This window comes from Heliomicrobium undosum (genome assembly GCF_009877425.1).
GTDB classification, from domain to species: Bacteria; Bacillota; Desulfitobacteriia; order Heliobacteriales; family Heliobacteriaceae; genus Heliomicrobium; species Heliomicrobium undosum.
Genome location: NZ_WXEY01000001.1, coordinates 230,686 through 287,907, shown reverse-complemented (window position 1 = coordinate 287,907; position 57,222 = coordinate 230,686). Strand labels below are relative to the sequence as shown.

The window sequence follows — 57,222 nt, the reverse complement described above, 5'->3', positions numbered from 1 at the left end:
CTGCTCCTTCGCCGAGCATTATACGCACCTGCTTCACGATGAGCCCAAGTACCACGCCATGGCGGAAAAATTGGCGAAGAAGACGACCGACGTGAACCCGCTGGTGATCAAGGTGGGCGGTCTGCAAAAGCCCCTTGGCAAGGTGGAGCATGTGGTCACCTATCACGACTCCTGCCACCTGGCCCGGAGCATGAAGGTCACTGCCGAGCCCCGGGAAATCATGAAGGCCATCCCCGGCGTCCGTTTCATTGAGATGAAAGACGCGGCTCGCTGCTGCGGCGGCGCCGGCTCCTTCAGTCTGACCCACTACGACCTGTCCAAGCAGATCACCACTAAGAAGGCGGAGAACATCCGCAGCACCGGCGCCACCCTGGCGACCACCGGCTGCCCCGGTTGCCGGATGACCATTGAAGACGGTCTGGCCCAGACCAACGTGAAGATCGACACGGTTCACCCTGTGGCGCTGCTCTATGAGTCCTACAAGAACAGCGGTGTCATCAAGGGATAGAGGCGAGCAGTGCCACTTGGCGCCTTACTCGCCCCTTGTAGAGACTGTAGAGGCCATTCGCTTTTTGAAATGCCATAAAAAAAGAGGCTTATCCCGGTTTGTCGGGGTAAGCCTCTTTTTTAGTGCTCCTATTTTAATAGCGGTTCCACCCGCTTCACGAAATCGTTCTTGCTCCGGGCCGCGCCGACGAGCACATCAGCGATATTCCCGTCCTTGTCGATAAAGAAAGTGGCCGGGATCGGCTGGATCCGGTAAGCCTCAGCGGCTAAGTTGTTGGGGTCATTATCGAGGAGGATGGGGAATTTGATATCCAGTTTCTGAACCAGATTCCGGACATCCTTTTCCTTATCGTTGAAGGTGAGGTTGACACCCAGTACGGCCACCTTGCCTTCATATTCTTTAGCAAATTCGTTGAGGTCAGGCATCTCGTTGCGGCACGGCTGGCACCAGGAGGCCCAGAAGTTGACCACCACCGGCTTGCCTTTATAGGCCGAGAGCGATTCCTCCTTGCCGTAGAGCGACATCAACTTGAAGTCGGGCGCCTTCAGCCGTTCTTTGGCCGCGCCGTTAGGGGTATTTGCTACTCCTGGGGTCTGCCCCAAAGCACCGGCGCCGGTGTTGCCGGTATCTGTAGAGACACAACCGGCGGCTGTGAGCGAAAGGGCCAACACCGGGACAAAGAACCACTTCGACCACTTTGTCATCATTTTTGTCACAGGTAATCATCCTCCCTATGTTTTCGTTGGCCTTTCAGGCGTTTTTTATACATACCCCTTGGGGTATCTGCTTTCCTCTATATACTACTCTGTTTTCTCCGGTGCGGCAAGGGGGACATGTGTTGGGGAAAAAAAGACCCCGCGCCATCGGGCGCGGGGTACAGTATCCGTTTCATGAGTCGATTCGGTTATCGATGGTTCAGTTCGAAAGCTTACCGCTTGGAATAAGCGCCTTTGCTGTCGGTCTGACCCATGACGGAGAAGCCGAGGATGGCTACGATAACAGCGGTGATGCCGAGGAGCATATAGCCTTCGGACTGCAACTGGGCCAAGTTGGCGGCAGCAGCAGCAGCAACGCCTTTCTGGTAGACGGGAATCATCCACTTCAGGACAGTCGCTTGCAGGTAGGTGATGATACAGACGATTACGAGGAAGAACAGGGAGTGCTTCACGGTGAAGCGGAACAGATCCGATTCCTTGCCGACCAGGCCGGTGGCGGCGGTGGCGACGGCGATGGACTGGGGCGAGATCATCTTGCCGGTGACGCCGCCGGAAGAGTTGGCAGCGACGGTCAGGACGGGATCGGTGCCAATCGTGTCCGCCGTAATGGCTTGCAGTTTGCCGAAAACAGCGTTGGCGGAGGTGTCAGAACCGGTGATGAAGACGCCGAGCCAGCCGAGGACGGGCGAGAAGAGGGGGAAGAGGGCGCCCGTGGTGGCCAGAGCCATACCCATGGTGTAGGTCATGCCGGAGGAGTTGCCGATATAGGCGTAACCGAGAACGGAGGCGATGGTGATCATGGGGAACTTCAGCGACTTGACGGTATCCCAGAAGATGCCGATGGTCTGGCCGAGGGGCATCCGCACGATCAGCATGGTGATGAAGGCGGAGAGCAGGATGGCCGTACCAGCGGCGGAGAGCCAGTTAAACTTGAAGATGGCAGCGATGGGGGCGTTGGTGGTCGGGTTGATGACGGCATTGTGGATGATGGGGAAGGCGAACTTGATGGAGACCGAGTCAAGGACAGCGTTGACAGCCTTCATGCCCCAGTCGCCGACCATGATGGTCAGGATGATGAAGGGGCTCCAGGCTTTCAGGACTTTCTTGAAGGTCAGGTTGGCTGTAGAAGCGTTGTAGGTGGCGGCAGGCTCGTTCTCAAAGCGCCAGATGTTTTTGGGCTTCCAGAGCTTGAGGAAGACGACCAGCGCGATGATGGAGCAGAGGGAGGAGATGATGTCGGGGAGCATGGCGCCCAGGTAGTTGGCAGACCACCACTGGCCGATGGCGAAAGCCAGGCCGGAGACGAGGGCGGCCGGCCAAACTTCTTTAACACCTTTCCAACCGGACATGATCATGACCAGCCAGAAGGGAACGAAGACGGACAGCAGGGGGAGCTGGCGACCAACCATCTGAGAGATGGCGAAATCGTCGATGCCGGAAACCTGGCCGGCGACGATGATGGGAATACCAATGCCGCCGAAGGCAACAGGGGCGGTGTTGGCGATCAGGCAGAGGCCGGCGGCGTAGAGGGGGTTGAAGCCGAGGCCGACGAGCATACCAGCCGAGATGGCGACAGGAGTGCCGAAGCCGGCAGCACCTTCAAGGAAGGCGCCGAAGGAGAAGGCGATCAGCAGCGCCTGGAGGCGGCGGTCGTCGGTGATGGAGGCGATGGAGTCTTTGATGATCTCAAACTGGCCGCTCTTTACAGTGAGGTTGTAGAGGAAGACGGCCGTGATGACGATCCAGCAGATGGGGAAGAGACCATAGAGGGCACCTTGCAGGGTCGAAGCGATGGCTACCTGCGCCGGCATGCCGTAAACGAAGATAGCGATGAGGACGGCGATGGTCGTCGTGGTGGAACCGGCGATGAAGCCTTTCATCTTTTGAATGGCCAGAGCCCAGAACAGATAGATGATGGGAATGACGGCAATGGCGGCCGACAGGAAGATATTCCCCATGGGATCGTATACTTGAGTCCACATAGTTGGGGGGCCTCCTTTCAAATTGAGAAAGTGCATGTGACATCTAGCACAAAGATAAGTGCGATAGGGGCAGAGAAACTGTAATCAGGAAGACCTGTGTTACGATCATTCAACGGCGGTTGGCGGTAAATCCCCCCTCTACGTGCCTGTGGGTTAGCTCAGAATCGTTGTCTACCATCGTATCTTACGATAAGATGAACTAACCAACAAGAGTTATGATGGTCTGACCGGCACTTTTATTACTATTCTCTGAATATCTGAAAACTCCTTCTGAGTTTGTGAAAACTTTTTTGATTTCCTGAAAAAATAAAAAAACGAGTTGGCAATAGGGGAAAAACCTACCGAATTACAGGATACTATAATAGGAAGTGATTAAGAACAGATTCACAAATATTCAGATTTGACCCTTTTATTTGACTAGAAAGATAATACAGTCACTTCTGGGGATTGTCCAGATAGCCGACGGCGCTGAGGGCGGCCACAGCGCCTTGGCCTACGGCCCTGGCCAATTGATAAGGCTTTCCCGTGCAGTCGCCGGCCGCATAGACACCGGGGATATTGGTCGCCATCTGCCCATCGATAGTGACAGCTTTATTATCGGTAGCCAGACCGGGAACAAGGATCTCCGCCTTTTGGGTTTCTCGTAGAATGAAGACACCGTCAACAGCAAACTCCTGCTCATCGACGACCAGGGAGGAGACGGTGTCAGCGCCTTTTATAGAAGGAGTTGTTCCGTGCAGCTGCGTCACATTTGTAGGCAGGGACAGATTGGCTGCACCGGTTGCTGAAGCGTTTTTTCCTTCCGGCAAAAGATAATACAGTTTATCGGTAACGCCGGCCAGGAACAAAACCTCATCGTGGGCGGCGCCGCCAGTGTAATCGATCAAGGCCACCGTTTTTCCTCGAAAGAGAGGGCCGTCACAGGTGGCGCAGTAGGACACACCTTTGCCCAGGAACTCATTTTCCCCAGGTAACACCTTTTCGATATGGACGCCGGTGGCGACGATCAGCGACCGGGCCGTATACTGGCCCTTCCCAGTGACCACAGCGAACTCCCCATCTCCCGGATAGACCGCTGTCACCCGTTCTTCCCGCAGCTCGATGCCGCGGCTGGACACATGGTGAAGATAACGCTTCATGAGTTCCTTGCCGGAGATCTCCGGCAAGCCCAGGTAGTTGTCGATCCGTTCGGCTTTTGCCAGGCGATGACTGCACTGCTTCGTTCCCAGAATGATGAATGACTTGTTCCGGATGTGCAGGTTCAAGGCTGCCGACAGACCCGCGGGTCCGCAACCAATGACGACAGAGTCGTAACGCTTAGCCATGGCGAATCCCCCTTTGGTTGGCGATAACCCTAGTCTATCCCAATAACATTGTTTCATTTGAGAAAAGGAGATTCTGCACGCAAATAAAAATATTCTTGAAATTATTACGATGAATGTGTTACATTCATCTCCAGACAGGTCTCGACAAGCAAGCGTCTACCAGGCTGACAACATCGCAGCATCGCGGTGGACAATGGCACAAACACAAATTTGGACCAGCAGGGAGAACAGTCAGCCGATATAGATATTATTTGCCGGGATTTCCATGATTGTCTATGAGATGAAGATGGTATGTTTAGCTTGTTACGTAAATATACAAGTATGAAAAAGGACGAAATAGGGACATAACGGACGAAATCAAGACCTAATTAGCTTATTTGCGCTTGTACACATGGTTGACTCCCCTTGTCCACGATGCTAAACTACGCGATGAGAACAGGGTTCGCCTCATTCACGAAAGGAACAGGGTATGGAAGGAGGATGATTGAGAAAAAAAGTGCAAGTTGCAGAAGCGGAGACCTGCTCATCGGCGGGCCTTTTGCCTGTTAACGGGCTTGGGCGACGATTAGAGCAGAATAAAACGACTTCAGCGGGTTTTTTTTTAGGCCAAAGTGTGAATTTTGTGAATTGGGCGAAAAAGAAAGAGAGATTTAGTTCTTTTATTACCCTTGGGGGCGGAAAGGAGCAGCGGAATGTCGGACAATAATCATTTTCTTATCCGTAAAGTTCACTCCTTGCTCGGCATCATTCCTATCGGTCTGTTTTTTGCTGAGCACGCATTGATGAACTCCATGGCCATCGTCAGCCAAGACATCTGGCTGGCTTGGTCGAGTTTCCTTCATCACCTGCCGTTCAAGTTCTTCCTTGAGATGGCAATGATCTTTATCCCCATCGCTTTCCACGCCATTTACGGCACCTATATCGTTTATGTGGCCAAGAACAACGTGCTTCAGTACAACTATTTCCGGAACTGGATGTTCTACCTGCAGCGCATCACGGCCATCATTACCGTTCTTTTTGTGGTCTGGCACGTCTGGTCCCTGAGGATGATGGACTTCTGGGGCGCAACCAGTGGCAACTACTTCACCAACTTCGGCCAATACCTGGCTTCCAGCCCCATCGCGTTGGCCGCCTACGTCATCGGTTTCCTGGCTGCCGCTTTCCACTTCGCCAACGGCATCTGGAGCTTCTGTGTGGCCTGGGGCATCACGATCGGTCCGAAAGCGCAAAATGTGACCTTCGTGCTGTGCATGGGCATCATGGGCGTCCTGTCTGTCGGCGGTCTGGGAGCGCTCTACTTCCTGATGAATGCGGCTCACTAACGATATATAGAGGTGGGATGAAATGGAAACGCGTATTATCGTCGTTGGTGGCGGTCTTGCCGGTCTGATGGCCGCTATCAAAATTTGCGAAGCCGGCGGCAAAGTCGACCTCTTCTCCTTGGTCTCGGTGAAACGCTCCCACTCGGTCTGCGCCCAGGGCGGGATCAACGGGGCCGTCAACACCAAGGGTGAAGGCGACTCCCCTCTCGAACATTTCGACGACACTGTCTACGGCGGCGACTTCCTGGCGAACCAGCCCCCCGTCAAAGCCATGTGCGATGCGGCCCCCGGGATCATCTACATGATGGACCGCATGGGCGTCATGTTTAACCGGACTCCGGAAGGCCTCCTGGACTTCCGCCGTTTCGGTGGCACGAAACACCACCGCACCGCTTTTGCCGGCGCCACGACGGGCCAACAGCTCCTCTACGCGCTGGACGAGCAAGTTCGCAAATGGGAAGCAGCTGGTCGTGTTACCAAATATGAAAACTGGGACTACCTTTCCTCCGTCCTCGACGGGGAAGGCATCACCCGCGGTATCGTCGCCCAGGATATGGCCTCCATGGAGATCCGCGCCTTCCGTGGTGACGCTGTCATCCTGGCCACCGGCGGCATCGGCATGATCTTCGGTCGTTCCACCAACTCGACCATCAACACCGGTTCGCCCCAAGCCTCGGCCTATCAGCAGGGCGTCTACTACGCCAACGGCGAGATGATCCAGGTGCACCCCACCGCCATCCCTGGCGAAGACAAGCTGCGCCTGATGTCCGAATCGGCCCGCGGCGAAGGCGGCCGGGTGTGGACCTATAAAGACGGCAAACCCTGGTACTTCCTCGAAGAATGGTATCCGGCCTACGGCAACCTGGTTCCCCGGGACGTGGCCACTCGCGCCATTCACAAGGTCTGCTACGAACTGGGCCTCGGCGTGGACGGCAAGCCCCAGGTCTACCTGGATCTGTCCCACATCGACGCCAAGACCCTGGACCGCAAGCTCGGCGGCATCCTCGAGATCTACGAAAAGTTCGTCGGCGACGACCCGCGCAAAGTGCCCATGAAGATCTTCCCTGGCATGCACTACACCATGGGCGGCCTCTGGACCGACTACGACGGCATGACCAACATCCCCGGCCTCTTCGCTTCTGGCGAAGCCGAGTACCAATACCATGGCGCGAACCGTCTGGGCGCCAACTCGCTCCTCTCGGCCATCTTCGGCGGCATGGTTTCCGGCCCGGCGACCATGAAGTATGTCAAAGGCCTGAAAAAGTCGGCTGCCGACGTTTCCCAGTCTGTCTTTGACCAGGAAGTCAAACGCCAGCAGGCCAAGATGGAAGAGATTTACCGCATGAGCGGCACGGAAAACCCCTATAAGATTCACGAAGAGCTCGGCGACATGATGCTGCAGCACGTCACCATCGTCCGGATCAACAAAGACCTGAAGGCGACGGACAACAAGCTGCAAGACCTCATGGCACGCTGGAAGAAGATCGGCCTGCCTGACAGCAGCCGCCATGCCAACCAGTCGGCTATCTTCACCCGTCACCTCTGGAACATGCTTGAGTTGGCCCGCGTGATCACCATTGGCGCCCTCAACCGGAACGAGAGCCGCGGCGCCCACTACAAGCCTGAATTCCCGAACCGTGACGACGCGAACTTCATGAAGACGACGAAGGCCAAGTGGACGGCCCAAGGCCCCGCGCTCGAGTATGAAGACGTCGATGTCTCTCTCATCAAGCCGCGGCCCCGCCGTTATGACGTGGACAAGGGGGCGAACTAATCATGGCCGAAACGATTCGTTTGCGTGTAAAGCGGCAAGACGGTCCGAACGGGACCCCGCGTTGGGAAGAGTTCGCCATTCCTTACCGGAAGAACCTCAACGTGATTGCCATGTTGCAGGACATTCAAAAGAACCCCGTGCTGGCCAACGGCCAGAAGACGACCCCTGTCGTCTTCGAGTGCAACTGCCTGGAAGAAGTCTGCGGCGCTTGCAGCATGGTCGTCAACGGCAAACCCCGCCAGGCCTGCTCGGCTCTGGTGGACCAACTGAGCCAGCCCATCACCCTCGAACCGCTCTCCAAGTTCACCCTGATCCGCGACCTGCAGGTCGACCGGACCCGGATGTTCGAGAGCCTGAAAAAGGTGAAGGCATGGATCGACATCGACGGCACCTATGACCTGGGCGCCGGCCCCCGCATGGCTCCCCGCGACCAGGAGTGGGCCTACCCCCTCTCCCGTTGCATGACCTGCGGCTGCTGCGCCGAGTCCTGCCCCAACTACAACCAGAAGTCGGCCTTCATCGGTCCGGCCGCCATCTCCCAGGTCCGCCTCTTCAACGCCCATCCCACCGGTGAAATGCAGTCCCATGATCGCCTTGACTCCGTCATGGGCCCGGGCGGCATCACTGACTGCGGCAACGCCCAGAACTGCGTCCGCGTCTGCCCGAAAGAAATCCCCCTGACCACCTCCATCGCCGACATCGGCCGGCAGACGGTGTTCCGTTGGATTGACCGGGCGCTCCGCTCCTAATCGCGCTGCACCTGATTCGCATGGTTCCTTCTTCATCGGTTTAATAAAACGACCTAGCTGGGGCGGGGCCCCGGCTAGGTCTTCCACCGCCCGGAAATGGGTTGTCCTAGGGCTTGCTTGATTCGCCACTGCGACCCGCGACCTATACATACATGCATCGATTCACCTATCCATACATAATCCTTGCAGACAGTGTATCGCGCTCCAAACCGCAGCAGCGACCGTAGCGTCATCTCCACCACCGGTCACCGCAATGCCATTGTCCACTGTCGATTTGTTAAAAAACCTTTCCGTCTACAGGTAAGGGTTGGCCCCGAAAGGGTTAACATATCAACAGCGAACAAGGAGGGCATTGAAAACAGTGAAGTGCTTCGAGTACATGGGGAAGGAGATCTTCGCGCGGTTCGGCATTCTGGTTCCCCAGGGCCGCATGGTCCTGACGCCGGAAGATGCGGCGAAAGTGGCGGCGGAGATCGGCAAGCCGGTCGTCATCAAGTCCCAGGTCCTTTCGGGCAAACGGGGAAAAGCCGGCGGCATCAAGTTTGCCGACACCCCGGAGGAAGCCGCCCAAGCGGCTGCCCAGGTGCTGTCCATGACGGTTCAGGGCCTGCCGGTCCAGCGCATCCTCGTCGAGGAAAAGCTGAAGATCGACGCAGAACTGTATGTGGCCATCACCATCGACGGCGCTGCCAAAGCGCCTGTCGTGATCGCCTCGGCCAAAGGCGGCATGGACATCGAGGAACAGGACGAAGCGGACATCGTCAAAACCCATTTGGACGTCTTTTTAGGGTTACCGGCCTTTCTTGCCAGGGATGTGGCGAGAAAAATTGGTCTCCGCGGCAATCTTGCCAAGGAGTTTTCTGACATCCTGTCGAAAATGTATTGTATCCTAAATCACAAGGATGCCGAACTGGTCGAGATCAACCCCCTGGTCATCTCCGGCGACCACCTGATCGCCGCAGACGCCAAGCTAACCATTGACGACAGCGCCCTCTACCGCCAGAAGGACATCCCCTTCGTCGACGAAGACATGACCGAAGTGGAAAAGATGGCTAAGGCGGCCGGGGTTGGCTCTTTCGTCGAACTGGGAGGCGACATCGCCATCATGGCCAACGGCGCCGGCATCACCATGGGCACCCTGGACATGGTGCAACTCTTCGGCGGCCATCCGGCCAATTTCATGGACGCCGGCGGCGGAACGGGCGTGGAAGGCACGGCCAAAGCGATCAGCATCCTCCTGGCTCAGAACCCCAAGGTCATCTTTATCAACATATTTGGCGGGATCACCCGCTGTGACGACGTCGCCAATGCCCTGGCGCAGGTAAAGCGGAATATCGGCATCCCCGTCCCGGTCGTCGTCCGCATGGTCGGCACCAACGAAGAGGCTGGTGTTCGCATCCTGAAGGAAGTCGGTATCGACGCCTATCGGGATATGAAAACGGCCGCCCAAATGGCCGTTGCGCTTGCAAAACGCGGGGAGGGGGCGTAATCATGGCGATCCTGGTCGATGAGGCATCGAACGTACTTATTCAGGGGATCACGGGCAAACAAGGAAGTTTCCATTTCCGGCAGATGCGGGCCTTCGGGACCAACGTCGTGTCCGGCGTTGCGCCGGGGAAGGGCGGCAGCCTCTACGAGGGCGTGCCCCTCTACGAGACGGTCCAAGAAGCCTGCGAGCATCACGCCATCGACGCAACGGTGTTGTTTATTCCGGCGGCCTTCTGCAAAGACGCAGCGCTGGAAGCTATCGAAGCAGGCATCAAAGTCATCGTCATCATCACCGAACATATCCCGGTGCAGGATGAGTTAATCATAGTCAATCGGGCCAAACTGAAGGAAGCAGTCATCATTGGACCCAACACCTTCGGCATGGCCTCTTGGAAGTGCAAGCTGGGCATCCTCCCCAACGTCGCCTTCTCCCCGGGTCCGGTCGGCGTCGTGGCCCGTTCGGGAACCTTGACCTATGAGATCGTCGGTTCCTTGACGAATGTCGGCATCGGTCAGACCAGTGTCGTCGGTCTCGGCGGAGACCGTGTCCCGGGTTCATCATTTGTGGATATGCTCAAGCGGTTTGAGGTCGACCCAGATACCAAATGTGTCGTCCTGGTGGGCGAGATCGGCGGCAACGCCGAAGAAGAGGCGGCCGAGTTTATCAAGACCATGAGCAAGCCTGTCGTCGCATACCTGGCCGGGAAGAGCGCCCCTCCGGGCAAGCGGATGGGTCATGCGGGCGCGATCATCGAGCGCGGCAAGGGCACTTACGAAGGAAAAGTGAAGGCTCTGACTGCAGCCGGCGCACAAGTGGCCACCTTCCCCTACGAAGTCGTAGAAAAAGTCCAGACATTGCTCGGCCATCCCTGAACGAAGCGGAACCCGGCGCCGCCGCGCTGAGCGGCGGCCCGGACTTCCCCTTGAACAGGCGGTCAGGAAACATGTGATCCACGGGCGAGAAGGACACCGCACCATTCGTTCCCAAGTTCGAAAGGAGGTTCATCGGTTCGTGTTTGATTCGGAAAAAGTCGCACAAGTCAGTGAAGCAAAAGCAAAGTGGCAGGAGAACTCGCTGGGCAAGGTCCTGAAAAAGGCGCCCGAACGCCGCGCCGTGTTTGCCACCGATTCCGGTATCACCATGAACACCCTCTACACCCCTGATGACGTAGCCGATATCGACTACGCCCGTGATCTCGGTTTCCCCGGTGAGTACCCCTTCACCCGCGGGGTGCAGCCGAACATGTATCGCGGCCGCCACTGGACCATGCGCCAGTACGCCGGCTTCGGCACCGCCGAGCAGTCGAACGAGCGCTTCCGCTACCTGCTTGCACAAGGTCAGACCGGTCTGTCCTGCGCCTTCGACCTGCCCACCCAGATCGGCTACGACTCGGACGATCCCCTCTCCCAGGGCGAGATCGGCAAGGTCGGCGTCGCCATCGACACCATGGCCGACATGGAGATCCTCTTCGACAAGATCCCTCTTGACAAGGTCTCCACGTCGATGACCATCAACGCCCCTGCTGCGGTGTTGCTGGCCATGTACATCGCCGTCGCCGAGAAGCAGGGCGTCAGCGCCGACAAGATCGCCGGCACCATCCAAAACGATATCCTCAAGGAATACATCGCCCGCGGCACCTACATCTTCCCGCCGGCGCCGTCGATGCGCCTGATCACCGATATCTTCGCCTACTGCGCCGAAAAGGTGCCCAACTGGAACACCATCTCCATCTCGGGCTACCACATCCGTGAAGCCGGCTCCAGCGCTGCTCAGGAGATCGCCTTCACCCTGGCGGACGGCATCGCCTATGTCCAGGCCGCCATCAACGCCGGACTGGATGTGGATAAGTTCGCCCCCCGTCTCTCCTTCTTCTTCAACGCCCACCTGAACTTCTTCGAAGAGATCGCCAAGTTCCGGGCGGCTCGCCGCCTCTGGGCCACGATCATGAAAGAGCGCTTCGGCGCCACGAACCCCCGTTCCTGGGCGTTCCGCGTGCACACCCAGACGGCCGGTTCCACCCTCACGGCCCAACAACCCAACGTCAACATCATGCGCGTCGCCTTCCAGGCCCTCATGGCCGTCCTCGGCGGCACCCAGTCGTTGCACACCAACTCCAAGGACGAAGCGCTGGCGCTGCCCAACGAAGAGTCGGTGCTCATCGCCCTGCGGACCCAGCAGGTCATCGGCTACGAGATCGGCGCCGCCGATGTGGTCGACCCCCTGGGCGGTTCCTACTACATTGAATCCCTCACCAACCAGCTCGAAGCCAAGGCCAAAGAATACATCCAGAAGATCGACGATCTGGGCGGGGCGCCCAACGCCATCGAATACATGCAGCGTGAAATCCAGGCCAGCGCCTACCGTTACCAGAAGGGCGTTGAATCCGGCGACAACGTTGTTATCGGCGTCAACAAGTTCCAGATGAAGGAAGAGCCGCCCAAAGGCCTGCTCAAAGTCGACCCGGCCCTCGGCGAAGCCCAGAAGGCCAAGCTGAAACAGGTCAAAGAATCCCGCGACAATGTGGCTGTGCAAAACGCCCTGGCCCGCGTCCGCGCTGCCGCTCAAGGCAACGAGAACATGATGCCTGTCATCATTGACGCTGTGAAGGTCTACGCCTCCCTAGGCGAAATCTGCGGCGTCATGCGGGAAGTCTTCGGGGAATATCGTCAACAAATCATTTTCTAAGCGGGGAGGGTCGATCGTACCATGGAAAAGAAACCGATTCGCGTAGTAGTTGCCAAACCGGGCCTCGACGGCCACGACCGCGGCGCTAAAGTCATCGCCCAAGCGCTCCGGGACGCCGGCATGGAAGTCATCTACACTGGCCTGCGCCAGACGCCGGCCCAGATCGTTGAAGTCGCCATCCAGGAAGACGCCCAAGTGGTTGCCCTGAGTTCGCTCTCCGGCGCCCACAGCGCCCTCTTCCCGCAGGTGGTGGAAGGCCTCCGCGCCCAGGGACTGAACGACGTCCTCGTCCTCGGCGGCGGCGTCATCCCTGACGACGACATCCCCTTCCTGAAGGAATCGGGTGTGGCTGAAATCTTTACCCCCGGCACGGACACGCGGGACGTAGTCGCCTTCATCGAAGAGCGCTTCTACGGCCCAAAAAAAAAGCCTGAAATCCTGCACATCGACCATGTCGGCATCGCTGTAAAGGATCTGAAGGCGGCCATCGCCTTCTATGAGAACGTCATCGGCATCAAGTGCACCGCCATCGAAGAGGTTGCCGAGCAGAAGGTCCGCGTCGCCTTCCTGCCCTCGGGCGACGCCGAGGTGGAACTCCTCGAGTCGACCGATCCGGAAGGCCCCATCGCCAAGTTCATCGCCAAGAACGGCGAAGGGATCCAGCACGTGGCCTACCGCGTCGATGACCTGGAAGCCAAACTGGAAGAACTAAAAAAGGCTGGCGTTCCTCTCATCGACCAAAAACCGCGGCGCGGCGCCGGCGGCGCTGACATCGCCTTCCTCCATCCGAAAGGCACCTTCGGCCACCTGGTCGAACTCTGCCAGCGCCCCGGCAAACTGAAGTAAGACCGGCGTCGCCACACCACCATTTCTGCTGTGGCCCGTCGATCCCCGCATGACGCGGGGGGAGGGGGCGCAACATAGATCCACAAAAACAGGCGTATGAAGATTGGGAGGGATCATTCCCTTGAACATGGAAGAACGTTTGGCTCAGTTGGCGAAATTCCGCGAGAAGATCACCCAGGGCGGCGGCCCCAAACGGATCGCCAAGCAGCACGAGTCTGGCAAGATGACCGCCCGCGAGCGCATCGAAGCCCTGCTCGATCCCGGTTCCTTCGTTGAACTCGGTGTATTCGTCGGTGACAGCAACTTCGACAAACTGGAAAACCCCGGTGAAGGCGTTGTTGTCGGCCACGGCACAGTCGAAGGCCGTGTGGTCTATATCTACGCCCAGGACTTCACTGTTTCCGGCGGTTCCCTCTCGAAGGCCCATGCCGACAAGATCGTCAAGGTCATGGACCTGGCCCTGAAAAACGGCGTGCCCTGCCTCGGCTTGAACGATTCCGGCGGCGCGCGGATTCAACAAGGCGTCGACGCCCTGGAAGGATACGGCAGCATCTTCTACCGCAACACGCTCTCCTCCGGCGTCATTCCCCAGATCTCGGCCATCCTCGGTCCCTGCGCCGGCGGCGCCGTCTACTCTCCCGCCCTTACCGACTTCATTTTCATGGTGAACGGCATCTCCCGCATGTTCATCACCGGTCCCCAGGTCATCAAGGCGGTCACCGGCGAGGACGTGTCGCCCGAGACCCTCGGCGGCGCCCTCACTCACAACCAGAAGTCCGGTGTGGCGCACTTCATGGCGGACAGTGAACTGGAGTGCTTCGAGCAGATCCGCGCCTTGCTCTCCTACCTGCCCTCCAACAACATGGAAGAGCCCCCGGTCGTCGATCCGGTCGAGCCCGAGTTCGATCCGGAAGAACTGATCTCCATCATCCCCCCCAACCCCAACCAGGGCTATGACGTTCGCGACGTGCTGGTGCGCATCCTCGACGCCGGCTCCTTCTTCGAAGTGCAGCCCCTCTTCGCGCCCAACGGCATCACCGCCTTTGGTCGCCTGAACGGCAAAGTGGTCGGCATCCTGGCCAACCAGCCCAAGGTCCTGGCCGGTTGCCTCGACATCGACGTCTCTGACAAACTGGCCCGCTTCGTCCGTTTCTGCAACGCCTTCAACATCCCCCTGCTGACCTTCGAAGACGTGCCCGGCTTCCTGCCCGGCACCAATCAGGAGTACGGCGGCATCATCCGGCACGGCGCCAAGATGCTCTACGCTTATTCGGAAGCGAGCGTTCCCAAGATCACCATCATCCTGCGCAAAGCCTACGGCGGAGCCTATCTGGCCATGTGCGGCAAGCCCCTCGGTTGTGACGCCGCCTTCGCCTGGCCGACGGCTGAAATCGCCGTCATGGGTCCCGATGGCGCCGCCAACATCATCTACCGCAAGGAGATCGAAGGCGCCGAAGATCCCATCGCCATGCGCAAGCAGATGGTCGAAAAGTACCGGGAAGAAGTCTCCAATCCGTTTATCGCCTGCGCCCGCGGCTATGTGGAAGACATCCTCGACCCGCGGGAAACCCGCAGCCGCCTGATCGCCACCCTGGATGCTCTGGCAACCAAGCGCGAAAGCCGGCCGCGCAAGAAAAACGGAAACATCCCGGTCTAAGGTCCTGGGGGTGTCGCCCCCCTTTGGAAAGGGGTTGGGTAACGAAACATGCTAAACCGTGACCGCAAACGTCGTCGCCAAGCGGCCATCGCTGCTGTCATGTCGGCCATCGGCTATCAGATGGCCAGCATCAAGCGGCGGGGAAGAGTGACGGGCGGACAGAGCTTCGCCCGCTCGGCCTGGGCCGGACGCACTGATTGGAAGACCATGGGTCTTGCCGATGCCTTGGGGCAGAGGGACTCGGATACCCCAGTTGAGGAGATTGCCAGGCAGATCGCTGCCCGAATGCCTGACAGCGGGAGGGAAATTTTTGTGAAGAGATTCAAAGTCCGTGTCGACAACCAGATGTTCTATGTAGAAGTCGAAGAAATTCCCGGTGAAGGCGCCATGGCCGCTGCCGCTCCGGCTCCCGTAGCCCGCGCCGCCGCCCCGGTTGCCCCCAAAGCCGCTCCGGCTGCTGCTCCTAAGGCCGCCGCTGCCGCGCCGAAGGCTGCGCCGAAAGCCGCCGCTCCCGCCCCTGCCGGCGGTGGCGGAATCACCGCCCCCATGCCGGGGACCATCCTGGACGTTCGCAAAAATGTCGGTGATGTGGTCAAGGCCGGTGACACTGTCCTCATCCTCGAAGCCATGAAGATGGAAAACGAAATCCAGGCGGACCACGCGGGCACCATTCAGGAGATCCGCGTCAAGAAGGGCCAAGCGGTCAACGCCGGCGAGGTTCTGGTCGTCATTGGCTAATCGAAAAAGAGGAACGTCGACCCAGACGAAGGGCAGGAAGGAGTCGAACATGGAAAAACGGGTTATCAAGTTTACAGACACCACGCTTCGCGACAGCCACCAATCCTTGTTGGCTACCCGGATGAAAATCGAAGACATGCTGCCGATCCTTGAAAAAATCGACGCGATCGGATACCACTCCATCGAATGCTGGGGTGGCGCCACCTTCGATACCACCATGCGCTTCCTGAACGAAGACCCCTGGGAACGCCTCTGGACGATTAAAAAACACTGCAAGACCCCCACGCAGATGCTGTTGCGGGGCCAGAACTGCGTCGGCTACAAGCACTACGCCGACGACGTTTTGGAAGCCTTCATCAAGTATGCCTGCGAAGGCGGCATGGATATCTTCCGGATCTTTGACGCCCTGAATGACGTACGGAACATGGAAAAGGCGATGGAGTACACCAAGAAGTATGGCGGGCACGTGCAAGGCGTGCTCTGCTATACCATCAGTGAATTCCATACCACCAAGTACTACGTCGATATGGCGAAGAAACTGGCCGAACGGGGTGCCGACTCTATCTGTGTCAAGGATATGGCCGGCATCCTCACCCCCGGCTCCGCCTACGAGGTCGTCAAAGAGGTCAAAGCCGCCGTCGGTCTGCCGATCCAGTTGCATACCCACTACACCTCCGGCATGGGTGGCATGATGTACCTGAAAGCCATCGAAGCCGGATGCGATGTCATTGACACGGCTATCTCCTCGCTGGCCCTGTCCACCTCGCAGCCTGCCTGCGAAACGATGGTGGCCACCCTGGAGAGCCTTGGCTACGAGACCAACCTGGACCTGCTGAAGCTCAAGGAGATCGCCGACTACTTCAAGGATGTCCGCAAGAAGTACAGCCAGTTCGACCTCACCGACGGCACCCCCGACACGAACGTGCTCGTCTACCAGGTCCCCGGCGGCATGATCTCCAACTTCCTCTCCCAACTTGCCCAGCAGAACGCCCTGCACAAGCTGCCCGATGTGCTGGCAGAGGTGCCCCGCGTCCGGGAAGACTTCGGTTACCCGCCGCTCGTCACCCCCTCTAGCCAGATCGTCGGATCCCAGGCGGCCCTCAACGTCCTGCTCGGCGAGCGGTACAAGATGGCTACCAACGAGGTCAAGCAATACATGCGCGGCTTCTACGGCCAGCCCCCTGCGCCGGTCAACGAAGAAGTCCGCAGGAAGATCGTCGGCAACGACGAAGTCATCCACGTCCGTCCGGCCGACCTCATCCCCCCTGGGATGGAAGAAGCCAAGAAAGGCGTCGCATCGGTCATGCAGAAGGAACAGGATGTCGTCACCTACGCCATCTTCCCGAACGTGGCCCTGCCCTTCCTGGAAGAGCGCCTGGCCAAACAAACCCAGGTGGACTTCAAGATCGCCAAGGAAGGCGCCGATGACGAAGGCAAGGTTGTCACTTATCCTGCCTAAGTATGCGCTAAAAAAAACTTTTACTAACTCTTAACAAAGGTATTATCAGTGAAACAGGCCGCCGCTTAACTGCTGGCGGCTTGTTTCTTTTAACGTTATTGTGATGTCATCGTTAGGAATGGTACTTTTGGCCTATTGACAGAATATTGCGTCCGGATGAATATAATAGTCATCACATTAATCATTGTGGTGGTTGAGCGATGACGAAGAGAGTTCTTATCGTCGATGACGCGTTGTTTATTCGTGTCATCTTGAAAAAAATGTTGGAAGAAGCGGGCTACGAGGTTTTTGAAGCGTCCAACGGCGCGGAGGCGGTTAACATCTGGGATGAGGTTAAACCGGACCTCGCAACGATGGATATCACCATGCCCGTATTGGATGGAATTAGCGCGATTAAAGCGATCAAAACCCGGGATCCTAAAGCAAGGATTATCGTCTGCAGCGCTATGGGACAGAAGACAATGATTCAAGAAGCGATTGCTGCAGGAGCGGTGGACTTCTTGGTCAAACCCTTCGAAAGGGTTCGAGTGCTTGCTACGTTGCTCCGTTGTCTTTATTTACAGAAGTTAGCATAGGCAATGCTCTATGAAAAAGCGTGACTCCGGAAAGCGTCACGCTTTTTTGGTCATCATAGGGACCCCATTTGCACGCCTGTTCTATGTCATTTTACACTCGAACAGTGACAACGGACGAATCGAGAACACAGGCAGAGTCATGAGGGTTCTTCTTATTCCTTTTCATTGGGCTTGTTACGGAAGCCCAGTTCGGATACGAGCGTTTTGGCGTTTAAGATAAAGTGGATCAGGACAAGCGGGATCAGCGCCAAGCCTACCGCTTCGTGAATGCCCTTAATGGGGAGTTCCGAGCGCGCTGCATCAGGCGGGAGTCTTTTACTATCGACGGCTTCACGGGTCGCTCCGTTTTCACGCGTTGTGTTGCTTTCACGGAACGTGGTGTTTTCACGAGGCGTGGCGTTTTCACGAGATGTCGCGCTTTCGACGGCTGGACGACGGGAGGGATCGCGACGTTCGCCATGGTCGCCTCCCATCAAGCTTACCCCTGTGACAGCTACGGCGATGGCCGCAACTGTGAGAACGACGGAAATCAGCCCTTTGACTCGCGCCTTTACGGGAACGGAACGGTTTTCTGACAAGACAATCCTCTCCTTTAAGATTTGTTCAAAGAGGAGTTTAAGTGACAAGTCTTAAAAAGAAATGAAAATCTTTGTGTAGATTCTGTGAACGAGTAAGAAAAATTTGGTAAAAAAAGGACAAGCGTGCCGGTTGATCATGCCGGACGCTTGTCCTTGGGGTTCTTCCTATTTTAGACCGTTCGCTGACTACTCTTTTACATAGGAGCAGCAGTAATCAGACACCTCGTCGGTGGAAACTTTGAACGTAGCATTGGCGGGAATCTCGAAGGATTCTCCTGCGTTAAACACCGCCCAATCCAGCCGGCCAGGCAGGAGTGCCGTGAGCTTGCCTGCCAAGACCTCCATGATCTCCTTTTCAGACGTCCCAAATTCATATTCTCCTGGCAAGATAATCCCAAGGGTTTTCCGTTCTCCATCGGGGAGTATAATTGTCCGGCTGCTTACTTTTCCGTCGAAGTAGATATTTGCTTTTTTTACGACAGTGACACCGGTAAATCTGTCCATGCGTTGCCCTCCCGTTTGTTTCATAGCCTATACACTACTACAAGCCTAGGCATACATCAATAACCACAGCGTCTGCTGTAGAATTTTTTTATTCGAACAATAAGTCATCGATTCCGCAGTTGGGAAGTCATTTAAGCGCGTACGAACCGCGTTACCTTGGAGGAGTCTGTTAACGTTATAAGAATAGAAAGGTAAAGGGGGGGCTTACATGAAGGTCGAAGAGAGAGCCCAGCTTATCAATCAGTATCGGGAAGGCATTACGCTGGTCGAGGATGCTCTGCAAGGGGTTTCTGAAGCGGAATTGGATTATCAACCCACACCGGAGCGGTGGACAATTCGCCAGATCATCCATCATTTAGCGGACAGCGAGATCACCAGCGGCATCCGTCTCCGGCGTCTGTTGGCGGAAGAATCGCCGGACATCATCAGTTATGACCAGGATTATTTTGCGATTGCATTGCGCTATAATCTACGTCCCATCGAATCGGCCTTGCAACTCTATAAGTGGGTTCGGACGACGACGCTGGAGATCCTCGAATTCATGGATGTGGAACAGTGGAACCGAAAAGGCAATCACTCTGAAATCGGGGAGTACTCGGCAACACTGTGGTTGCAGTTGTATGCGGAGCACGGGATCAATCATGCGCGGCAGATTCGGGCGAACCGAGAAGCGTTTGAACGATCAAAAAGATAATTGGGGAAGGAGAATCGATCTTTACTTGCATATTCTTTGGGTGAATATGGTAGAATGGATGTTGTCGAGCCTGATGATTAGAAATAATTTGAATGAATGGGGGATTGGAAATGGACGCAAGTAAACTGGTGTGTGGTTGCAAAAAGGTAACCTATGGAGACTTGCAAAATGCGATCGCTAAGGGCGCCAAGTCTTTTGAGGAAGTGCAGTCGGCCACAAAGGTCAGCACCGGTTGCAGAAAATGCACCGATCATGTGAAATCCTTGGTCAGTGAACTGTTGCCTAAGTAATTAACAACGGAAGAAAACCATATCGGATTCGCCGCCTGAAAAGGCGGTTTTTTCGTTTTCTTGTTATCTCGTATGCGTAAACGTGCAATTTAACATAAAAACGGCCTCGCCATAAATTACTTCTCCGAGGGACCGGCTTGGTGCTGTTGTTTCGCCTGCTTTTCGGATCTTCGTTCTCCCGCGGGATTAAGTGAGGACTGATGTTCGTTATTAGAAGTACGCAAAAAAACATTGATAGGTTTGTGGAGCGAATGTACAATAATTGCATAATGGATATTGTAAAGGTGGCGACGACATCATATGAAGTTCAACACAGGGATTACGTCGATGCACCCCGATCTGCTCTGTTCAGATTTCTCGATCCACCTATTTGGCGCTTTGTTTATGCGGCACTTTGAAGGAAATTGGGGTACCGTATCACCGGAAATGCGGGACTCGAACGAACATGCGATCAAGCATGGCGGTGAGTTGGTTTCCATCCACGATGGTCCGAATGGGCGAAAAGTTAAAATCGTAACCAATGCGCAACGGAGCGGAACGACCGCTTATTACGTTTGAGGCGCATTACATTTTGGTCAAAGCGACGGGCCTGGCTCTAACGATGAATCATATTCAGGAGCCAGGCTATGTTTTGTCCGAGATTCCTTATATTGGCTATGCCTTCCTGATTCTGCTCGACCTCTCCGATAGACCTCGTTCCAGTAGGTGGAGCCGACGAGAAACATCTCTTTGCTGGGAATCAAAAAAGCTCGCCGGTTAGGCGAGCTTTTTGTACAGGTATTGATCTTACCAGCGATTGCTGCGGGGCTGCGGCTGGAAGCAGTCGCGGCAGTAGACGGGCTTATCGCCGCGGGGCTGGAAGGGAACGGTGGTTTCCTTGCCGCAGGAAGAGCAGGTGACGGGGTACATTTCGCGCTCTTGGCGATAGCCGCCGCCACGATTGTTGTTCTGGGCTTTGCGGGCGGCGCGGCACTGGGGGCAGCGACCGGGTTCGTTGGTGAAGCCTTTTTCCGCGTAGAACTCTTGTTCAGAAGCGGTGAACTCAAACTCACAGCCACACTCTTTGCAGGTTAACACTTTGTCTTGAAACATAAAAAAAACCCTCCTCATAATTTGCCCTGTCTAGGGATATCCGTCAAACCTCCCTAGCCACAGGCAATCGAGAAGAGTAGCGTTTCACCATATCAGGACTTGTGTACAGTATACCCTAATGTTTAGACATTTGCAAGGGATAGAGAAAAAATTTGTTAACGATCATGAAGAACCTGTCCAGAACAAGAAAAGCCCGCCAGTTAAAGGTTGTTTTCCCTAACACAGGGGGAGATAGGTGCAACAAAGCTACGTCAAGTGGTAACAAAAGGGGATACGTTCAGACATCTAAAATTAATGTTCCTTGGTTTACATATCAATACAGCAAGCCAATTACTACGGGCTCAAGAACGAATGATTTTGGTTCTCATGCGGGGATTGATATAGGTGTTTCTTCAGGAGCATCAGTCTATGCGATTACAAGCGGCTCGGCAAAATATAGAACTGCTTATGAAGTCATAGGCACTACACGCTATGCTGTAAGCTATGGGAACTTTGTTGAGTTAACTTTCGGCAGCAACAAAGCGATTTACGCCCACTTATCATCGTTCGCTCCTTATACTGCTCCCAGTTACCCGAACACCAGTCCGCCTAGAGGCGCTTCTACGAATACACTGTATATTGAACACGGCACGATAACTGTTAGTTCCGGAACGAGGTTAGGGGCAACAGGAAATTCAGGGAATTCCTCTGGGCCGCATTTGCATTTTGAGATTAAAGAAGGAACGACATCTGTTGACCCGTATAAGTATGTTCTTTTTCCCAAAATGCCCTGGTAACGATAGGCTAATATAGCCTTGATTTACAGCGTTCTTTTCTGTTAGGATATTGGTAGTAAAGGGGATCGCGTATCCCTTTTACTACCTTTTCTCTTCCGAATATAACAGGAGGAATTTTATGGGCGTAAAAGTGAAGAGATATTTTGTTCTTATCATTCTGTTGGCTGGATTGTTATCAATGCAAGGTTGTGTTATGAACGAAGGCCAAGCCAGTTTTGATAAAACAAATGATGGAAACTTGACAAAGGCCGAGCCAATCCATGTTCAATCTATGATTGCGGGTCATCTGAGTTCCTTTGCGCTTACGAATCGAGGGGAACTATACGCGTGGGGAGATAATCATGAAGGCGTACTCGGAATTGGACATACAAACAGCGCTGAAACTCCTGTGCGAGTCCCACTTGCGAAGAAGATAACACAGGTGATACCGGGATCTTTTACTGTAGCGTTAACTGAAGATGGCGAAATTTATATATGGGGGGTCAATGATTTCCCCGAGGTGCTTGGGGATAGTAGAACATTTGACACGAGGCCCGTTTCATTCACGTTGCCCGAAAAAATCGTAAAAATCGGTCGTGGCAACGGGGTTGGGTTAGCGATCTCTGAAAAGGGTTCACTGTATACATGGGGGTGGAATTACTACGGACAAAGAGGTGACGGAGGGAGAAGCCACTCCTTTGTTCCCTATAAGGTGGACTTACCTGAGCCTGTAGTCGATGTGTCGTGTATTCATAGCCATGTGATGGCTTTATCGGAAACAGGGAAAGTATATACTTGGGGTAGCAACTTTTTCGGTGAAATCGGTGATGGCGGACCGGTAGCCTATAAGCCGGGCGGTGAACTCATCGAAACAACGATACCCACTCCACATAAAGTCGCATTTGATAAAAAAATCATATCGATAGCGACGGGAAGATGTGCAAGCTACGCGTTAGATGAAGATGGCCGATTGTATGCATGGGGTGATAATGCTGTAGGACAGCTTGGCATTGCGAATAAAGAAGTGTTCAACTCATCGACACCGCTTAGAGTGGCGATTCCTCAAAAAGTTACGAAGATTGACTCGGGATACTTTCATGCCCTAGCGCTTACAGAAGATGGCGCATTATATAGTTGGGGCTTTAATAGCGGCGATGGCAAACTTAGCGTTATTGGAAACGGTTCCACTGAAGAATCATTTTTTCAGCCGCAAAGAATTACTGTTCCTGGCGAGAACACTTCGATATCGGCAGGCAACGGGTATACTTGGGTGATCACAAAGAACGATGGCATTTATGGATGGGGAGCAAATGGATATGGACAGATCGATGCGAAGCTTTCGTCCCATATAAACACGCCAACGAAAATATCGTTGCGATTAGAGTAAATTCTAATGTGAACATCGGTATCCAGCATAAGAAAAGCCCGCCGGTTAAAGGCAGGCTTTTTTCTGTGCGTCCGGCTGGGACGTCGTCTCTCCCTTGCTATTGCTCGACGACTTCGCCGGTAAAGGCGTCGATCTGCACCAGCCTGTACTCCGGCGTCGTTTTGTACTGGAGTTTGGCTTGCGGCGCCCGCTGGTTGAAGTATTCGGGCCAATCGTAAACCAGTTGCAGCGGAAAGCGCTTCATAAAGATCTCTTTTGCTTTTTCCTCCGCCATCACCTTTGACGGATCAGGGTACTCCGTATAGGAAGGCTCCATGAAATAGAAGTGTGTTACCTTTCCGGTTGTTTTATTGACCGACACCGAGATATGGGTGGAATAGTCCGGCACGCCTTTTCGATTGACAGTACAGGCGTAGATGTATTCCTGTTGCTGTTTCAATAAGTCGTTAGGCAGTTGGCTGCGGTTGACCCAGTCCGGCATGGCGGGGAAGTCCGCCTGAGTGATGTTCAGGTCATAGTCGCCTTTTGGCAATACTGCCTCTAAAAATGCAAGCGCTGTCGCTCTGGCCTTTGACGCGTCCAATTTTGTATTGTCCGGTCCATGATCGCTTTGGTAAGCGATATAAAAATTCGTGATCGCTCCCGTTTTTTCGTTCACCGTCAGATTGACCATGTTCACCCCGTTAAAACCGTTGTTCCCGTCGTTCGGTTGATTTTCCCTGAAGTTGTCCCAACGGTAATCCGCGTACTGCCTGCCTTCCGGTTCAACGCTTCCGTTGTCTCTTTTCAGTTCCATCCCGGCGGTGTCGATGTGGACAAGCTTGTCGACGTTGACAAGTTTCATTACCCACTTGTTGGCATCCTTCTCGTTTTTGATGGCGCCATCGTTTTTGCCTTTCAGTTGCAGCCGCTCCGGCGTTCCTTCTGTTGCCGGCAGAATTTTTCCCGTCACCGCGTCAATGGGAGGCGTAACGTTCCAGTAGACAAGCCGCGCTTTTTTCGCGGAGCGGTCTTCACCTGGTGTAGATGGCGCGTAGACCAGTTTCGTTTTGAACGCTTGTTCAAATACCGGCTGAAGTTCTTCCCTGGATTTGATTGCAACAGGCGGCGGGAAAACTTCTTGTGGGTATGCCTTCATATCCCTGTTCTCGGCGCGAACGAGTTCACCTTTGTTGTTGACGACGATGTGCCAGCCGCTGTTCGCAACGGGGATGTCGTGAACGAGCCGGTAGAAACGGGCTACTCTATAGCGGATGACATACTCATTTCTATTTCGCACAATGGTTGTTGATTCAGGCGCTGTCTCCGCCAGGCGATACTGGTTGAACCCCTCCCCGATCGCTTTTTTCAAGAACGCGGTGGCTCGTTCGGCTGTGGTCTCCGGTGACGGGATGGCATGGTTACGAGAAAGTCGATTGAGAGTATCATCATTCCCTAGATTCCCCATCTCACTGTCGAAACGGATCAGATCGCCTGTTTCCCCATCAAAGCTGATCAGGATATGGTTGCTCCCGTTGCGACCGTCCAGATGGATGTTCCAGGCCATTTTCCGGCCGGAGGCGCCCCAATTCATGTGTTCTTCGCTGTAGATCTGAAGTTCCTTGGTGCTGACGCGGAGCTTGGCCAATGCGGGGTTGAATTCCATCAATGCTTTCAGGATCTGATCGCTCCGGCGGATGACTTGGGGACTGGGTAGCAGGGCATCGTTGTTTTCCACTAGCGGGGCGGCGCCGTTTTCGGTTGAAGCCGTTTCCGAAGATACAAATGTTCCATCGGCGCCCGCATAAGCGGCTGGCAGAACCGCTTGCCCAATGAGCAAAGCTAAAGAGAGACTGGCGATGGCTTTGCTCATTGTTTTTGACGACAGGGGAATTGGGGTAGGCGGCGTCATCCTATAACCTCCTTGTTGTTTTTTGCAAGGGCATCTGTGTTTCAGCACACATAATGGGTGTTTATGGGATATATGTAATGATTATTTAAAGATAGAAAAAATCCTGCTGTATTCGCAACTTCTGTACTCGTATCTTCTGTAACGCCAAAAACAAAATCAGCCTGGGCGGACTGTGATGTAATGCGCCCAAATGTGATTTTATGCTCGATTTTGTTTCGGATGTCCATAGAGGGAGATTCCCAGCATCCTTTTGTCTCACACGGCACTTAACATAAATTTAACATAACATCCAGGAGCGATTCCCCAGGAATCTACTACTATCCGATTTTTTCATCCGCTATAATATAATGGTGTTCGTCGAGCAAAGAAGCTCTTCTTCATTCCAAGAGGCGGCTTCTTTTTTTGTGTGTCCAAGTCAGGAGGTGCGTCCGTGTTTCACAGCGGTATCGTCAAAGGGTGCTTCAACGAGATGTTCTTTGACGACCATCAGATCCGACCCTGTTACGAGCGGGTCTTCACTCATTTCTCCGGCTTGCGGTCGGCGGCGTTGGAAGAGCAGAGCCGGAAGGCCCGGCGAATGTTCAATCGCCTCGGTGTGACCTTCACGGTCTACCAGGAGTCGGCCAGTCTCGAACGGACACTACCTTTTGACATCCTGCCCCGGATCATTCCCATGGACGAGTGGTCCTTGCTGGAGCGGGGCGTCCGCCAGCGCGTGCGGGCGCTGAACCTGTTTTTGCGTGACATCTATCATGAGCAGGAGATCCTCCATGATGGGATCGTTCCCCGGGAACTGGTGGTCACCCATCCCGACTACTGCTGGGCCATGGTCGGCACGAAGGTTCCCTTCGGCCAGTACGTGACCCTAGCGGGCATCGATATTATCCGTGACCCCGCAGGGCGCTATCTGGTGCTGGAAGACAACCTGCGCGTTCCCTCGGGGATCAGCTATATCTTTGAAAACCGGCAGATGACGCAGCGGCTCTTTCCCGACATGTGCCGCAAATACCGTATCCAGCCGATCCTGCCGGCCCTCAGCTTTTTCGCCCGTTACCTGCGGTCGTTGGCGCCGCGGCAGACGTCGAATCCGACGGTGGTGCTCCTGACGCCGGGCAAATACAACTCGGCTTACTATGATCATGTGTTTCTTTCCCAGCAGTTGGGGATCCATCTGGTCGAAGGAAAGGACCTGCTGACGCTGAATAACCGGGTCTTCATGCGGACCGTGGAAGGGCTGAAACAGATCGATGTGATCTACCGGCGCATCGATGACGCCTTCCTCGACCCCCTCGCCTTCCGTTCCGACTCGGTCCTGGGCGTGCCAGGCCTAATGAGCGCCTACCGCGCCGGTCATGTGGCTCTCGTCAACGCGCCTGGCGCAGGGGTGGCCGACGACAAGGCGGTCTACGCCTATGTGCCGGAAATCATCCGCTACTACTTGAATGAGGAGCCGATCCTGCAAAACGTGCCCACCTACCTGCTGGACGATCCGGAGCAGCGGCGCTATGTCTTGGCCAATCTGGATAAAATGGTGGTCAAAAAAACGACCGGCGCCGGCGGCTATGGGATGCTGATCGGACCGAAGGCATCGGCGGCGGAGATTGAGGATTTCGCCCGGGCCATCGTGAATGATCCGAAGGAGTACATCGCCCAGCCGACGATCAATCTGTCCCAGCATCCTTCTCTGGTGAACGGGCGCTTTGAAGGCAGGCACATCGACCTGCGCCCCTTTGTCATCGGCGGCGAGCGGGTCATCCCCGGCGGACTGACGCGGGTGGCTTTGCGCAAAGGCTCCCTCGTCGTCAATTCCTCCCAGGGCGGCGGGTGTAAGGACACATGGGTGGTCCAGTTGGACGGTCAGCAGCAAGAAGCGGGAAGGGAGTGCCGGATCGTATGCTGAGTTGTCGCCATGCCGACAGCCTGATCTGGTTGAGCCGGTTTATCGAGCGGGCCGAGAACAACGCCCGCATCCTGGAAGTGAATTTCGTCCGGCCCTTTTCCGGTGAAAACGCCTCCTGGGAGCCCCTGGTGGCGGTCACGGGAAATGTGGTCGACTTTCAACGCCTCTACGACGAGGCCGATGCCGCCTCTGTCTTTGATTTCCTCGCTTTTAGCGAAGCCAACCCCAATTCCATCGTCGCCTGCGCCGCCCTGGCCAGGGAGAACGCCCTGGCCGTCCGGGAACGGCTGCCCAATGAACTCTATGAGGTGGTCAACCGCTTTCACCTGACGCTCCGCGCCTGCGCCCACCGTGTCGGCGAAAGCGTCGTCTATCCCTTCCTCGATCTGGTGAAACGCCAGTCCATGATCTTTCAGGGGCTGATCGAGGCCATCCTCCCCCACGGCGAGGATGGCGCCTTTCTCCGGATCGGGCGCTACCTGGAGCGGATCGACAAGACGTCGCGCATACTGGATGTGGTCCATTACCACCCAGACGCCGCCGATGAGGAGCTTTGGCTGCGGGTGCTCTGTTCGGTCAGCGCCTATGAGGCCTACCGGCGATCGGGGGGCGGGCGGGTGACCCCGCGGGATGTGACCGCTTTTCTGGTCCATGACGGCGATTTTCCGCGCTCGCTGGCCTTCTGCGCTGATCAGGCCTTGCTGGCGGCCCAGCGGGCCTTTGCCGGCGCCGGCCAAATCCCCGAGTCGGTGCGCCTCTTGGAGCAGTTGGACCGGCGCCTTCGCTATACGACCATGGATGAGATCGAGGCCCAAGGGTTGCACGCTTTCCTGCAGGTGATCCTGCAGGAGAACAACCGGATCGGGGAGGCCGTCCAGCGGGACCTTTTCGTTGAGGAGGATTCTGCTTGACGCGACTTCGTATCTTCCACCGCACCCATTACCAATATTCTTGCCCGGTGACCGAGGGGGTCAGTGAGACACGGTTGATGCCGTTCACCGATCACCGCCAAAGGTTGCTTTCCTTTGAACTGTATACATCCCCTCTGGGCGCGGTTCAGGAGGATCGGGACGCTTTTGGCAATACCTTTCAGACAATGTGGTTTCCGGAAGCCCATGAGGAGTTGATCATCGAAGCCCGTTCCCTCGTGGAGACAGGACCGTCGTTGGAAGGGGAAGGGTCGCCGGCGGAAGGGCAAGGAGCGGCGCACAGGGGGAAGCAGGGAGTACAAGCGAGAGGGCAGGCGGAGAAAGGGCGAGGCCAGGCAGCAAATAGGGAAGGCCAATCGGCGCCGGAGAACATAAGGGATGCCCGTGACCTCACCAAGAGCCATGCCGAATGGCTGATGGAGACAACCTACTGCCCCTTTCTTCCCGAGGTGAAAGATCTGGCGGGGGATTTCCGCTTGTCCGAGGGCGGTTGGCCGGAAATCCTTCGCCTCGCTGAGCGGCTCTACCAGCGCTATGACTACCGGAAGAATTCGACGGAAGTAGACTCGTCCATCGGGGAAATCCTGCGCAACGGCGCTGGCGTCTGCCAGGATTTCAGCCACCTGATGGCGGCGGTGCTGCGGGTGGCCGGCGTCCCGGCACGCTATGTGAGCGGCTACATCCCCTGCGGCGGTCACCTGCGGGGCGATAGCGCCTCCCACGCCTGGGTGGAGGCATGGCTGCCGGAGCGGGGGTGGACAGGCGTCGACCCCACGAATAACTGCCCTGCCGGTCCGCTGCATGTCAAGATCGCCCATGGCCGCGATTACGGAGACATCGTTCCCGTCAAAGGCGTCTACCGGGGCAGGGCCAAGCAGTCTTTGCAGGTGTCGGTGGACGTGCAGGTGATTCAATAGCCAGTGAATCAGCACGTCGAATCGGCAGCGGTGCGACTTCGGGTGTGTGCGCTCCGGCATTCAATCCGTTGACGGTGTCGATTGCCAGATGAACTACTCTTTAATGAATCAGTAAGGAAAATCATTGAGGAGGCGCGCCTTTGGAACAGAAGATCCTTACCATCCGCATGCCGGCCCAGGACCAGTTCAGCATCCGCAAGAATGTGCTGCGCGCCGGTCAGGGCAAGACAACGGCCCGCGCCGCCATCGTCAGCGGCATCCATGGCGACGAGTTGGAGGGGCTCTACACCATCTACCTGCTGAACCGGTACCTGCAGGAACTGCGGGAGAAACGGCCCGAGGTGTTCCGGGGGCAGGTGGATTTTTACCCCACTGTCAACTCCCTCGGCCTGGGCAGCCTCAACCGGTCCTGGCCTTTTTTCAATGTGGACCTAAACCGCCAGTTTCCCGGCAACCGGGAAGGCCATGTGCCCTTGCAGGCGGCCCATGCCCTGCTGGAAGACTTGAAAGGCGCCGACCTGGTGGTGGACATCCACGCCAGCAACAAATTTCTCTTGGAGATGCCCCAAATCCGGATGCAGGAAGTCTATGCGCCCAGATTGTTGCCACTCGCAAAAAAATCGAACGTGGATCTTGTCTGGGTGCACTGTTCCTCATCCATCTTGGAGACAACCCTGGCCACCAACCTGAATGAGTCGGGCATCCCGGCCTTGGTGGTGGAGATGGGCATCGGCCAGCGCCTCAACCCCCTTTATTCGGAACAACTCCTGCAGGGCATCATTCATCTGCTCTGTCACTTGGAGATCCTCGACCTGCCCGAAGAGGAACTGCCCGTCCTCTGCGCGCCCCGAGTCATCGGCGACAATGAGGTCTGGTACTTCAACGCTGAGGCGTCAGGTCTCTTTGTGCCCGAACCGAACGTCTTCGGCGCTTGGATCAAAGAGGGCGATATCATCGGCAGGATCGTCGACCCCTTGAAGGGGAGCGACCTCCAGGTCATCACCAGCCCTCGGGACGGGCTGCTTTTTACCTTGCGGGAGCACCCCGTCGTCTACGAGGGGTCGCTGCTCGCCCGTCTGGTGCTGCAGCCGCCTGAAGCAGAGGAACCGGCGCCACAATTTCGTCACGCTGCGGACAGCCTTCCGGTGATCCAGGCGGGAGAGGAGGCGAGGGGCGATGCATGAGGCGATCCTGGAGTTGAACATCCCCTTTCGGGAACCGATGGTTATCTACAAAAACGAGTTCCGGGGCAGCGGTGACGGACCCCTGATCTCCCTCGTCTCGGGGATGCACGGCGACGAAATCAGCGGCATGTACCTGTTGAGCCGGCTGGCAGCCTTCTTAGACCGCGTGGAACGCGGTCTGGAGCCCTTCTACACCCTGGAAGGGACGGTGCGGCTGATCCCGGTCATCAACGTGCCCGGCGTCAACTTCGCCACCCGCAACTGGCCCTTTGACGGCACTGACATCAACCGCATGTTCCCCGGCTATGACTTGGGCGAGACGACGCAGCGCATCGCCGACGGCGTCCTCCGGGCCACCGTCGATTCCCATTACGCCTTCGACGTCCACGGCTCCAACGAGCAGTTTTTTGAGATCCCCCACCTGCGCATGTTTTCACCGACAGAAGAGGACCTGCGCCTGGCGCCCTACCTACGCTGCCGCTACCTGCTGCGCCGGGAGTTGACGCCGTTGTACAAGACCCAACTCTCCTATCACTGGAAGGAGTCCGGCATCTCTCCGTACATCCTCATGCTTGGCGTCGCCAGGCGCATCGACGATGACCTGGTGGAAACGCTCTACCAGGGACTGATCGATTTCATGCTGGCCGCCGGGGTGCTTTTGGGGCCGCCGCCGGCGCCCCCGTTGCAACCGCCGTCCTTTGGTCGCAAACATACCCATCTAGTCTTGTCCCGCGCAGCCGGGATCTTCCGGCCCACCGCCGCGGCAGGGGCGATGCTGCGCAAGGGCGAAATGCTCGGCCAAATCGTCAATGTCCTCTCCGGACAGGTGGAGGAAGAGGTGCGGGCGCCGGCTTCCGGCCTGCTGGCCAGCATCCGCTCCTATCCCCTCGTGTACGAAAAAGAACTCCTGGCCCGCCTGTTCACGGCTGAAGAAAACCCTTCGGGGACGGCTGACGTGTGGTACCAGGAGCAATAAGCGCTTCCCCCGGTAAATCCGGGGGATTTTTGTTTTGCCAAAGGTCCTGTTGGGAACCGATTGGGAATGAATGGAATATATGTGTATTGCAAAAGGAAAGGAGTGGAATTAATGACTAAAAAAGGAAAGGCGGCCTCCCCCGCGCCCAAGGCCTATGCTTGGCATCGCGTCTGGCAAAGAGATAAGTGCCAAGAGAAAGAATGTTGCGGCGAACCGCCGGAATGTGAATGCGGAGAGGCGAGTTGTGAAGTGGACTACTGTGAAGACAGCGGGAAAGTGTTTCCCCGAAAAGACACCTGCGGACAGGTGGTAAGCGTGCGGACATTGCCCCTCTGCCCGAACACGCCCGGCAATGTGGCTTGCGGTCAGGTGAAGGTCCCTGTTGTGCTGGCAGAGCCCACGATCCAGATCGAAGTAGAAGCTGACCTGGAATTGGATCAGCACGCCCTCGAGATCAAGCGGATCAAAAAAGAAGTCGTCTTGACCCAATGCGAACTGGTGCTCGGCTCCAACAAGCTCTTTATCGGCGGCTACGTGCGCAAGAACATTGAATACGCCACTGTGGACTGTGAACATTGTTCAACCAAATGCGGTGATATCCGCCATTGCACAGTACATGTGCCCTTCGAGTGCGTCACGCCGATCACCTTCGCCAACCCGCCCCAGTTCCATGCAGCGAAACCCTGTGTGAACATCGAATTCGAGGGACACAAGGTGATTGCCGACGAATCCATTTGTGTCGATGTGAAAAACGAAAAACCCTTCTGTGAACTCCTGTCCTCCGTCATTTATGAGGAAGACATCATCAAGCACAAGGAGTGCGGCTGTGACAGCGGTGAAACGCTGTTCAAGAAGTTTACCGAGAAGATGGTCATTATCCTGACGCTGAAAGTGTTGCAAAAACAGCAGCGCGTCATCCCACTGGGACCGCCCCCCCATCATCATCACCACTGCAAGAACGACTATTGATGTGTAAACCCCTTTAGCAAGAAAGCCCCTTCCCCGCAACAGGGAATTTGGCGTCAGCCGGACCCCCTGTTGTTTTTTCTTTAGTGAACGGGGAAACGATGTTAGGGAAGCACGCTTTACGGAGCGCGCGATAAGGGATTTGTCGTCGCGTCCGTCTTTTACGGATTTTGTCTGGCGGTGATGGGCGATAGGCCCTTATACTATAGTCACAGATTACCATCATGAGCGATCAAACGAAAAACAGACGTCCTGTGCTTCAGGCGTCTCTGATGCAGGTGAAAACATGGCGAAAATGGAACTCATCGCGACAGCCGCCTTCGGCCTGGAGGCGGTTGTCGCCCGGGAACTGCGGGAATTGGGATATGACGACCAGTTGGTCGAGGATGGCCGGGTCATCTTTCGCGGCGACGAAGAGGCCATCTGCCGTACCAACCTCTGGCTGCGGTCCGCCGATCGGGTGCTGGTCAAGGTCGGTTCCTTCCCGGCAACGACCTTTGAAGAACTGTTTCAGGGGACGAAAGCGTTGCCCTGGCCGGACTGGCTTCCCGAGAACGCCGAGTTTCCCGTGGAAGGGAAATCGGTCCGCTCCAAGCTGTTTAGTATCTCTGATTGCCAGGCGATCGCCAAGAAGGCCATCGTCGAGAAGATGAAACAGCGGTACAACCGTTCCTGGTTTGACGAAAACGGCCCCCGCTACACCATCGAGGTGGCCCTCTTGAAGGATGTGGCCACCCTGACGATCGACACGAGCGGCGCCGGGCTGCACAAGCGCGGCTACCGCGATCTGGTGGGACAAGCGCCCCTGAAAGAGACGCTGGCGGCGGCGATGATCCAACTCAGTTTCTGGCGCCACGACCGGGTGCTGTTGGATCCCTTTTGCGGCACCGGCACGATCCCCATCGAGGCAGCCATGATCGGCCTCAACCTGGCGCCAGGGCGCAACCGGGCCTTCGCCGCCCAGCAGTGGGGCCAAATCCCGGCCTCCCTCTGGCAGCAGGCCCGCGAGGAGGCCGACAGCCTGGCTGCGCTTGACCGGGAACTGCGCATCACTGGAACCGATATCGATGAAGCTGCGCTCAGCCTGGCCCGCCACCATGCCCGCAAGGCCGGCGTGGACAATGCCGTCCATCTGCAGCGCCAGCCCATGTCGGAGAGCCGTTCCCGCTTCAAGTACGGCCACCTGATTTGCAACCCGCCCTACGGCGAGCGGCTGGGAGAGCAGCAGGAGGTGGAGCGCCTCTACCGGGAGATGGGCAAGGTCTTTTCCGCCCTGGACACGTGGTCTTTCTACGTGCTCACATCCCACCCCGGCTTCGAGGCGCTCTTCGGGCGCAAGGCCGACAAAAAGCGAAAACTCTACAACGGCCGCATCCAGTGCAACTACTACCAGTTCTACGGGCCGAAGCCGCCCCGGCGAGAGGAAGCCACGGAGACAGGCGAAAAAACCTGACCCGGCTCTGCGATGAACGGCTAACGCGCAAAAGAATAAGACGAAACAGGGTATGGGCAGGCGATAACGCGCAGAAACGAACGGATTCCGCCAAAGGAGCATGCGATGACACCTTATGAGTTGATCCTATTCGATCTCGACGGGACGCTAACCGATCCGAAGACAGGCATCACCAAATCGGTCCAATACGCCCTCTCCAAGTACGGGATCATCGTCGAGGACCTGGATAGCCTGATCCCCTTTATCGGTCCGCCGCTCCTCGATTCCTTTCGACACTTCTACGGCTTTGACGAGGACCAGGCTCGCCAGGCGGTGGCCTTTTACCGGGAGTACTTCTCCGTCACAGGGATATATGAAAACGCCGTTTTTCCAGGAATCCCTGAACTCCTCGCGCGCCTAACCGCCTCTGGAAAACGATTAGCCGTGGCCACGTCAAAGCCGACGTGCTTTGCCGAACAAATCCTGCGCCACTTCGGACTCGATTCCTATTTCGATCACATCGTCGGCAGCAACCTGGACGGCACCCGCTGCGCCAAAGGCGAGGTCGTCGCAGCGGCGCTGGCCCTGTTTCCACACGTCGACCGCCGACGCGTCATCATGGTGGGCGACCGGGAGCATGACATCATCGGCGCGAAAGCGAACGGGATCGCCTCAATGGCCGTTTCCTACGGCTACGGCTCCTTAGAGGAGCTTGAGGCGGCAGGCTCGGGGCAGATCGCCGGTTCAGTGGAGGTCATCGAGCCGTTGCTGGCTTTTCCGATCCTCCATTCGATAGAGCCTTTTTTTGGGGAGCGTTTCGTCATCCGGACTGTTCCATCGCCCTTCGAGTTTGGTGTGCTCAGCGCGCGGGTGCTGGCCGACGCCGCTGAAGCAGCCGGCGCCGAAGTCGCCAATGCAGAAACCGCCGGCGCAGATGCTGCAAGTGGAGATACTGCAAGTGTAGAGGCCAACATAAGGGCTGCTCACGAGGCGAAAAAGGCCGGCGCTATGAGCGTGCCTGTTGCCATCAACCCCCGACACACGGCTGATGCGGTCTCCTTTGAAGTCAATCTGCCGACAGACCGTTTTTCCGAACTGTTTCCCCCTGTGGCGGAAGCCCTGACCAAACTCCATGCCGACCTGCCGGCGATCAAGCGGGAGGCGGCTCGCCTGGAACGTTCCTGCCGAAAATGACGGTAGTCTTTATAAGAGGCGGTCGCCTCTTTTCATTTCATCCGTTTAAAAAAGAAAAGCCCCGGCTGAGCCAGGACTGAAACGAAAGAAGAGTCTCAGATCATTCCTTCGGATCTTCGGGGCGGTGCGCCGATGACTTGTTGCGCTTCTTCGGAGCCTTGATGCCGGGGGCCAGTTCCCCTGGTTTACCCAGGCGGGCCCACAGCTCTTCTAATTCCTCGGGAGACAACAGGTAGGAACGCACTTCATTTCCGTTCATCCACGAACCGCCTTTCTTCCTCTGTAATCCTTCGGACATACCATTTTAACCTGAAAAGAGGGAATCCGTAAACAGGGAATTACAGGGAGGAAAAGGACTGCCATGGAGAATAGCGGGGCTGCGCTGAGGCCAACGCTGTGGAAGGCATCCCAGCGCGAATTCAGCGTGCAGGCGTCGGAATAGGCGGTTTTGCCGAAAAAGAGGCGCCGGAACAGGTTCATTTTCGATGAAAATACAGAAGTAAGCAAGAAGGGGTTTGTAACAGTGGAAGAAATTCAGAAAGACCAACAGAATGAGCAACAGAAAAAAGCGCAGATAGACGGCCAGAACGAGAGTGGGAACGATAAACAAAAATCCGGGTTGAGTGTAGATCTCATGCGCAAGATCATCGAAGAGAAGAAACAAAAGAGCGCGAACCAGGGACATACAAAAAAGGGCAAGGCAGAAGGCGGGCCTGTGTCGGCGCGCCCCGGCATCAAGAAGTATAAAAAGGGCGGGCTTTTTGACAAGTAGTGACTGGAGAATCAAAGGGATACCGGAAGCATACCGGAGAGCATACCGGAGAGGTTCACGGAGAATCTCATGGAGCGTTTCCGGCGCGTGCAGGGAGTTTCACAGGGAAGAGGGAGAACGATTCGTTGTTTGCCGATATCATTGCCAAAGAGTTGGGGCTGAAAGCCGCCCATGCGGCCAAGGCCATCGAGTTGTTGGACGAGGGGAACACCATCCCTTTTATCGCCCGCTACCGCAAGGAAGCCACCGGCGAGATGGACGAAAACAAGTTGCGCGAGTTGGCCGAGCGGCTCAACTACCTGCGTTCGCTGGCCCAGCGCAAGGAAGAGGTCCGCAAGAGCATCGAGGAGCAGGGAAAATGGACGGAGGACCTGGCCAAAGCGCTGGAGCGGGCCAAGACCCTGGCTGAGGTGGAGGACATCTACCTGCCTTTTAGGCCCAAGCGCAAGACACGGGCGAGCCAGGCCCGGGAGCGGGGTCTGGAACCGCTGGCCCGCCTGATCCAGGCGCAGGCGCTTTGCGTGGGAACGCCGGAAGCGGCGGCGGCGCCCTTTGTCAATCCGGAAAAGGATGTGCCCGATGCGGCAGCGGCCCTGCAAGGGGCGCTCGACATCATCGCCGAGGAAGCGGCCGAAGACGCCGAGGTCCGTCGCTGGGTGCGCGCCTTCTCCGCTCGCAGGGGCGTCCTGGTCGCCAAGGCGGTCGATCCGGAAGCCACTACGCCGTACCAGATGTACTATGACTACAAGGAGCCGGTGGCGAAGATCCCGCCGCACCGCGTCCTGGCCATCAACCGCGGCGAGAAGGAAAAAGTCCTCAAGGTAAAGATCGAGGTGGAGTGGGAACCGATCGGCCAGCACCTGGAGAGCCGCCTCATCACCGGCTTCTCGATTTTCACAGACCGGCTGAAAGAAACCTTGCAGGACAGCTACAAGCGCCTCCTGGCGCCGGCGATGGAGCGGGAACTGCGCAACGAACTGACCGAGAAGGCGGAAGAGCAGGCCATGAAGGTTTTTCAGGCCAACCTGAAAAACCTGCTCATGCAGCCTCCCATCGGCCGCCGCCGCGTCCTCGGCGTCGACCCCGGCTTTCGCACCGGCTGCAAGTGGGCGGCCCTGACGGAGACGGGCAGCCTGCTGGAAGTGGGCGTCATCTATCCCCATGAGCCCCAGAAGCGATGGGAGGAAGCGAAGCGCAGCCTCCGCCAACTCGTAAAAAAGCACGGCATCGAGTTGATCGCCATCGGTAACGGCACGGCCAGCCGCGAGACAGAGGCGCTGGTGGCAGAGGCGATCAGTGAGATGGAGCAGGCGGTCCAGTTCATCATCGTCAGCGAGGCCGGCGCATCCGTCTACTCAGCGTCCCCTCTGGCGGGCGAAGAGTTTCCCCAGTTCGACCTGTCTCTGCGCAGCGCCGTCTCCATCGGCCGCCGTCTCCAGGACCCGCTGGCCGAACTGGTCAAAATCGAACCGAAAGCCCTCGGCGTCGGCCAGTACCAGCACGACATGAACCAGAAGCGCCTGGAAGAGACACTGGGCGGCGTTGTCGAGTCCTGTGTCAACACCGTCGGCGTCGACCTGAACACGGCGTCAACGTCGCTGCTTCGCTATGTGGCCGGCGTCTCGCCCCAGGTGGCCAAGAATATCGTCGCCTACCGGGAGGAAAAGGGATCCTTCCGCAAACGGGCGGAACTGAAAAAGGTGAGCCGTCTCGGACCGCAGGCCTTTGTCCAGTGCGCCGGCTTCGTGCGCATCCCTGACGGGGATAACCCCCTCGATAACACGCCCGTTCACCCTGAATCCTATGACGGCGCTCTGAGTTTGTTAAAGGTGCTTGGCTTCGGTCCCGCCGATATCCGTGGTCCCCGCCACGGCGAACTGAAGGCTGCCCTGGGCAAGGTGGATGTGGCGAAGATGGCGGAAGCGACCGGCCTCGGCGTTCCCACCCTGAAGGACATCATCGAGGCCCTGATGAAGCCTGGCCGCGACCCCCGGGAGGACCTGCCCAAGCCGCGCTTCTCCTCTGAGGTGCTCTCCATCGACAACCTGAAGGAAGGCATGGTTCTACAGGGGACGGTGCGCAATGTGGTCGACTTCGGCGCCTTTGTCGACATCGGCGTCAAGCATGACGGTCTTGTCCATGTGTCCCAACTGGCCGACAAGTTCGTCCGCCACCCCATGGAGGTTGTCGCCGTCGGGGACATCGTCACCGTGGCCGTACTCTCGGTGGACCGGCAGCGGGAGCGGGTCGGATTGACCATGCGGGGCGTGCCGCAGAGGTGAGCGTAGAAATGTCGCAAATGATGCCACAGATATCCGTCCAGAAAGCCACCTTCGCAGATGTGCCGGCCATGGCGTCGCTTCTCGACGAACTGTTCCGTTTGGAAAAGGACTTTGTTCCTGAACGGGACAAACAGGTCCGGGGGCTGGAGATGATCCTCGCCCACCCTGACCGGGGCCGTTTGTTGGTGCTGAAAGAAGCGGAAGCTGTCATCGGAATGGCGAACCTGCTTTTTTCTGTCAGCACTGCTGAGGGTGGACCGGTGATCGTCCTGGAGGACTTCATCATTTCCGGCGCGGCGCGGGGAAAGGGCTACGGGCGCCTGCTGATGGAACATATCTTCATCATGGCCCGGGAAGAAGGCTTTTTGCGCGTCACTGTCCTCGTCGACGCTGACAACGGGCCGGCCCACGATTTTTACCGCCGGTTGGGGTATGGGCGGTCGAATATGATCTGTTACCGCCATCATTTGAGTCGTGGAACATAAGAGGCAGACCGACTCTTTTGCAGCGAAACAATTGACCCTACGTCAACCCTGTCATCGCCGTCATCCTCGGCCGGATTTTTCTCGATAAGCCGGTGACGGCATGGACCTTGGCCGGAACAGTCCTCGTGCTGATCGGCGTGGCCGGCGGCTTTCGGAGCCGGCGCAAGTCCCGTTGAAACAAAACCCTGACCGCTCACGTTGCCGGTCAGGGTTTTTTGCGCCCTGATTGTAAACCTAACTAAAAATAGATGGTTGACATAAAGAGTGGCAATCAGTACAGTATATTTGTCAACCGATATACATAAGGAAAGTCGACAAAAAGGAGGCAAACATGGTGGGTTGGACACCGCGAGAGATGGCGCAGGTGGCGCTCTTTGCCGCATTGACGGCGGCAGGCGCCTTCATCAAGGTCCCTGTGCCCTTTGTTCCCTTTACCTTGCAGTACCTGTTCGTCGCCATGGCCGGCATCGCCCTGGGCAGCCGCCTGGGACTGGCCAGCCAGTTGGTCTACATCGGCATCGGCCTCATCGGCCTGCCTGTCTTCGCCGAAGGGGGAGGGCCGGGGTATGTGCTCAAGCCCACTTTCGGGTATCTGATTGGCTTCGCCCTGGGCGCCTGGCTCATCGGCCGATTGACGGAGAGGCTGGAAAAGGCGAGCATCCTCCCCTTGTTTGGGGCGACCATGGCCGGGCTGGCCGTCATCTACGGCATCGGCGCCCTCTACCTCTACGGGATCATGAACATGGTCCTCGCCAAGTCGATCACCCTATGGAACACCCTGTTGTACGGCATCTTGCTTCCCTTGCCGGGCGACATCCTGTTGAGCGGCGCAGCGGCTTATATCGGGGTCAAGTTGTGGTCCTTGCGTGGAGTGAGCGGGAACGCTTCAACGGGGAAGGCTCTTTTCGCGAAGGAAGGCGTCGAAGAGGAACAGCGGGCGTAAAGCAGGCGTAGAAGTGTTGAAGAGCAACAACAGGAATGAGCAAGAACAAAGTCGTGTAGGAAGAACATGAAACCGCAAGGAACATAAGCCGCAAGGAAAGCAGGGATGAATGTTGCATAAGGGCATCTTTATCACCGGAACGGACACCGGTGTGGGAAAGACCGTCGTCACCGCCGCGCTTTGCAAGGTGATGACGACCGCCAGGATCGGGGCTGTTCCCTTTAAGCCGGTGCAGACGGGCGCGCCGATGTCTGACGGGGGCTTTTTCCGGGAAGACCTGGCTTTTTATCGCCGAAACCTGGAGATCGACCTGCCCGATGAGTGGCTGAGTCCAGCCTGTTATGAAGCGCCATTGGCCCCCGCCGTTGCGGCGGAGTTGTCCGACCAACCTGTAGATGTGGAGGTTCTCGACCAATCCTTCCGGCGGCTGGCAGGCAGGCGCGGTATGGTGCTCGTCGAAGGCGCCGGTGGTTTGGCCGTGCCGCTCACTACACCGGACTTCACCATGGCCGACCTGGCTTGCCGGTGGAGGCTACCCTTGCTCATCGTTGGCCGGGCGGGGCTGGGCACAATCAACCATACCGTCCTGACGGCCCACTATGCGATGGAAAAGGGGATCCCCGTTCTGGGGATCATCCTAAACGGCGCGTCGGAGACTCCGGACCTGGCCGAACGGACCAGCCCGGAGATGATCACTCGCATGACGGGGATACCCATCCTCGCCAGGCTGCCCCAATTGGGCGATATCAGCCAGGCCGGCCCCTTTGCCGAGTACTGCCGCCTCCTGGCGGCGCAGTTGGATGTCCACAAGCTCACAGAGGAGGCCGCGCGGCTATGCAATCGATAGACCTCGAAAAAATCCCAGCCAACACCTGTTGCGAAGACCTGCAGGAGATGGACAAAAAGCACCTATGGCACCCCTTCACCCAGATGCGCGAGTACTGCCAGGAAGACAACCTGATCATTGAACGGGGCGAAGGGAGCTACCTTTTTGACACCCAAGGCCGCAAGTACCTGGACGGCATCTCATCACTCTGGGTGACAGTCCACGGCCACAACCGCAAAGAGATCAACGAGGCGATTCGCTGCCAGGCGGAGCAGGTGTCCCACTCGACCCTGCTGGGCCTGTCCAACGTCCCTGCCACCCGGCTGGCGAAGGAACTAGTCCGTATCACCCCCGAGGGCCTCAGCCGGGTCTTTTACTCCGACTCGGGGGCCACGTCGGTGGAGATCGCCTTGAAAATGGCCTTTCAGTACTGGCAGCAGCAGCCTGATGCAAGCAAGCGGGGCAAACAGCGGTTTTTAACGTTCAGCGGGGCCTATCACGGCGACACCATCGGCTCTGTCAGCCTCGGCGGCATGGAGCTCTTCCATTCGCTGTACCGGCCCTTGCTGTTTCAGAGCCTCAAAGCGCCCGCCCCTTATTGCTACCGCTGCCCCATGGGCCGGGAAGCAGGGGAATGTGACTTTGCCTGTTTCGAGGAATTTGAGCGCATTATCAGAGCCCACAAGGACGAACTGGCCGCCGTCATCATCGAGCCTTTGGTCCAGGGTGCTGCCGGCATCATCACTGCCCCCACGGGATACCTTCGCGCTGTTCGTGAACGCTGCACCGAATGCGATGTCCTCCTGATCGCCGATGAAGTGGCTGTCGGCTTCGGCCGCACGGGAAGCCTCTTCGCCTGTGAACAGGAGGGGGTCTCACCGGATCTGATGTGCCTGGCGAAGGGCATCACCGGCGGCTATCTCCCCCTGGCAGCCACGCTGGCCACGGAAAAGATCTATGAAGCTTTCTTGGGCGAGTACAGCGAATACAAGACCTTCTTTCACGGACACAGCTATACGGGAAACCCGCTGGCCTGCGCCGCAGCCCTGGCCAATCTCGAAATTTTTGAGCGGGACTGTGTGATCGAGCGGCTGCAAGGAAAGATCGAGCGGCTTCGTCAGGGGTTGGAACGCTTTCATGACCTCTCCCATGTGGGCGATGTGCGCCAGCGGGGGTTCATGGCCGGCATCGAGTTGGTGAGGGACAAGGCGACCAAGGAACCCTTCGCGCCGGCGCTGCGGATGGGGCACCGGGTAATCCTGGAGGCGCGCAAGCGCGGCGTCATCCTGCGACCCCTTGGCGATGTGCTTGTCCTGATGCCGATCCTGGGCATGAGCGACAGCGAACTGGATCAGTTGTTGCAAGTCACCTATGAAGCGATTGGTGCTGTAGCGTCCGAAATGACGCCATAAGAAGGCGCCTCCTGATTTTCATTCAAAGTTTCAAATTGTTGACGAGAACTAACGAAATATCGGCTAGTTCTCTTTTTAATCTAAGCCACTGCAGCTTGCTAGTTGAGAAGTTTTTACAGTAAGATAAGTGGGGGAGGTGATGGGATGGACCGCAGCGACGCGCCTCAACTCGAGCTGCTATGGGTGTTCGCCCGTTTCCTCGGGCTTTATATCATTTTTTTCTTCCTTGGCATTTTTACCACAGGGTTGTTAATCATGACCGGGCTGCGTTTTTTCGGGTATTTATCGGTCTTGACCTACATGATTGCTGTGGGGAGAGGCATCTTGCTTTGGACGCGATCTGCCCAGAGAACGCTTCTGATCTGGGGTTTCTTTATGCTCTTTATCCTCGCCAAATGGGGGTATTGCTTGCTCTTTCGCGCTGCCCATTCCTCAACTTTTCTTGAGCTGACGCCTGCAATCATTATGTTTACCTATGAACAACCCATCGCGTTCAATCTGCACGTCGCGGCGGCCATCGACGCAGCGACTTTTTCCGTTGCCGTTGCCATCGCCTATTTTGGGCAGAGGCGGATCAAAACGCTCTTGAATTATCCGGCAACAAATAGGAGCGATGTTTTAAATGAAGGCGGTATCGAATGATGAAAAAACTGCTCATCATCAAGACAGGCGCCACTCTTGCCTCCATTCTCGCAAGTGAGGGCGACTTTGAGGACTTTATTCTGCGCCCGATGGGCCTCAGTCGCGAGCAGGCGATTATCACCCCTGTTTTCGAAGGCGCCGGCTTGCCCGGTCCTTCGGAGATTAAGGCAGTCGTGATCACCGGTTCTCACGCCATGGTCACCGACAATGATGAATGGAGCCTAAACCTGTCCTCCTGGCTGCGGGATGTAAGACCAACGGGCATCCCCATCCTCGGTATTTGTTACGGACACCAGTTGCTGGCTCGCGCCTTTGGCGGCGATGTGGACTATCACCCGAAGGGCAAAGAGGTGGGCACGGCAACCATCGAACTCACGGAGGCGGGAAAAAAAGATCCGCTGCTCGGGTGTCTACCGGAACGCTTCTGGGGCCATGTCACCCATGCCCAGACGGCGCTCCGGCTTCCCGAAGGGGCGACATTGCTGGCGCAAAACGTTTTTGAACCCCATCATGCCTTCGTCCTTGACGGCCATATCTGGGGCGTTCAGTTTCACCCGGAGTTCAACGCCGCGATCACAGGCGCCTACATTGACGCGCAGAACGACCAGTTGCTTGCCGAAGGTCAGGACCCCGAGGGGCTGCGCCGGAGCATAGTGGAGCATTCGTACGGGAAGATGCTGCTGCGGCGTTTTTATGAACTTGTTGGAGCCTAACACCGGATGACACAGCAAGCATTACCGACATCAGGATAAGGGTGGGAGATGCCGTGGACTTTGTGACCATGAGGGCGGAAGAGAAGATCCGGGAGGCGCCGTGCAGGCATTTTTGCGTCTCATGCGCGTTGCCCTTTTTTTCGCTCCAGCAGGACATGGAGTTGCAACTTCAGGTCGTTCATCTTCTTTTTTAGTTTTTCCTTTTCAGCGTCATCCTTTGCGCCGTCCAGCCGGGCGTATAGCGCTTCAATTTCCTTGAGGAGTTGCACCTCCTCCGGGACGATGCCGGCATTTTTCATATAGCGGATCATGGCCCGCATTTCCGGGGGAACCATGGCCATTTCATCGAGATCGACCGGTTTTCCTTTGCCGGGCAGATCATCCAGTTCTCCTTTGTCGATGGCCTCGCGGATCCGTTGTTCAGCCAGGATGCGGAACATATCGACCACTGGGCTGTCCCCCTTCGTCTTCGACGATCTGTTTTTCACACGCTTTATTCTGCCCCGAAAACAAACAAACCCCTTCCGGGACATACCGGAAGGGGTTTTCCGCTTTGCCTTCACGAAGGGGGTTGCAGCATTGCTTGCGGCTCGCTTGATTAACCTTATTTGACCAACAACTTCTCAATCGTCACATCGACAGCTAACACGGAGATACCCATATTCTCCAGTATGTCGAAAGCGAGGCGCTGCACCTTGCGGCCCAGCACATGGAGGGGCTGCCCGTAGACGGCGGTGATGGGGAGGCGGACGGTGACGCCGTCGTCGCCGTGGCTGATGCTGATGCTGCCCACATCGCCGACGCCGGGGACTTCCTGCACCTGGTGGGTGATCCCGGCAACGATGGCCGGGGTGGAGATGGACAGGTTGCCCAGAGAGGTGAAGGTGGGGCGGACGACAGACTGTTCGGCCCAGGTCTTGCGCTCGGAGCCTTTCTTCTGGAAGAAGACCTTCACCGGGTTGATCAGGGCGTCGGTCCAGTTCCGGGTCACTTCCAGGGCGGGGGCAGGAACGACGTGGCGACCGTGATGAGCTCGGTTGTAGCGGGCCTTGCGGATCTCATTGGAGGAAGCGATGTCGTGGATGTAGACGATCTTTTCAATCGCCGGCAGTTCCAGGCGGGCGGCGATCTTTTCCACCATTCCCTCGGAAGTGCCCAGGATCAGGATTCCCTTCGGGGCGCAACGCGACAGCGCCTGCACCGCTTCGTCCCGGTGTTCCTGCTCCTGAAAAAGGGCGGTTTTAATGGCGCCCATACGGGTGGACGACCGCTTGGCCGTCGTACCGGCGAGGATGCGGTTTTCTTCAATAATCAGGCCGTCGTCGATGATCACCTGACAGTGGAGTTCGGCGGCGAGCCGGATGGCCCGGTGGCTTTTGCCGGTGCCGCTGGGACCCACCAGGGCATATACGTGCATAGTCTTCCCTCGTTCATGGTGGTTTTTATCTATCTTACTATTTTATCACGGAAGGGTTGAAAAGGCAGGCGTAAATGAGGCCGGCGCCATGGGTAATGTAAGAAAAAAACAAATAACATTTTGAGCCAAAAGAAGGAAAATTATACCATGCGGCGAATAGATTGGTAGATTCAAAGGAGAGGAGGAGATTCCATTGGGCTAAGCACGCTGGTGTCTGCCCGCTTGCCGCGCCTTGGTGGACACCGGTTCTGCTGCAACGGAGGGGAATGACAGAAGGCTACGGCGGATCCGGTGAAAACGAGTGAGCTTCTCCCATCGAATGAAGAGCTGCACGCATGACCCGGGATTGCGTTCAAGTGAGCCGCTTCGATGGCGGGAATGGCGGGAAGTCTGGTGCAGACGCCCAGGACCTCCGGGGAAACTGGAGGAGGTGGAACCCAAGTAACCGGCCGGCTCCGTTCCGGCGGTCGCATCGGCGTTTCCGGACCGCTTCAGAGCGGGACCCCGCGCCGGCGGGAGTGGGAGACGGCGGAAACGTAGCCCCGATAGGCCATGGACGGCGGGGTGATGGAATGTGGACCGAGGAATGAGCGCCCAAGAGCGAGGACAAGGAAGCCGGACCGGACCAAACGAGGTGGCGCATTTGAAGAATGACGGATGACCTGCTTTCTGCCCCGCCCAGCAGCGATACCCCGGCAGTCGCGTTCCCTGGTGGAACGACACCCCGGAGGGGGAGGCCGGTCTATCCTAGACAACTGAATGCACGCGGTCGGTAGCCAGCGTGAAATAAGGTAGAAAGGGTCAGGACCGGAGGCAAGGCAGCTCCGGTCTTCGTTTTTTAAAGTCATAGAACCTTCTTAAAAGCGAAGAAACGCAAAAACTTTTTAAAATGCAAAAACCCGCGCCGCATAGGGCACGGGTCTGTACGCATAAGTGGTGGAGGGGGTAGGATTCGAACCTACGAAGTCGTCAGACGGCAGATTTACAGTCTGCTCCCTTTAGCCACTCGGGAACCCCTCCACATGGTCGGAGCGACACGATTTGAACGTGCGGCCTCTACCACCCCAAGGTAGCGCTCTACCAAACTGAGCTACGCCCCGAAGACAAATGTTAGTATAACCGGGAAGTCGCTTTCCGTCAAGAGGGTATTCTTTGGGAATCTGTTGGGGAGCCATTGGGGATCCGTCGGAATTCACTGGGAATTCGCTGGGAATACATTGGGAATACATTGGGAATACAGAGCCGGCCCTTGCATATATTCCTGTAGGCGGGCTTCCCGATATACAGCGCCGCCGGGGGGAGTAAGGATAGATGGAACAAGCGATGGGCGCAGGCCTTTCACAAATAGAACGACACAGGGGGATCACCGGTCCGCTGGATCCCCGCGCCCTGGCCGTGGAGATGGCCGGACTGAAAGGGCGGGTGGGCGAGCTGGAAGCCCGCGTTGTCAGCCTGGAAAAGCAGTTGGAGATCCTGGCGCGCCACCTGGCGAATCTGGCCTGCGAACCCGCGTCGGCTGCAAGGTATTCCCGGATTCCGGAGCAGTACTGAGAGGAAGGCAGATAGTTTAAAAAGGATAATAGGGGTCGACAAAGGATAATAGGGATGACGAGAGGGCGAGCAATGCGGAACATCAATAGGGATGTTTCCTTGCCTCGCTCTTCTTGCTTTGATGGAACGAAAGGAAATAATTTTAGACACAAAAAGGCGGAGCATCCACGCGACGCTCCGCAAGATTAATTGAAGCTTTTGTCGATAAACTTGAAGCGACAGACACCTATTGCCCCAGTTCCTTCGTGCTGGCTGCCGTCTCCGTGAGAGGCGCCGGAGGGATCTCCGCCTGGGCAGATTTTTGCGTCATCAGGCTGACGGCCACCAGGACGATGGCGCTGACAGGCAGGCTGATCACCATGGGGTCGATGTAAGTCCAGGGGGCTGTCGCCAGGGTTTTTACGCCAAAGAACTGCTGGCAGACGCCGAAGATGGCCGCTTCTTTCTCATGGACGAAGAGGACCAGGACGAGGTAGGTGACGGTGGCCGAGATCATGCTCCAGGTCGCACCGGCCGGCGTCACCTTGGGCCAGTAGAGGGCGGCCGTGTACATGGGCAGGAAGGCGGAGGCGCACATGCCGAAGAAGAGGGCCGTGGCGATGGCGATGATGCTGGGCGGAAGCTGGAGCGCCAGCAGCAGGGTGAGGGTGAAGCCGATGACGGTGCCGACGCGCGCCCAGAGGAGCGTTTTTTGGTCGCCTTTTTTCGCCTTGGGGTTCAGGTCATAAGTGAGCGACGTGGCGATGAGGTGGAACTGGCCGCTCAAGGTAGACATGGCCGCCGCCAGGAGCGAGAGCAGGAAGAGGTACATGATCCACTCAGGCATGGCCTGGGTGATGAACAGGGGGATGATCTTGTCGACGTTCGGCGCGGCGCCGCCAATGGCCGTGGCCGCCAGGGCGAGTTTGCCTGACTGCTCCATGAAGTAGACGTTGGAGAGAGCGCCGACGGTAAAGGCCGTTCCGGTCATGAAGAGGATGAAGACGCCGCCCACGCTCAGGGCGCGGTAGATATCCTTTTTGCCGGAGACGGTCATGTAGCGGACGGCGAGTTGCGGCTGGGCGAGGACGCCGATGCCGACGCCGAGGACGAGGGTGGAGACGACAAACCACCAGATCTCGGACCCGAACTGGGGCATAGCCGTCCAGCCGAGGTGGCCTTTGGCTGCCAGCGCCTGGGGCACCAGGTCTTTGAGGGCGCCCAGCTTTTCGTGGGCCGTCACGACGCCGCCCAACTTATCATAGGTGAGGTAGAGCAGGACGCCCATGCCGACGAACATGATGGAACTCTGCAAGGCGTCATTGTAGATGACCCCCCGCAGGCCGCCGAAGAAGACGTAGGCCAGGACGATGACGGCGAAGATGATCATGGAGGTGGTGTAGTTGATCTGCATGGCCTCTTCCATGTAGCGGGCGCCGCCGATCATGACGGCTGCGGCGTAGAGGGGCATGGAAAGGGCGATGACGCTGGCCGAGAAGTTGCGGATGAAAGGGGAGGAGAAGCGGGCGCCGAGAAATTCGGGGAAGGTATGCACGCCCAGTTGGTGGGCCAGTTTGCGCGTCTTAACGCCATAGAAGACGAAGGCGATGAAGATACCCACGAAGATGTTGAAGACGGTGAGCCATAACAGGCTCATGCCGTAGACGCCGGCGGCGCCGCCGAAACCGACGATGGCCGAGGTGGAGATGAAGGTGGAGCCGTAGGCCAGGGCCATCAGGAAGGGATGGATGTTGCCGCCGGCGATGAGGTAATCCTTGGACGAGCGCGTGTGCCGGTATCCCAGATAGCCGAGGAGCACCGTGGCGCCAAGATAAAAGGCCAACATGATGTAAAGGAGACCGTGTTTCACTTTGCCATCCCTCCCGCGTTGTGCTTGGTTGTGCTTGTGTGAAAATCAGAATGTTATGTGGGAACAAGTTTTTTCGGAATTTTCCGAGAATAAACGTTGCATTTTTGGCGCATTCAACGAACGCCCTCGTTTGGAGCGGCGATTCTCCTTATTCCTCCTGATGCTGGCCCCAGTAGGCGTAGCCGACACAGAGCAGCGTCGAGGCAATGCAGAGCAGATAGGCGCCCGCAATCCAGGGATCGTGCAGTCCGAGCAAATTTCCCACCTCCTCCGTGTGGTCGATTTCGTTGACACAGTGACAGGTTGAAACAGAAACAGGCAAAAATAAAAAATCCCGTCCGTTGTCTGGCGACAAGGGACGGGATTATCACCCGCGGTACCACCCTCATTGGCTCTTTGGGACTGTGCCCAAAAAAAGCCCTCCTTCATCAGGGTACGGGCCAAGGCATAAGACCTCACCGATACCCCCTTCCATATAACGGCGGAAGATCCGGCCTCACCTACCAACCCTCGCCCCTTAGCCTGGGGAGAGTCTTCAGCGGGCAACTCCAAGGTGAACTTCGCCTTATCGCTTGCAGACCGGGCTTTCACCTGCCCCCGGCTCTCTGGGCTGAAACCATAAGGTTACTTTACCTTTTCATCGTTTTTACGTTGCGAACCTGATTCAGTTGGATTGGGGCTATTCTAGCATGGGAAGGGATGTCCTGGCAATGGGGCGGATGGAAATTTTAAAAAATAGTACATGTTAAGACCCCCTATGGCAGCAACCAGAACGCTATCATAGGGGGTCTTTTCATTGTGCTTGAAAACGAAACCTTATTGCCCCGAGCACCGCTCCCAATAGAAGTTGTCAGCGGGCATAGGGTGACGTACCATTAGAATAAATTACACAGGAACAAATAAACATATATTCGTTTGAATCATTACATAAAAAGAATGAAACGGATCGAATGATAAAGATTTCGAGGTGTCGCAATGAAACTGCTGCTCGTCAATATGCCCTGGGGGAAGATCGATTTTCCCTCTATACAGTTAGGTATATTAAAAAGTTACCTATCCAGGAACGGGATTGTAACGGATGTGTCCTATCAGAACTTGGTTTTCGCAAACAGGATCGGCATCGATTTGTACGCCAAGCTATCCATCAGCTCGCGTTACGCCTACCTCTTAGAATGGCTGTTTAACGAATTCCTCATCACCGATACGTCCCTGGGCAAAGAACTTCAGCAATCACAGGAAAGGGACATCAAAGAACTGATCACGCTGAAAAACGCCAACCCTTTTCTCACCGATCAGTATCAGCCGACGCCGCTTGGCAATGTGCAGGCGGTCAATGAGAAGTTCATCGAAGATGAACTGGTCAAGGTCTGCCGGCAGATCAAGAACGAGATCATCCCCGATTTCTTTTATCAACTACTGAACAGCATCCCTTTTGTCGAGTACGACATCATCGGTTTCACCTGTTCTTTCAGCCAGACGGCGCCGGCGCTGAGCCTCGCTCGGATCATCAAAAAGAAATACAAGGATAAGATCATCATCCTCGGGGGGAATGCCGTCAGCGGCGATATGGGGATGGAATACCTGCGTGTGTTCCCCTGGATCGACTACATTGTCTATGGCGAAGGGGAAAGAGCGCTACTTCAAATCGTTGAGCATCTTCGGAACAACGACTACCGGCTCGGCGGCGGGCATGACCTAAAAGGTATCCTTTACCGTCACTACGGTTATCGAGGCGGCAGCAGCATGGACAACTGTGGCGGGGGCGAGGGGAGCGGCCCCGGTAATGACGATGGCAGCCTCGCGATCATCAAGACCCCACCGCAGCCACTGATCCCAATGGACGAGGTGCCCCTTCCCGACTACGATGATTACTTCAGACAGATCCAGTCGATCGAAAAGACCACTGGCAAAAAACTGAAACAGGACACGCTCCTCTTCGAAACAGCCCGTGGGTGTTGGTGGGGAGAGCGCGTCCAGTGCAAGTTTTGCAGCCTCAACGGAGAGCACCTGCACTTCCGGTGCAAGCAGTGGGAGACAGTCTATGAAGACCTCTGCGCCTTAGCGAAACGGTATGAAAGAAACAGCCTCATCTGCGTCGACAACATCCTGCGCTATCCCTCCTTCGCGCCGCTGCTCAAGGCACTGCCGGAAGACAAGCTGGACCTGGAACTCTTTTGGGAGGTAAAACCCAACCTGACCAAGGAGCAGCTCGAATCATTGGCCAAAGCAGGGGTCAAACGGGTACAAGCCGGCATCGAGAGTTTCAGCACCGACGTGTTGAAGCTGATCGACAAAGGCTCGACCAAAGTCAAGAACGTGCAGTTTATCAAGAACTGCTACGCCTTGGACATCCAGGTCTCCTATAATTTTCTCTTCGGTTTTCCCAATGAAAAGCCCGATTCCTACTATGACCTGCTCAACCTATTTCCGCTGATCTATCACCTGACGCCGCCGCTCTACCCGCCGAAACCGATGATCCTGCAACGGTTCAGCCGATACTTCCTGGAAGCCGACCGGTGCAACATCACCAACATCCGACCGATGGAGCAATACAGGTTGATCTATCCCATGGATGAGTTGAATATCGAAGAGATCGCCACAAATTACGCCTTCGATTGCGCTGAGATGCCGGACGATTTCGACTATTTAAACCGGATCACGGACTCGATCAAGGAGTGGAACATTCTCTTCGGAGGGAGCAGCCGGCCTGTCCTCGCCTATGAAGCAGGGGCCGGGTATGTGAAGGTTTACGATTCCAGGTTCGGACAGTTCAAAAGCACCATTCTGCGGGGGATGGTGGCCGACATCTACCGGCACTGCGACCAGATCAAACCGCTCAGCAGCATTATGGAAGCGGTGAGGGCGGACTGCAACAGCGGAGATGGGGGCGACGCCATGATCATCAAGACCCTCGATGAACTCCTGTTGAAAAAGCTGATGATCCGGGAAGAAGACAAGTTTTTATCCCTTGCCGTCAATCTCAAGGATATCCAAAGTCGTATCCCCCATCAGACCCTAAAAAACATCGTCCACGCCAAGCTATACCACCTGTTTGAGGAGATTCATTAGCCATTTTTCGTGGTTGACGATGATTTCGTTGGTTTTTAAAACATCCTTTCGTCAAGCAAACCGGGCGAAACAAAAAACATGGAGGAATCGTACATGTACGAACATTACAAGGCGTCCAGATTCAACACGGTCGTAAACATCGATGACGACAACAGGCTGATCTATAACAGTCTCTCCCAAGGGTTTTCCTTGCTCAACGGCGACGAGACGGACGTCTATGAGCGGGTGCGCAACGCCGCAACAGGGCCCATACCGAAGGAGGATCGGAACACCATTGACCACCTGCTGGTGAATAACTTCCTGGTGCCGTCCGATATCGATGAACTGGAGGTCTTCAAGAAACAGTACCTGAAGGAGAGACAGCGGACCGACAACATGGGGTTGACCATCTTGCCGACATTGAACTGCAATTTTGGCTGCGCCTATTGTTTTGAAGGGGATGAGAAGTCGACCGTCTTGATGCCTGAGAACATTCAACACTCCATTTTTCGGTTGCTCGAGAAAAAGGCCGAGACCATCAAGAGCCTGAACATCACCTGGTTCGGCGGCGAGCCCTTGATCGGGCTCAACATCATCAAAAAGCTTTCCAACCGCATCATCCCCTACTGTGACACCCGGGGGATCGCCTATTTCGCCTCGATGATCACCAACGGCTACCTGCTGACCGATGAGGTCGTGGCCGAACTGTACCTGCGGAAGGTGCGGACGATCCAGATCACCCTCGACGGCGCCGAGCCGCTCCATGACCGGTCACGATTCCTCAAGACAACCGGGACGGGCACCTATCGAAAAATCATCGACAACATCAAGGGGTACATCCACAAGTATCCGCTGAAAACCATCATCCGGATCAACATGGACAGGAAAAACCTCGACTCCATCTATGGGCTGCTCGATGACCTAGCCGAGCAGGGCCTGGGGCACACAGGCCGGTTGTCGGTGTACTTCTCGCCGATCGAAGCGTCCACCCGCGCCTGCGGCAAAATTGTCGATGACGTGATTCAGATGAGGGTCTTTGCCGCTCATGAATTTGACCTGTACAAGTACGCCGTCGCCAAGGGGTTGTGCGACATCGGCCTTCCTTACCGGAACGTCGGCATCTGTACGGCGACTCGGCCGAACGGTCTCGTCATCCTGCCCAACGGCGACCTCCATCGCTGCTGGGAGACCGTTTCAGACGGGACAAAGCAGATCGGCCTGCTCGGGAACGGGGACGATCTGACCAAAAATCCCTTGGAGGCGAAGTGGTCCAGTTGGAGCCCCTTTGAGCAGGAGGAATGCCGCAACTGCGCCATTTTGCCCAACTGCGCCGGGTACTGCGCCTATCGCTTTATCTACAATACAGAGTTTCACGGCGAGTTCAGTACACCCTGTCCCGCCTTGAAATACAACATCAAAGACAAGCTCCTCTATTATGTCGCATCCAAGGATGCCGCCATTGCTAAGTTGTTGCTGATGAACGAAATGAAAGGAGGTGAACAGGCGAGTTAGTCGCACAGGTCACAACGAAAAACATGTGCGACAGGGTGGATGGTTCGTAGGCATGCAATGAAAGATGAGAAGGAGGAATGCCCGGTATGAAGAACTTCGTCAACATCGCCTTCAACGGTTATCCCGAGAGCAAGGTCGATTCGGTGGTCAGGGGATTCACGACCGATAAGCAGTTGGTCCTATTCCATGTTTCACCGGACGGAACGACGGCCGAATCGGATGGGAAAACGCTCGCCGTCCCTGATGACCTCAACAAATTCAACGATCTGAAGGCGTTGATCAATTTCCTGAAAGGCGTGTCCATGACCATTGAAAATGGTGAACTGAAACTGCAGGCGCTGCCCCCGAGCGGCGCGAAGTATGTGGCTGCTACGATGGCCCCTGCTCCGGAAAGCGATGCTGTTGCCAGTGACTGCGCAGCCTACGGCGGTTGTGCCGCTGACGGCGGTTGTGCAGCAGATGGATGCGCCGCTGCCGGCGGATGTGCGGCCAAATCGGGTTGTGCGGCTGATGGCTGTGGCGGCTACGGTGGCTGTGCGGCCGACGGCGGTTGCGCGGCCCGCGGCTGCGCCGCCGATGGCGGCTGTGGCCTCAACGTGCCTTGCGCGGCTGACGGTTGTGTCGGCCATGCCTGCGGCGCCGACCTTTGCCCGGCCAATGTCAACGTCGGTCCCTGCGCCGTCGACATCCCTGTCTGTCCGATCATCCTGTAAAATAAAGCATGATTTAATACATAACCGGGAATATGCGGAGGCCACAGCGCGAAGATGTGTTGCGCTGTGGCTTTTTTTCGGCGCGTCCGGCATGGGCGATGATCTGAGATGAAAGTCCTGAACGGGGGGTGGCTGTACCAACCGGCCTTTCGCCGCGAGGGCCGGGGCGCCAGGTCTTTGAATAATTCGTATCCCGATACAGGCGATTCGGGTGCTCTCGACAGTTGTCTGTTGGAAAAATTGCTACAAAAAGTTATAATGCATATCAGTCTTAGCAGCTTTCACTTGCGATAAAGATACCAAATTAACAAGTAATGATCACATATCTGACTGGGGTGCAACACATGAACATCCAGATCTGGGGTACAAAAAAGTGCCAAGACACCCGCAAAGCCGAGCGTTACTTCAAAGAACGCCGCATCAAGTTCCAGTTCATCGACCTGGCCGTCAAAGGGCTTAGCAAAGGTGAGTTCGCTAGCGTCAAGGCCGCCGTCGGCCTCGACAACCTGATCGACAAAGCGGGCAAGGAGTATGCCAAGCGAAACCTCAAATACCTCGTCCATGACGTGGAAGAGGTGCTGATGGAAAACCCCCTGCTGTTCAAGACGCCTATCGTCCGCAACGGACGGCAGGCGACGGTCGGCTATTGTCCCGATGCGTGGGCCACATGGGAGTAGAAAGATAGAATGATAGAAAAGAAAGACCCAGCCGAACGATCGAATCGGCTGGGTCTTCTTATGCCTTCCATATTAAGCAGAATCGTTTTTGGCGTAGGGGGCGCTCGGCCTGTTCGGGGTCTGTGCCGCTTTTTCGCTTCTGCTCCATGTCTTCGGTCGTTCCGCAGCGCGCGCTTTTTTCAAGGCCTCCGTCGAACTTTTTGCCTGGATCAGGACCAAGGCACTCTTCGGGTAAATGTCCAACTCGAGATAATCCCGGCGCGCCCGTCGAATGTCAATTTCTGATGGTCCGAAATCAAGTATCGAGTACATGCCTGGCTCAGTCGAGGAGCGCAACAGAAGCCAATGATGCACCGTTTGGTTCATTCTTAATGCACTTCCTCAAAATGTAATCAACCCTTCCACGAGTGATTATACACCAAGGTCAAATGGTTTTATGTTAAGGCCCAGTAAATGTAGTTTTAAGTCTTTTTTGCAAATATAGTAAAATCTCAATGTCTTCTTGCGTAAAAACCTTTTTTCACTCGGTTTAACAGCATTTTCAGACGATTTTCAGAAACATCATTCATGATCTTCGGCAAGGAGTTGAAGCAAGTGACAGAGCCGATGCAGTGGTTGAAAGGAAACAAAAAGCTGATCGCCTGGGCCGTGGCGCTAACGCTTGCCGGCGGAGGCGGGTATGGGCTCTACGCCTGGCGAAGCGGCCAGGCGCTGGAGGCCCAGCGGTTGCAGGGCGGCGTCACCCGGGAAATAACGGTCAAAAAAGCGACGATCACCGAAAAGGTGACCGCCCTCGGTGTGCTGGAACCGCTGGCTACATATGAGATCAAAGCGAAGACTGAGGGAACCGTCACCGGCCTTGCCGTTAAGGAGACGGAAGAGGTCAAGGCCGGACAGGTGCTGGCGGTGCTGGCCTCGGAAAGCCTGAACGCGGAGGCGGCCAGGGCGGTGGTGACGCTTAAATCGGCCCAGGCCAGCCTGGAGAAGACGCGGCAGGGAACGACGGCGGAGGAGATCGCCCAGCAGGAGGTGGCATTGCGCCAGGCCGAGATCAACCTGGCCCGGTCCCAATCGGATCTGGAGAAGAACCAGCGCCTCTATGAAAACGGCGCCATCCCCCTGGCTGACCTGGAAAAAGCCCAGGACCAGGCCGCCCTCGACGAACAGACGTTCCAGTCGGCTCAGTTGAAGCTGGCCCAACTCAAGCGCCAGCCCGAGCCGACCGACGTGACCATCGCCGAAGCCAAGGTGGAAGAGGCGCGCATCTCCCGTGATCAAGCCCTTCAGAACCAGAACGACGCCCGGATCGCCGCCCCCGTCGATGGCACGATCCTGTCCTTGACCATGAAAAACGACGACAGCGTCGCCAACAACACCGTCGTCGCCACCGTGGCCAACCTGAAGGTGATGCGCGGCAATTTTTATGTCAATGAAATCGACGTGCCCAAGGTGAAACTGGGCATGGCGGCCAATGTCAAGGTCGACGCCCTAGGCGGTCGCGTCTTTAAGGGGAAGGTCACCCAGATCGGCCAGAACCCGAAGACCATCGACAACGTGGTCAACTACCAGGTGCTGGTGGAGGTGGACAACCTGGAAGGCCAACTCCGCTCCGGCATGACCATGTCCGTCGAAATCGTCATCAACCAGAAGCAGGACGTGGCGGCCATTCCCCTGGAGGCGTTGATCGAACGGGAGGGAACTGCCGGGGTGATGATCCCCGCCGCCGAAGAGGGGGGTCGGCCCACCTTCAAGCGGATCAAGACGGGGCTACGCGATGACACCATGGTGGAGGTGGTCGAAGGGCTCGCCGAAGGCGACCGCATCGCCATCGTCAGCACGGCGCGGCGGACGACGACGACCGGCGGCAATCCCCTCCAGTCCATCGGGGGGGCAGGCGGCGGCTCGCGTGCGGGCACAGGCGCCGGTGGCGGGCAGTCGGGCGGCGGTTTCGGGCAATCTTCGGGCCAGCGGCGCTAAGGGAAGGGGGCTGCTGGGCATGATCATTCAACTGACCGGCATCGAAAAAATCTACCGCCTCGGCGAGCTATCGGTACCCGCCCTGCGGGGTGTCAACCTGTCCATTAAAGCCAATGAGTTTGTCGCCATCATGGGGCCGTCCGGCTCGGGGAAGTCTACCCTGATGAACATCCTCGGCTGCCTGGACACGCCGACGGCAGGCTCCTATCGGCTGGCCGGACGTGAGGTGGCGAACTTGAGCGGCGACGAATTGGCCGAGGTGCGCAACCGCCAGATCGGATTCATCTTTCAGAGTTTCAACCTCCTGCCCCGGATGACAGCGCAGCAGAACGTAGAACTGCCCCTCGTCTATAAGCGGGAGGAGCCGCAGCGGCGACGCGAACTGGCGGCGGCAGCCCTGGCGGCGGTGGGACTGGCCGACCGGGGCCACCACCGGCCCAACGAACTGTCCGGCGGCCAGCGCCAGCGTGTCGCCATCGCGCGGGCGCTCGTTAACGAACCGGCGATCCTGCTCGCCGACGAGCCGACAGGCAACCTGGACAGCCGCTCCGGCGCCGAGATCATGGGGATCTTCGACCGGCTCCACCGCGAGGGCAAGACGATCCTGCTCGTCACCCATGAAGCGGACATCGCCGCCCATGCCCGGCGGACCATCGTCATTCGCGACGGCGAGGTCGTGGAGGACCGGCGGAATCCTTCTCACGACGGGCGCAGTCCGGCGAAATGGATCGCGACGGCCGAAAGAGCTGTTCCGGCAGAAAGCGTCAAAGGCGGCGAAGGAACCGTCACAGCAGATAAAGGCGCAAGTGATTGTGAGGAGGGAAGGTCATGATCGGCGACACCATCCGCATGGCCCTGTCGAGCCTCCTAGAGAACAAGCTCCGTTCCCTCTTGACGATGCTTGGCATCATCATCGGGGTGGCCGCCGTCGTCGCCATGGTGTCCATCGGCAAGGGGGCCAACAAGAGCGTCACCGACCAGATCGGCGCTCTCGGATCGAACCTGCTCTACGTGACCCCGGGGCGCACGGCGCCGATCCCCGGCGTGTCCCGGCAGGCCCGCGGGAGCGTGAGCCTCTTGACCCTGGACGAGTATGAACTGCTGCAATCGGCGCGGGGGGAACTCATCGCCGAGGTGGTGCCGGAAGCGGGCCGCCAGATGGTCGTCCGCAACGACCGGGAGAACACGACGACGAACATAACCGGGACGACCCCTGAATACAGTAGTGTGCGGAACTTTTTTGTCGCCCAGGGCCGCTTCATCAGCGACTATGACATGGACAATATGTCCCGCGTCGCCGTCCTCGGCGCCACGGCCGCCGCCGATCTCTTCGGCGCCGCCAATCCCGTGGGCAAGACGATCCGCATCAACATGACCGACTTTACCGTCATCGGCGTCATGGAAAACAAGATTGCCGGCGCCAGCGATGTGGGCGACCAGGTCTTTGTCCCCCTGACGACGGGGATGAAGCGCCTCTTCGGCGGCAAAAGCCTGCGAACCATCGTCATACAGGCAGCCGGGGAAGACGTGATCAACGATGCCCAGACCCAAGTGGAGCGGATCCTCACCCACAAGATGGGCAGCGCGAGCAAGTTTGTCCTGCGCAACCAGCAGGATGTTCTCACGACGGTGCAGGGAACGACGGACACGCTCACGGCGCTTTTAGTTGGGATCACGGGCATCTCCCTGCTCGTCGGCGGCATCGGCATCATGAACATCATGCTCGTCTCCGTGACGGAGCGGACTCGGGAGATCGGTATCCGCAAGGCGCTCGGGGCGAAGCGGTTCGACATCCTGACCCAGTTTCTCATCGAGTCAACGGTCATCTCCAGTTGTGGCGGCGTGCTCGGCATCCTCACCGGCGTCGGCCTCTCCAGCCTGCTCGGCGC

At 56.8% G+C, this 57,222-nt stretch carries 57 protein-coding genes, 2 tRNA genes, 1 pseudogene and 1 other annotated feature (2 of these 61 cut by a window edge); of the genes and pseudogenes, 44 read left to right on the top strand and 16 right to left on the bottom strand.

Features of this window, described 5'->3' with window-relative positions; genetic code table 11:
* Window positions 1-508 carry the final stretch of a (Fe-S)-binding protein gene (locus GTO91_RS01355; protein ID WP_161253674.1) on the top strand. It extends 803 nt beyond the left edge of the window, so only the last 508 of its 1,311 coding nucleotides appear in the window; its start codon lies off the left edge, out of view; its stop codon occupies window positions 506-508.
* 128 nt (window positions 509-636) lie between these two features.
* Here the strand turns inward: GTO91_RS01355 and GTO91_RS01350 are convergent, their stop codons facing one another.
* The 3 genes from GTO91_RS01350 to GTO91_RS01340 form a co-directional block, all read right to left on the bottom strand.
* Complete coding sequence (locus GTO91_RS01350) at window positions 637-1,215, bottom strand: TlpA family protein disulfide reductase (RefSeq protein WP_207708957.1); 579 nt, start codon at window positions 1,213-1,215, stop codon at window positions 637-639.
* A 221-nt stretch (window positions 1,216-1,436) separates the two neighbouring features.
* Entirely contained in the window at window positions 1,437-3,206 is a 1,770-nt protein-coding gene (locus GTO91_RS01345) for an L-lactate permease (protein WP_161253670.1), read from the bottom strand.
* Between the two features lie 434 nt (window positions 3,207-3,640).
* A complete protein-coding gene (locus tag GTO91_RS01340) occupies window positions 3,641-4,531 on the bottom strand; it encodes an NAD(P)/FAD-dependent oxidoreductase (RefSeq protein ID WP_161253667.1) in 891 nt (296 codons plus the stop codon).
* Window positions 4,532-5,015: 484 nt separating this feature from the next.
* Here GTO91_RS01340 and GTO91_RS01335 point away from each other — a divergent pair, with 484 nt between their 5' ends.
* From GTO91_RS01335 to GTO91_RS01280, 13 genes and pseudogenes are all read left to right on the top strand, one after another.
* A complete protein-coding gene (locus tag GTO91_RS01335) occupies window positions 5,016-5,237 on the top strand; it encodes a hypothetical protein (protein ID WP_161253664.1) in 222 nt (73 codons plus the stop codon).
* Window positions 5,224-5,853, top strand: a complete 630-nt coding sequence (locus tag GTO91_RS01330; RefSeq protein ID WP_161253661.1) for a succinate dehydrogenase — start codon at window positions 5,224-5,226, stop codon at window positions 5,851-5,853. Before GTO91_RS01335 ends, GTO91_RS01330 begins: the two co-directional genes overlap by 14 nt.
* Before the next feature lie 22 nt (window positions 5,854-5,875).
* A complete protein-coding gene (gene sdhA, locus GTO91_RS01325) occupies window positions 5,876-7,627 on the top strand; it encodes a succinate dehydrogenase flavoprotein subunit (RefSeq protein ID WP_161253658.1) in 1,752 nt (583 codons plus the stop codon).
* A gap of 2 nt (window positions 7,628-7,629) precedes the next feature.
* A complete protein-coding gene (gene sdhB, locus GTO91_RS01320) occupies window positions 7,630-8,376 on the top strand; it encodes a succinate dehydrogenase iron-sulfur subunit (RefSeq protein ID WP_161253655.1) in 747 nt (248 codons plus the stop codon).
* 361 nt (window positions 8,377-8,737) lie between these two features.
* Window positions 8,738-9,865, top strand: coding sequence for an ADP-forming succinate--CoA ligase subunit beta (gene sucC / locus GTO91_RS01315; RefSeq protein ID WP_161253652.1), 1,128 nt, complete (start codon window positions 8,738-8,740; stop codon window positions 9,863-9,865).
* 2 nt (window positions 9,866-9,867) lie between these two features.
* Window positions 9,868-10,737 carry a succinate--CoA ligase subunit alpha gene (sucD, locus tag GTO91_RS01310; RefSeq protein WP_161253649.1) on the top strand — a complete coding sequence of 290 codons (870 nt, stop codon included), beginning with the start codon at window positions 9,868-9,870 and terminating at the stop codon, window positions 10,735-10,737.
* Window positions 10,738-10,876: 139 nt separating this feature from the next.
* Window positions 10,877-12,550, top strand: a complete 1,674-nt coding sequence (locus GTO91_RS01305; protein ID WP_161253646.1) for an acyl-CoA mutase large subunit family protein — start codon at window positions 10,877-10,879, stop codon at window positions 12,548-12,550.
* Between the two features lie 21 nt (window positions 12,551-12,571).
* Window positions 12,572-12,958: pseudogene (locus GTO91_RS17795) on the top strand (cobalamin B12-binding domain-containing protein); the annotation flags it as partial.
* A complete protein-coding gene (mce, locus tag GTO91_RS17790) occupies window positions 12,947-13,396 on the top strand; it encodes a methylmalonyl-CoA epimerase (protein ID WP_328793711.1) in 450 nt (149 codons plus the stop codon). The pseudogene GTO91_RS17795 and the gene mce, both read left to right, overlap by 12 nt.
* Window positions 13,397-13,517: 121 nt before the next feature.
* The gene (locus tag GTO91_RS01295; RefSeq protein ID WP_161253640.1) at window positions 13,518-15,053 is read left to right on the top strand and encodes an acyl-CoA carboxylase subunit beta; all 1,536 of its coding nucleotides are present in this window, start codon (window positions 13,518-13,520) and stop codon (window positions 15,051-15,053) included.
* A 48-nt stretch (window positions 15,054-15,101) separates the two neighbouring features.
* Entirely contained in the window at window positions 15,102-15,791 is a 690-nt protein-coding gene (locus GTO91_RS18840; RefSeq protein WP_456318569.1) for a biotin/lipoyl-containing protein, read from the top strand.
* Window positions 15,792-15,840: 49 nt separating this feature from the next.
* Complete coding sequence (locus tag GTO91_RS01285) at window positions 15,841-17,250, top strand: pyruvate carboxylase subunit B (RefSeq protein WP_161253637.1); 1,410 nt, start codon at window positions 15,841-15,843, stop codon at window positions 17,248-17,250.
* Window positions 17,251-17,450: 200 nt separating this feature from the next.
* Entirely contained in the window at window positions 17,451-17,825 is a 375-nt protein-coding gene (locus tag GTO91_RS01280) for a response regulator (protein WP_161253633.1), read from the top strand.
* Between the two features lie 152 nt (window positions 17,826-17,977).
* Here the strand turns inward: GTO91_RS01280 and GTO91_RS01275 are convergent, their stop codons facing one another.
* Window positions 17,978-18,403: a hypothetical protein gene (locus GTO91_RS01275; RefSeq protein WP_161253630.1), complete on the bottom strand. Its 426-nt coding sequence runs from the start codon at window positions 18,401-18,403 to the stop codon at window positions 17,978-17,980.
* Window positions 18,404-18,589: 186 nt separating this feature from the next.
* A complete protein-coding gene (ppnP, locus tag GTO91_RS01270) occupies window positions 18,590-18,907 on the bottom strand; it encodes a pyrimidine/purine nucleoside phosphorylase (RefSeq protein ID WP_161253627.1) in 318 nt (105 codons plus the stop codon).
* Window positions 18,908-19,115: 208 nt separating this feature from the next.
* Between ppnP and GTO91_RS01265 the strand changes: the two genes are divergently transcribed.
* The 3 genes from GTO91_RS01265 (at window position 19,116) to GTO91_RS01255 (ending at window position 20,449) form a co-directional block, all read left to right on the top strand.
* Complete coding sequence (locus GTO91_RS01265) at window positions 19,116-19,601, top strand: DinB family protein (protein WP_161253624.1); 486 nt, start codon at window positions 19,116-19,118, stop codon at window positions 19,599-19,601.
* Window positions 19,602-19,693: 92 nt separating this feature from the next.
* Window positions 19,694-19,891 (top strand): (2Fe-2S)-binding protein, encoded by a 198-nt coding sequence (locus tag GTO91_RS01260; protein WP_328793704.1) that lies wholly within the window; start codon window positions 19,694-19,696, stop codon window positions 19,889-19,891.
* A 300-nt stretch (window positions 19,892-20,191) separates the two neighbouring features.
* Window positions 20,192-20,449 carry a hypothetical protein gene (locus tag GTO91_RS01255; RefSeq protein WP_161253618.1) on the top strand — a complete coding sequence of 86 codons (258 nt, stop codon included), beginning with the start codon at window positions 20,192-20,194 and terminating at the stop codon, window positions 20,447-20,449.
* A 228-nt stretch (window positions 20,450-20,677) separates the two neighbouring features.
* Here GTO91_RS01255 and GTO91_RS01250 read toward each other — a convergent pair whose 3' ends face one another.
* Window positions 20,678-20,983 carry a zinc-ribbon domain containing protein gene (locus GTO91_RS01250; protein WP_161253615.1) on the bottom strand — a complete coding sequence of 102 codons (306 nt, stop codon included), beginning with the start codon at window positions 20,981-20,983 and terminating at the stop codon, window positions 20,678-20,680.
* 152 nt (window positions 20,984-21,135) lie between these two features.
* Between GTO91_RS01250 and GTO91_RS01245 the strand changes: the two genes are divergently transcribed.
* Window positions 21,136-21,759, top strand: a complete 624-nt coding sequence (locus tag GTO91_RS01245; protein ID WP_161253612.1) for a M23 family metallopeptidase — start codon at window positions 21,136-21,138, stop codon at window positions 21,757-21,759.
* A 118-nt stretch (window positions 21,760-21,877) separates the two neighbouring features.
* Complete coding sequence (locus GTO91_RS01240) at window positions 21,878-23,125, top strand: RCC1 domain-containing protein (protein ID WP_161253609.1); 1,248 nt, start codon at window positions 21,878-21,880, stop codon at window positions 23,123-23,125.
* A 97-nt stretch (window positions 23,126-23,222) separates the two neighbouring features.
* Here the strand turns inward: GTO91_RS01240 and GTO91_RS01235 are convergent, their stop codons facing one another.
* The gene (locus GTO91_RS01235; RefSeq protein ID WP_161253606.1) at window positions 23,223-25,016 is read right to left on the bottom strand and encodes a YcdB/YcdC domain-containing protein; all 1,794 of its coding nucleotides are present in this window, start codon (window positions 25,014-25,016) and stop codon (window positions 23,223-23,225) included.
* A gap of 430 nt (window positions 25,017-25,446) precedes the next feature.
* On the opposite strand from GTO91_RS01235, the gene GTO91_RS01230 reads away from it, so the two are divergent.
* From GTO91_RS01230 to GTO91_RS18740, 8 genes are all read left to right on the top strand, one after another.
* A complete protein-coding gene (locus GTO91_RS01230) occupies window positions 25,447-26,916 on the top strand; it encodes a circularly permuted type 2 ATP-grasp protein (RefSeq protein ID WP_328793703.1) in 1,470 nt (489 codons plus the stop codon).
* Entirely contained in the window at window positions 26,910-27,827 is a 918-nt protein-coding gene (locus tag GTO91_RS01225) for an alpha-E domain-containing protein (RefSeq protein WP_161253603.1), read from the top strand. Before GTO91_RS01230 ends, GTO91_RS01225 begins: the two co-directional genes overlap by 7 nt.
* The gene (locus GTO91_RS01220; protein ID WP_161253600.1) at window positions 27,824-28,762 is read left to right on the top strand and encodes a transglutaminase family protein; all 939 of its coding nucleotides are present in this window, start codon (window positions 27,824-27,826) and stop codon (window positions 28,760-28,762) included. The genes GTO91_RS01225 and GTO91_RS01220 overlap by 4 nt, the downstream gene beginning before the upstream one ends.
* A gap of 140 nt (window positions 28,763-28,902) precedes the next feature.
* Complete coding sequence (locus tag GTO91_RS01215; protein WP_161253597.1) at window positions 28,903-29,946, top strand: M14 family metallopeptidase; 1,044 nt, start codon at window positions 28,903-28,905, stop codon at window positions 29,944-29,946.
* Complete coding sequence (locus GTO91_RS01210) at window positions 29,939-30,922, top strand: M14 family metallopeptidase (RefSeq protein WP_161253594.1); 984 nt, start codon at window positions 29,939-29,941, stop codon at window positions 30,920-30,922. Before GTO91_RS01215 ends, GTO91_RS01210 begins: the two co-directional genes overlap by 8 nt.
* A gap of 111 nt (window positions 30,923-31,033) precedes the next feature.
* A complete protein-coding gene (locus GTO91_RS01205; RefSeq protein WP_161253591.1) occupies window positions 31,034-31,891 on the top strand; it encodes a CsxC family protein in 858 nt (285 codons plus the stop codon).
* Between the two features lie 283 nt (window positions 31,892-32,174).
* Window positions 32,175-33,341, top strand: coding sequence for a THUMP domain-containing class I SAM-dependent RNA methyltransferase (locus tag GTO91_RS01200; RefSeq protein WP_161253588.1), 1,167 nt, complete (start codon window positions 32,175-32,177; stop codon window positions 33,339-33,341).
* A gap of 105 nt (window positions 33,342-33,446) precedes the next feature.
* On the top strand, window positions 33,447-34,514 hold the full coding sequence (locus GTO91_RS18740; RefSeq protein ID WP_407929508.1) for an HAD family hydrolase: 1,068 nt from the start codon (window positions 33,447-33,449) through the stop codon (window positions 34,512-34,514).
* 100 nt (window positions 34,515-34,614) lie between these two features.
* Here GTO91_RS18740 and GTO91_RS17725 read toward each other — a convergent pair whose 3' ends face one another.
* On the bottom strand, window positions 34,615-34,773 hold the full coding sequence (locus tag GTO91_RS17725; protein WP_012281545.1) for a hypothetical protein: 159 nt from the start codon (window positions 34,771-34,773) through the stop codon (window positions 34,615-34,617).
* A gap of 264 nt (window positions 34,774-35,037) precedes the next feature.
* On the opposite strand from GTO91_RS17725, the gene GTO91_RS17720 reads away from it, so the two are divergent.
* The 3 genes from GTO91_RS17720 to GTO91_RS01185 all read left to right on the top strand — a co-directional run bounded on the left by GTO91_RS17720 (window position 35,038) and on the right by GTO91_RS01185 (window position 38,053).
* The gene (locus GTO91_RS17720; RefSeq protein ID WP_170294029.1) at window positions 35,038-35,286 is read left to right on the top strand and encodes a hypothetical protein; all 249 of its coding nucleotides are present in this window, start codon (window positions 35,038-35,040) and stop codon (window positions 35,284-35,286) included.
* Window positions 35,287-35,411: 125 nt separating this feature from the next.
* Entirely contained in the window at window positions 35,412-37,568 is a 2,157-nt protein-coding gene (locus GTO91_RS01190; RefSeq protein ID WP_161253585.1) for a Tex family protein, read from the top strand.
* Between the two features lie 8 nt (window positions 37,569-37,576).
* Window positions 37,577-38,053 (top strand): GNAT family N-acetyltransferase, encoded by a 477-nt coding sequence (locus GTO91_RS01185; protein WP_207708952.1) that lies wholly within the window; start codon window positions 37,577-37,579, stop codon window positions 38,051-38,053.
* 37 nt (window positions 38,054-38,090) lie between these two features.
* Here GTO91_RS01185 and GTO91_RS01180 read toward each other — a convergent pair whose 3' ends face one another.
* Window positions 38,091-38,234 carry a hypothetical protein gene (locus GTO91_RS01180; protein ID WP_161253582.1) on the bottom strand — a complete coding sequence of 48 codons (144 nt, stop codon included), beginning with the start codon at window positions 38,232-38,234 and terminating at the stop codon, window positions 38,091-38,093.
* 150 nt (window positions 38,235-38,384) lie between these two features.
* On the opposite strand from GTO91_RS01180, the gene GTO91_RS01175 reads away from it, so the two are divergent.
* From GTO91_RS01175 to GTO91_RS01155, 5 genes are all read left to right on the top strand, one after another.
* Window positions 38,385-38,996: a biotin transporter BioY gene (locus tag GTO91_RS01175; protein WP_161253579.1), complete on the top strand. Its 612-nt coding sequence runs from the start codon at window positions 38,385-38,387 to the stop codon at window positions 38,994-38,996.
* A gap of 112 nt (window positions 38,997-39,108) precedes the next feature.
* Entirely contained in the window at window positions 39,109-39,843 is a 735-nt protein-coding gene (gene bioD / locus GTO91_RS01170; protein ID WP_161253578.1) for a dethiobiotin synthase, read from the top strand.
* Window positions 39,831-41,234, top strand: a complete 1,404-nt coding sequence (gene bioA / locus GTO91_RS01165) for an adenosylmethionine--8-amino-7-oxononanoate transaminase (RefSeq protein WP_161253575.1) — start codon at window positions 39,831-39,833, stop codon at window positions 41,232-41,234. Before bioD ends, bioA begins: the two co-directional genes overlap by 13 nt.
* A gap of 144 nt (window positions 41,235-41,378) precedes the next feature.
* Window positions 41,379-41,876, top strand: coding sequence for a hypothetical protein (locus GTO91_RS01160; protein ID WP_161253573.1), 498 nt, complete (start codon window positions 41,379-41,381; stop codon window positions 41,874-41,876).
* On the top strand, window positions 41,873-42,589 hold the full coding sequence (locus GTO91_RS01155; RefSeq protein WP_328793702.1) for a glutamine amidotransferase: 717 nt from the start codon (window positions 41,873-41,875) through the stop codon (window positions 42,587-42,589). Before GTO91_RS01160 ends, GTO91_RS01155 begins: the two co-directional genes overlap by 4 nt.
* Window positions 42,590-42,708: 119 nt before the next feature.
* On the opposite strand, the gene GTO91_RS01150 is transcribed toward GTO91_RS01155, so the two are convergent.
* Window positions 42,709-43,029, bottom strand: coding sequence for a DnaJ family domain-containing protein (locus GTO91_RS01150; RefSeq protein ID WP_235918894.1), 321 nt, complete (start codon window positions 43,027-43,029; stop codon window positions 42,709-42,711).
* A 164-nt stretch (window positions 43,030-43,193) separates the two neighbouring features.
* Entirely contained in the window at window positions 43,194-44,006 is an 813-nt protein-coding gene (locus tag GTO91_RS01145; RefSeq protein ID WP_161253566.1) for an Asp23/Gls24 family envelope stress response protein, read from the bottom strand.
* Between the two features lie 393 nt (window positions 44,007-44,399).
* On the opposite strand from GTO91_RS01145, the gene GTO91_RS01140 reads away from it, so the two are divergent.
* The gene (locus GTO91_RS01140; protein ID WP_161253563.1) at window positions 44,400-44,546 is read left to right on the top strand and encodes a hypothetical protein; all 147 of its coding nucleotides are present in this window, start codon (window positions 44,400-44,402) and stop codon (window positions 44,544-44,546) included.
* A 394-nt stretch (window positions 44,547-44,940) separates the two neighbouring features.
* On the opposite strand, the gene GTO91_RS01135 is transcribed toward GTO91_RS01140, so the two are convergent.
* Both GTO91_RS01135 and GTO91_RS01130 read right to left on the bottom strand, forming a co-directional pair.
* Window positions 44,941-45,026, bottom strand: a tRNA-Tyr gene (locus GTO91_RS01135).
* Window positions 45,027-45,029: 3 nt separating this feature from the next.
* A tRNA-Pro gene (locus GTO91_RS01130) sits at window positions 45,030-45,106 on the bottom strand.
* 211 nt (window positions 45,107-45,317) lie between these two features.
* On the opposite strand from GTO91_RS01130, the gene GTO91_RS01125 reads away from it, so the two are divergent.
* Window positions 45,318-45,557 (top strand): hypothetical protein, encoded by a 240-nt coding sequence (locus tag GTO91_RS01125; protein WP_161253560.1) that lies wholly within the window; start codon window positions 45,318-45,320, stop codon window positions 45,555-45,557.
* Window positions 45,558-45,783: 226 nt separating this feature from the next.
* Here the strand turns inward: GTO91_RS01125 and GTO91_RS01120 are convergent, their stop codons facing one another.
* Together GTO91_RS01120 and GTO91_RS18555 are read right to left on the bottom strand one after the other, a co-directional pair.
* Window positions 45,784-47,406 carry a sodium:solute symporter family protein gene (locus tag GTO91_RS01120; protein ID WP_161253557.1) on the bottom strand — a complete coding sequence of 541 codons (1,623 nt, stop codon included), beginning with the start codon at window positions 47,404-47,406 and terminating at the stop codon, window positions 45,784-45,786.
* 148 nt (window positions 47,407-47,554) lie between these two features.
* Entirely contained in the window at window positions 47,555-47,662 is a 108-nt protein-coding gene (locus GTO91_RS18555) for a symporter small accessory protein (protein WP_328793701.1), read from the bottom strand.
* Window positions 47,663-47,757: 95 nt separating this feature from the next.
* Window positions 47,758-48,056, bottom strand: a binding site (T-box leader).
* Window positions 48,057-48,381: 325 nt separating this feature from the next.
* Here GTO91_RS18555 and GTO91_RS01115 point away from each other — a divergent pair.
* The 4 genes from GTO91_RS01115 to GTO91_RS01100 all read left to right on the top strand — a co-directional run bounded on the left by GTO91_RS01115 (window position 48,382) and on the right by GTO91_RS01100 (window position 53,356).
* On the top strand, window positions 48,382-50,475 hold the full coding sequence (locus GTO91_RS01115; protein ID WP_161253554.1) for a RiPP maturation radical SAM C-methyltransferase: 2,094 nt from the start codon (window positions 48,382-48,384) through the stop codon (window positions 50,473-50,475).
* A gap of 93 nt (window positions 50,476-50,568) precedes the next feature.
* Window positions 50,569-51,966, top strand: a complete 1,398-nt coding sequence (locus tag GTO91_RS01110; RefSeq protein WP_161253540.1) for a radical SAM/SPASM domain-containing protein — start codon at window positions 50,569-50,571, stop codon at window positions 51,964-51,966.
* An 86-nt stretch (window positions 51,967-52,052) separates the two neighbouring features.
* On the top strand, window positions 52,053-52,679 hold the full coding sequence (locus GTO91_RS01105) for a hypothetical protein (protein ID WP_161253521.1): 627 nt from the start codon (window positions 52,053-52,055) through the stop codon (window positions 52,677-52,679).
* 344 nt (window positions 52,680-53,023) lie between these two features.
* Window positions 53,024-53,356: an arsenate reductase family protein gene (locus GTO91_RS01100; RefSeq protein ID WP_161253518.1), complete on the top strand. Its 333-nt coding sequence runs from the start codon at window positions 53,024-53,026 to the stop codon at window positions 53,354-53,356.
* Between the two features lie 72 nt (window positions 53,357-53,428).
* Here GTO91_RS01100 and GTO91_RS01095 read toward each other — a convergent pair whose 3' ends face one another.
* The gene (locus GTO91_RS01095) at window positions 53,429-53,722 is read right to left on the bottom strand and encodes a hypothetical protein (protein WP_161253515.1); all 294 of its coding nucleotides are present in this window, start codon (window positions 53,720-53,722) and stop codon (window positions 53,429-53,431) included.
* Window positions 53,723-53,950: 228 nt separating this feature from the next.
* On the opposite strand from GTO91_RS01095, the gene GTO91_RS01090 reads away from it, so the two are divergent.
* The 3 genes in view from GTO91_RS01090 to GTO91_RS01080 are tightly spaced (at most 22 nt apart) and all read left to right on the top strand, a layout consistent with a single transcriptional unit that may run on beyond the window.
* Entirely contained in the window at window positions 53,951-55,333 is a 1,383-nt protein-coding gene (locus GTO91_RS01090) for an efflux RND transporter periplasmic adaptor subunit (RefSeq protein WP_161253511.1), read from the top strand.
* 22 nt (window positions 55,334-55,355) lie between these two features.
* Complete coding sequence (locus GTO91_RS01085; protein WP_456318570.1) at window positions 55,356-56,165, top strand: ABC transporter ATP-binding protein; 810 nt, start codon at window positions 55,356-55,358, stop codon at window positions 56,163-56,165.
* Window positions 56,162-57,222, top strand: partial view of an ABC transporter permease gene (locus GTO91_RS01080; protein ID WP_161253505.1) — the 5' portion only. It continues 145 nt past the right edge of the window; the window shows 1,061 of its 1,206 coding nt (coding positions 1-1,061); its start codon is at window positions 56,162-56,164; its stop codon lies beyond the right edge, outside the window. The genes GTO91_RS01085 and GTO91_RS01080 overlap by 4 nt, the downstream gene beginning before the upstream one ends.

Coding starts and splice junctions, on each gene's coding strand:
- GTO91_RS01350 (WP_207708957.1), bottom strand. CDS start 1,215: ATGATGACAAAGTGGTCGAAGTGGTTCTTTGTCCCGGTGTTGGCCCTT.
- GTO91_RS01345 (WP_161253670.1), bottom strand. CDS start 3,206: ATGTGGACTCAAGTATACGATCCCATGGGGAATATCTTCCTGTCGGCC.
- GTO91_RS01340 (WP_161253667.1), bottom strand. CDS start 4,531: ATGGCTAAGCGTTACGACTCTGTCGTCATTGGTTGCGGACCCGCGGGT.
- GTO91_RS01330 (WP_161253661.1), top strand. CDS start 5,224: ATGTCGGACAATAATCATTTTCTTATCCGTAAAGTTCACTCCTTGCTC.
- sdhA (WP_161253658.1), top strand. CDS start 5,876: ATGGAAACGCGTATTATCGTCGTTGGTGGCGGTCTTGCCGGTCTGATG.
- sdhB (WP_161253655.1), top strand. CDS start 7,630: ATGGCCGAAACGATTCGTTTGCGTGTAAAGCGGCAAGACGGTCCGAAC.
- sucD (WP_161253649.1), top strand. CDS start 9,868: ATGGCGATCCTGGTCGATGAGGCATCGAACGTACTTATTCAGGGGATC.
- GTO91_RS18840 (WP_456318569.1), top strand. CDS start 15,102: ATGCTAAACCGTGACCGCAAACGTCGTCGCCAAGCGGCCATCGCTGCT.
- GTO91_RS01285 (WP_161253637.1), top strand. CDS start 15,841: ATGGAAAAACGGGTTATCAAGTTTACAGACACCACGCTTCGCGACAGC.
- GTO91_RS01280 (WP_161253633.1), top strand. CDS start 17,451: ATGACGAAGAGAGTTCTTATCGTCGATGACGCGTTGTTTATTCGTGTC.
- ppnP (WP_161253627.1), bottom strand. CDS start 18,907: ATGGACAGATTTACCGGTGTCACTGTCGTAAAAAAAGCAAATATCTAC.
- GTO91_RS01265 (WP_161253624.1), top strand. CDS start 19,116: ATGAAGGTCGAAGAGAGAGCCCAGCTTATCAATCAGTATCGGGAAGGC.
- GTO91_RS01260 (WP_328793704.1), top strand. CDS start 19,694: ATGAATGGGGGATTGGAAATGGACGCAAGTAAACTGGTGTGTGGTTGC.
- GTO91_RS01255 (WP_161253618.1), top strand. CDS start 20,192: ATGAAGTTCAACACAGGGATTACGTCGATGCACCCCGATCTGCTCTGT.
- GTO91_RS01250 (WP_161253615.1), bottom strand. CDS start 20,983: ATGTTTCAAGACAAAGTGTTAACCTGCAAAGAGTGTGGCTGTGAGTTT.
- GTO91_RS01240 (WP_161253609.1), top strand. CDS start 21,878: ATGGGCGTAAAAGTGAAGAGATATTTTGTTCTTATCATTCTGTTGGCT.
- GTO91_RS01235 (WP_161253606.1), bottom strand. CDS start 25,016: ATGACGCCGCCTACCCCAATTCCCCTGTCGTCAAAAACAATGAGCAAA.
- GTO91_RS01225 (WP_161253603.1), top strand. CDS start 26,910: ATGCTGAGTTGTCGCCATGCCGACAGCCTGATCTGGTTGAGCCGGTTT.
- GTO91_RS01210 (WP_161253594.1), top strand. CDS start 29,939: ATGCATGAGGCGATCCTGGAGTTGAACATCCCCTTTCGGGAACCGATG.
- GTO91_RS01205 (WP_161253591.1), top strand. CDS start 31,034: ATGACTAAAAAAGGAAAGGCGGCCTCCCCCGCGCCCAAGGCCTATGCT.
- GTO91_RS01200 (WP_161253588.1), top strand. CDS start 32,175: ATGGCGAAAATGGAACTCATCGCGACAGCCGCCTTCGGCCTGGAGGCG.
- GTO91_RS18740 (WP_407929508.1), top strand. CDS start 33,447: ATGACACCTTATGAGTTGATCCTATTCGATCTCGACGGGACGCTAACC.
- GTO91_RS17725 (WP_012281545.1), bottom strand. CDS start 34,773: ATGAACGGAAATGAAGTGCGTTCCTACCTGTTGTCTCCCGAGGAATTA.
- GTO91_RS01185 (WP_207708952.1), top strand. CDS start 37,577: ATGTCGCAAATGATGCCACAGATATCCGTCCAGAAAGCCACCTTCGCA.
- GTO91_RS01175 (WP_161253579.1), top strand. CDS start 38,385: ATGGTGGGTTGGACACCGCGAGAGATGGCGCAGGTGGCGCTCTTTGCC.
- bioA (WP_161253575.1), top strand. CDS start 39,831: ATGCAATCGATAGACCTCGAAAAAATCCCAGCCAACACCTGTTGCGAA.
- GTO91_RS01160 (WP_161253573.1), top strand. CDS start 41,379: ATGGACCGCAGCGACGCGCCTCAACTCGAGCTGCTATGGGTGTTCGCC.
- GTO91_RS01155 (WP_328793702.1), top strand. CDS start 41,873: ATGATGAAAAAACTGCTCATCATCAAGACAGGCGCCACTCTTGCCTCC.
- GTO91_RS01150 (WP_235918894.1), bottom strand. CDS start 43,029: ATGTTCCGCATCCTGGCTGAACAACGGATCCGCGAGGCCATCGACAAA.
- GTO91_RS01145 (WP_161253566.1), bottom strand. CDS start 44,006: ATGCACGTATATGCCCTGGTGGGTCCCAGCGGCACCGGCAAAAGCCAC.
- GTO91_RS01125 (WP_161253560.1), top strand. CDS start 45,318: ATGGAACAAGCGATGGGCGCAGGCCTTTCACAAATAGAACGACACAGG.
- GTO91_RS01115 (WP_161253554.1), top strand. CDS start 48,382: ATGAAACTGCTGCTCGTCAATATGCCCTGGGGGAAGATCGATTTTCCC.
- GTO91_RS01110 (WP_161253540.1), top strand. CDS start 50,569: ATGTACGAACATTACAAGGCGTCCAGATTCAACACGGTCGTAAACATC.
- GTO91_RS01105 (WP_161253521.1), top strand. CDS start 52,053: ATGAAGAACTTCGTCAACATCGCCTTCAACGGTTATCCCGAGAGCAAG.
- GTO91_RS01100 (WP_161253518.1), top strand. CDS start 53,024: ATGAACATCCAGATCTGGGGTACAAAAAAGTGCCAAGACACCCGCAAA.
- GTO91_RS01095 (WP_161253515.1), bottom strand. CDS start 53,722: ATGAACCAAACGGTGCATCATTGGCTTCTGTTGCGCTCCTCGACTGAG.